The 56936-nt window shown below is 74.5% G+C and carries 44 protein-coding genes and 4 pseudogenes (1 of these 48 running past the window's edge); 29 read left to right on the top strand and 19 right to left on the bottom strand.

Annotated elements, in window-relative coordinates:
• Positions 1–1243, top strand: partial view of a hypothetical protein gene (locus ABZ497_RS25955; protein ID WP_359808624.1) — the 3' portion only. It extends 317 nt beyond the left edge of the window; 1243 of the gene's 1560 nt are visible here — the last part of the coding sequence; its start codon lies off the left edge, out of view; the stop codon is at positions 1241–1243.
• Positions 1244–1446: 203 nt separating this feature from the next.
• Here the strand turns inward: ABZ497_RS25955 and ABZ497_RS25950 are convergent, their stop codons facing one another.
• Positions 1447–1833 carry a VOC family protein gene (locus ABZ497_RS25950; protein ID WP_359808622.1) on the bottom strand — a complete coding sequence of 129 codons (387 nt, stop codon included), beginning with the start codon at positions 1831–1833 and terminating at the stop codon, positions 1447–1449.
• Between the two features lie 477 nt (positions 1834–2310).
• Here ABZ497_RS25950 and ABZ497_RS25945 point away from each other — a divergent pair, with 477 nt between their 5' ends.
• The 3 genes from ABZ497_RS25945 (at position 2311) to ABZ497_RS25935 (ending at position 6459) form a co-directional block, all read left to right on the top strand.
• Positions 2311–3531, top strand: a complete 1221-nt coding sequence (locus ABZ497_RS25945) for an MFS transporter (RefSeq protein WP_359808620.1) — start codon at positions 2311–2313, stop codon at positions 3529–3531.
• Positions 3532–3802: 271 nt separating this feature from the next.
• A complete protein-coding gene (locus tag ABZ497_RS25940) occupies positions 3803–4909 on the top strand; it encodes an AI-2E family transporter (protein ID WP_359808618.1) in 1107 nt (368 codons plus the stop codon).
• A gap of 389 nt (positions 4910–5298) precedes the next feature.
• Complete coding sequence (locus tag ABZ497_RS25935; RefSeq protein ID WP_359808617.1) at positions 5299–6459, top strand: hypothetical protein; 1161 nt, start codon at positions 5299–5301, stop codon at positions 6457–6459.
• A 96-nt stretch (positions 6460–6555) separates the two neighbouring features.
• On the opposite strand, the pseudogene ABZ497_RS25930 reads toward ABZ497_RS25935, so the two are convergent.
• Positions 6556–6711, bottom strand: a pseudogene (locus tag ABZ497_RS25930) (pyridoxamine 5'-phosphate oxidase family protein); the annotation flags it as partial.
• Between ABZ497_RS25930 and ABZ497_RS25925 the strand changes: the two are divergent.
• A pseudogene (locus tag ABZ497_RS25925) lies at positions 6704–6829 on the top strand (alcohol dehydrogenase); the annotation flags it as partial. The pseudogenes ABZ497_RS25930 and ABZ497_RS25925 overlap by 8 nt on opposite strands.
• A gap of 208 nt (positions 6830–7037) precedes the next feature.
• Positions 7038–8213: a macrolide family glycosyltransferase gene (locus ABZ497_RS25920; protein ID WP_359808615.1), complete on the top strand. Its 1176-nt coding sequence runs from the start codon at positions 7038–7040 to the stop codon at positions 8211–8213.
• Positions 8214–8270: 57 nt separating this feature from the next.
• On the opposite strand, the gene ABZ497_RS25915 is transcribed toward ABZ497_RS25920, so the two are convergent.
• Both ABZ497_RS25915 and ABZ497_RS25910 read right to left on the bottom strand, forming a co-directional pair.
• Positions 8271–9002, bottom strand: coding sequence for a hypothetical protein (locus ABZ497_RS25915; protein WP_329491570.1), 732 nt, complete (start codon positions 9000–9002; stop codon positions 8271–8273).
• 16 nt (positions 9003–9018) lie between these two features.
• Complete coding sequence (locus tag ABZ497_RS25910; RefSeq protein WP_359808614.1) at positions 9019–11169, bottom strand: DUF2156 domain-containing protein; 2151 nt, start codon at positions 11167–11169, stop codon at positions 9019–9021.
• A 242-nt stretch (positions 11170–11411) separates the two neighbouring features.
• Here ABZ497_RS25910 and ABZ497_RS25905 point away from each other — a divergent pair, with 242 nt between their 5' ends.
• Positions 11412–12233 carry a methyltransferase gene (locus tag ABZ497_RS25905; protein WP_329491572.1) on the top strand — a complete coding sequence of 274 codons (822 nt, stop codon included), beginning with the start codon at positions 11412–11414 and terminating at the stop codon, positions 12231–12233.
• A gap of 24 nt (positions 12234–12257) precedes the next feature.
• On the opposite strand, the gene ABZ497_RS25900 is transcribed toward ABZ497_RS25905, so the two are convergent.
• The gene (locus ABZ497_RS25900) at positions 12258–13073 is read right to left on the bottom strand and encodes a maleylpyruvate isomerase family mycothiol-dependent enzyme (RefSeq protein ID WP_359808612.1); all 816 of its coding nucleotides are present in this window, start codon (positions 13071–13073) and stop codon (positions 12258–12260) included.
• A gap of 635 nt (positions 13074–13708) precedes the next feature.
• Here ABZ497_RS25900 and ABZ497_RS25895 point away from each other — a divergent pair.
• Entirely contained in the window at positions 13709–15085 is a 1377-nt protein-coding gene (locus ABZ497_RS25895) for an MFS transporter (RefSeq protein WP_359808610.1), read from the top strand.
• 62 nt (positions 15086–15147) lie between these two features.
• On the opposite strand, the gene ABZ497_RS25890 is transcribed toward ABZ497_RS25895, so the two are convergent.
• Together ABZ497_RS25890 and ABZ497_RS25885 are read right to left on the bottom strand one after the other, a co-directional pair.
• Positions 15148–16092, bottom strand: coding sequence for an MBL fold metallo-hydrolase (locus tag ABZ497_RS25890; RefSeq protein ID WP_359808609.1), 945 nt, complete (start codon positions 16090–16092; stop codon positions 15148–15150).
• Between the two features lie 143 nt (positions 16093–16235).
• A complete protein-coding gene (locus ABZ497_RS25885) occupies positions 16236–17714 on the bottom strand; it encodes an FAD-dependent monooxygenase (protein ID WP_359808607.1) in 1479 nt (492 codons plus the stop codon).
• A gap of 102 nt (positions 17715–17816) precedes the next feature.
• Between ABZ497_RS25885 and ABZ497_RS25880 the strand changes: the two genes are divergently transcribed.
• A complete protein-coding gene (locus tag ABZ497_RS25880) occupies positions 17817–18446 on the top strand; it encodes a TetR family transcriptional regulator (RefSeq protein ID WP_359808605.1) in 630 nt (209 codons plus the stop codon).
• 178 nt (positions 18447–18624) lie between these two features.
• On the opposite strand, the gene ABZ497_RS25875 is transcribed toward ABZ497_RS25880, so the two are convergent.
• Positions 18625–19068: an SRPBCC family protein gene (locus tag ABZ497_RS25875; RefSeq protein ID WP_359808603.1), complete on the bottom strand. Its 444-nt coding sequence runs from the start codon at positions 19066–19068 to the stop codon at positions 18625–18627.
• Between the two features lie 361 nt (positions 19069–19429).
• Complete coding sequence (locus ABZ497_RS25870) at positions 19430–20239, bottom strand: alpha/beta hydrolase (protein ID WP_329491579.1); 810 nt, start codon at positions 20237–20239, stop codon at positions 19430–19432.
• A 419-nt stretch (positions 20240–20658) separates the two neighbouring features.
• On the opposite strand from ABZ497_RS25870, the gene ABZ497_RS25865 reads away from it, so the two are divergent.
• The 5 genes from ABZ497_RS25865 (at position 20659) to ABZ497_RS25845 (ending at position 25388) form a co-directional block, all read left to right on the top strand.
• Entirely contained in the window at positions 20659–21702 is a 1044-nt protein-coding gene (locus tag ABZ497_RS25865) for an RIO1 family regulatory kinase/ATPase (protein WP_359808601.1), read from the top strand.
• A gap of 252 nt (positions 21703–21954) precedes the next feature.
• Positions 21955–22791: an NPP1 family protein gene (locus ABZ497_RS25860; protein WP_359808599.1), complete on the top strand. Its 837-nt coding sequence runs from the start codon at positions 21955–21957 to the stop codon at positions 22789–22791.
• Positions 22792–23195: 404 nt separating this feature from the next.
• On the top strand, positions 23196–23405 hold the full coding sequence (locus ABZ497_RS25855) for a hypothetical protein (RefSeq protein WP_329491583.1): 210 nt from the start codon (positions 23196–23198) through the stop codon (positions 23403–23405).
• Positions 23392–24801 (top strand): amidase, encoded by a 1410-nt coding sequence (locus ABZ497_RS25850; protein ID WP_359808597.1) that lies wholly within the window; start codon positions 23392–23394, stop codon positions 24799–24801. The genes ABZ497_RS25855 and ABZ497_RS25850 overlap by 14 nt, the downstream gene beginning before the upstream one ends.
• Positions 24802–24830: 29 nt before the next feature.
• Entirely contained in the window at positions 24831–25388 is a 558-nt protein-coding gene (locus ABZ497_RS25845) for a TetR/AcrR family transcriptional regulator (protein ID WP_359808595.1), read from the top strand.
• A gap of 57 nt (positions 25389–25445) precedes the next feature.
• On the opposite strand, the gene ABZ497_RS25840 is transcribed toward ABZ497_RS25845, so the two are convergent.
• Together ABZ497_RS25840 and ABZ497_RS25835 are read right to left on the bottom strand one after the other, a co-directional pair.
• Positions 25446–26327, bottom strand: a complete 882-nt coding sequence (locus ABZ497_RS25840; RefSeq protein ID WP_359808593.1) for an NAD(P)H-binding protein — start codon at positions 26325–26327, stop codon at positions 25446–25448.
• A gap of 324 nt (positions 26328–26651) precedes the next feature.
• The gene (locus ABZ497_RS25835; protein ID WP_329491587.1) at positions 26652–27074 is read right to left on the bottom strand and encodes a carboxymuconolactone decarboxylase family protein; all 423 of its coding nucleotides are present in this window, start codon (positions 27072–27074) and stop codon (positions 26652–26654) included.
• A 179-nt stretch (positions 27075–27253) separates the two neighbouring features.
• On the opposite strand from ABZ497_RS25835, the gene ABZ497_RS25830 reads away from it, so the two are divergent.
• From ABZ497_RS25830 to ABZ497_RS25820, 3 genes are all read left to right on the top strand, one after another.
• On the top strand, positions 27254–28129 hold the full coding sequence (locus ABZ497_RS25830; protein WP_359808591.1) for a metalloregulator ArsR/SmtB family transcription factor: 876 nt from the start codon (positions 27254–27256) through the stop codon (positions 28127–28129).
• 31 nt (positions 28130–28160) lie between these two features.
• Positions 28161–28775: a dihydrofolate reductase family protein gene (locus tag ABZ497_RS25825; RefSeq protein WP_359808589.1), complete on the top strand. Its 615-nt coding sequence runs from the start codon at positions 28161–28163 to the stop codon at positions 28773–28775.
• Between the two features lie 181 nt (positions 28776–28956).
• A complete protein-coding gene (locus tag ABZ497_RS25820; RefSeq protein ID WP_359808587.1) occupies positions 28957–31848 on the top strand; it encodes a hypothetical protein in 2892 nt (963 codons plus the stop codon).
• A gap of 855 nt (positions 31849–32703) precedes the next feature.
• Here the strand turns inward: ABZ497_RS25820 and ABZ497_RS25815 are convergent.
• Both ABZ497_RS25815 and ABZ497_RS25810 read right to left on the bottom strand, forming a co-directional pair.
• A complete protein-coding gene (locus ABZ497_RS25815) occupies positions 32704–33114 on the bottom strand; it encodes a hypothetical protein (protein ID WP_359808585.1) in 411 nt (136 codons plus the stop codon).
• Positions 33115–33198: 84 nt separating this feature from the next.
• The gene (locus ABZ497_RS25810; protein WP_359808583.1) at positions 33199–33702 is read right to left on the bottom strand and encodes an Rrf2 family transcriptional regulator; all 504 of its coding nucleotides are present in this window, start codon (positions 33700–33702) and stop codon (positions 33199–33201) included.
• A gap of 106 nt (positions 33703–33808) precedes the next feature.
• Here ABZ497_RS25810 and ABZ497_RS25805 point away from each other — a divergent pair, with 106 nt between their 5' ends.
• The 3 genes from ABZ497_RS25805 (at position 33809) to ABZ497_RS25795 (ending at position 37865) form a co-directional block, all read left to right on the top strand.
• On the top strand, positions 33809–34552 hold the full coding sequence (locus tag ABZ497_RS25805; protein ID WP_329491593.1) for an NAD(P)H-binding protein: 744 nt from the start codon (positions 33809–33811) through the stop codon (positions 34550–34552).
• Between the two features lie 130 nt (positions 34553–34682).
• A complete protein-coding gene (locus ABZ497_RS25800) occupies positions 34683–34892 on the top strand; it encodes a DUF6479 family protein (RefSeq protein WP_359808581.1) in 210 nt (69 codons plus the stop codon).
• Between the two features lie 651 nt (positions 34893–35543).
• A complete protein-coding gene (locus ABZ497_RS25795) occupies positions 35544–37865 on the top strand; it encodes a M4 family metallopeptidase (protein WP_359808642.1) in 2322 nt (773 codons plus the stop codon).
• A 113-nt stretch (positions 37866–37978) separates the two neighbouring features.
• On the opposite strand, the gene ABZ497_RS25790 is transcribed toward ABZ497_RS25795, so the two are convergent.
• Positions 37979–38977, bottom strand: coding sequence for an extracellular solute-binding protein (locus ABZ497_RS25790; protein ID WP_359808640.1), 999 nt, complete (start codon positions 38975–38977; stop codon positions 37979–37981).
• 497 nt (positions 38978–39474) lie between these two features.
• The gene (locus ABZ497_RS25785) at positions 39475–42312 is read right to left on the bottom strand and encodes a SpoIIE family protein phosphatase (RefSeq protein ID WP_359808579.1); all 2838 of its coding nucleotides are present in this window, start codon (positions 42310–42312) and stop codon (positions 39475–39477) included.
• Positions 42313–42415: 103 nt separating this feature from the next.
• Between ABZ497_RS25785 and ABZ497_RS25780 the strand changes: the two are divergent.
• From ABZ497_RS25780 to ABZ497_RS25745, 8 genes and pseudogenes are all read left to right on the top strand, one after another.
• Positions 42416–43108: pseudogene (locus tag ABZ497_RS25780) on the top strand (sigma-70 family RNA polymerase sigma factor); the annotation flags it as partial.
• 427 nt (positions 43109–43535) lie between these two features.
• Positions 43536–43754: a DUF6480 family protein gene (locus ABZ497_RS25775; protein WP_359808638.1), complete on the top strand. Its 219-nt coding sequence runs from the start codon at positions 43536–43538 to the stop codon at positions 43752–43754.
• Positions 43748–44797: a MerR family transcriptional regulator gene (locus tag ABZ497_RS25770; RefSeq protein ID WP_359808636.1), complete on the top strand. Its 1050-nt coding sequence runs from the start codon at positions 43748–43750 to the stop codon at positions 44795–44797. The genes ABZ497_RS25775 and ABZ497_RS25770 overlap by 7 nt, the downstream gene beginning before the upstream one ends.
• A gap of 269 nt (positions 44798–45066) precedes the next feature.
• On the top strand, positions 45067–46395 hold the full coding sequence (locus tag ABZ497_RS25765; RefSeq protein WP_359808634.1) for an FAD-dependent oxidoreductase: 1329 nt from the start codon (positions 45067–45069) through the stop codon (positions 46393–46395).
• Positions 46392–47204: a DUF1365 domain-containing protein gene (locus ABZ497_RS25760; RefSeq protein WP_359808577.1), complete on the top strand. Its 813-nt coding sequence runs from the start codon at positions 46392–46394 to the stop codon at positions 47202–47204. Before ABZ497_RS25765 ends, ABZ497_RS25760 begins: the two co-directional genes overlap by 4 nt.
• On the top strand, positions 47201–48487 hold the full coding sequence (locus ABZ497_RS25755; protein WP_359808575.1) for a class I SAM-dependent methyltransferase: 1287 nt from the start codon (positions 47201–47203) through the stop codon (positions 48485–48487). The genes ABZ497_RS25760 and ABZ497_RS25755 overlap by 4 nt, the downstream gene beginning before the upstream one ends.
• Positions 48484–49344, top strand: coding sequence for a DUF1295 domain-containing protein (locus ABZ497_RS25750; RefSeq protein ID WP_329491599.1), 861 nt, complete (start codon positions 48484–48486; stop codon positions 49342–49344). Before ABZ497_RS25755 ends, ABZ497_RS25750 begins: the two co-directional genes overlap by 4 nt.
• Complete coding sequence (locus tag ABZ497_RS25745; protein WP_359808573.1) at positions 49341–50654, top strand: deoxyribodipyrimidine photo-lyase; 1314 nt, start codon at positions 49341–49343, stop codon at positions 50652–50654. Before ABZ497_RS25750 ends, ABZ497_RS25745 begins: the two co-directional genes overlap by 4 nt.
• Positions 50655–50739: 85 nt before the next feature.
• Here the strand turns inward: ABZ497_RS25745 and ABZ497_RS25740 are convergent, their stop codons facing one another.
• The 4 genes from ABZ497_RS25740 to ABZ497_RS25725 form a co-directional block, all read right to left on the bottom strand.
• Positions 50740–52491, bottom strand: coding sequence for a beta-galactosidase family protein (locus tag ABZ497_RS25740; RefSeq protein WP_359808632.1), 1752 nt, complete (start codon positions 52489–52491; stop codon positions 50740–50742).
• Between the two features lie 136 nt (positions 52492–52627).
• A complete protein-coding gene (locus ABZ497_RS25735; protein ID WP_359808571.1) occupies positions 52628–53968 on the bottom strand; it encodes a sugar ABC transporter substrate-binding protein in 1341 nt (446 codons plus the stop codon).
• Between the two features lie 56 nt (positions 53969–54024).
• Complete coding sequence (locus ABZ497_RS25730; protein ID WP_329491603.1) at positions 54025–54921, bottom strand: carbohydrate ABC transporter permease; 897 nt, start codon at positions 54919–54921, stop codon at positions 54025–54027.
• Entirely contained in the window at positions 54918–55802 is an 885-nt protein-coding gene (locus tag ABZ497_RS25725; RefSeq protein WP_329492391.1) for a sugar ABC transporter permease, read from the bottom strand. The genes ABZ497_RS25730 and ABZ497_RS25725 overlap by 4 nt, the downstream gene beginning before the upstream one ends.
• 892 nt (positions 55803–56694) lie before the next feature.
• Here ABZ497_RS25725 and ABZ497_RS25720 point away from each other — a divergent pair.
• A pseudogene (locus tag ABZ497_RS25720) lies at positions 56695–56936 on the top strand (hypothetical protein); the annotation flags it as partial.

Below are 56936 nucleotides of genomic sequence, written 5' to 3'. Positions count from 1 at the left end.
GTGGAGCGGCGTACCGAGCCGGATCCAGGGGGACCGGAGCGACCTGCTGGCCCTGCCGGCGCTGGGCGTCTCCTGGTGGCTGTGGAAGCGGTCGCGGGCGACGCGGCGGCCCCGGCGGTGGGCGGCCCTGCTGGGCGTGCCGCTGGCCGTGGTCGCCATGGTGGCCACCTCCAAGATCGGGGAGCCGCCGCGGCCCGTCCTCTGGCAGGCCGGGGCGCGGGCGATCCTGGACACCGAAGCCGGCCGGTGGGCGTCGCAGGACGGCGGCGCGACCTGGATCCAGGAGAAGCGGTCCGGTGACGTCGAGAAGTCCCGGCGGAACAGCCGGCCGCAGGACGGCCACTGCCTGGAGGGCGAGCCGGGGCCGTGCTTCCGACTGCTCGACTCCACCTCGCCGATCGAGATCAGCGAGGACGGCGGCCGGACCTGGCGGGCCGCGTTCGACCCCGGTCCGCCGTGGCGCGACGAGCCGCTCCCGCCCGCGACTCCGTCACCCACCGGCGTGGACGGGGCACCGGTCGACCCCGCCGTGCCGCCCCCCGGCGTGCCGTACCCCGCTGTGCCGTCCCCCGGCGCGGAACCGACCGGGGGCCGCGCCGGGTACCCCGCAGACCTGTTCATCGTCCCCGCGCCGGAGGGCTGGGCGGTGCTGGCCCACTACCCGGGCGGCGGACTGGTGCGCGGCACCCCCGACGGCACCTGGTCGCGCCGGAGTTACCCCGTCCACCAGACGATCGTCGTCCCCGAGCAGCCCCGCCGTCCGGCGCTGGGCCTGGCCGTGGCGCTGACCGCCGGTTTCGCCGGCGTGCTGGCGGCCACGGGCGCCCGGCTGCTGGTCGCCGCCGGACCGGCCGGGCGGTCGCGCGAGCTGCTGCTCCTGCTGCTCCGTCAGGGAATCTGCCTCCTCTGGGTCCGCCTCGCGGCGTACCTCTGCGGCGGCGAGCTGTTCTGGAAGGTGCCCGGGGTGCTGCCGGCGAGTGTGCTGACGGTGGGCCTGCTGCCGATGCTGTGGTTCCTGCGGCGCGGCCCCGCGCCGACCGGCCGCGCGGTTCCCGTCCTGACCGTCCTCGGCTCCGGGGCCGCCGCGGTGGCGCTGATCCCCTACGTCCACTGGGCGGCCCACCGGCTGGCGGCCTGGTCGGACGCCTCGGACCAGGCCTTCCTCTGGGCCCTCGCCGCCACGGCCGCCGGCGCGGCGGTGGGCGCCCTCGGCCGCCCCGTGGGGCGGTCGAGGCGGGTGTGACGCGACGAGGCGGGTGTGACGCGACCGCTCGGGGTACGAGCAGCCGGTACCGGAGCGCCTCGCCGGTGATCGCCTCGATCCCACGAGATCGCTCCCACGGGCGGGGGAGCGGGTCCGGTCGGTTCGGCGGGGCTCGTCACCGTCCGACGCACGGGCCCACCCCGCGGGCGGCTCCCGGGGGCCGCCCGCCGCCGTGACCGCTCCTACCCGCCGTGCACGAGCTGGATCAGGTTGCCGCAGGTGTCGTCCAGCACCGCCGTGGTCACCGGACCCATCTCGCGCGGCTCCTGGGTGAAGCGGACCCCGAGCGCGCGCAGCCGCTCGTACTCGGCGGGCACGTCGTCCACGGCGAAGGAGGCGGCCGGGATGCCGTCCTCGACCAGCGCCCTCCGGTACGGCCGCACCGCGGGGTGGCCGCTGGGCTCCAGCAGGAGCTCCGTGCCGCCCGGATCCTCCGCCGAGACGACGGTCAGCCACCGGTCCTGGCCGAGCGGGACGTCGTGCTTCGTCACGAAGCCCAGCACCTCGGTGTAGAAGCGCAGGGCCTCGGCCTGGTCGTCGACGAAGACGCTGGTCAGGTGGATCCTCATGGACTACTGCTCCCCGGGTCACGATGCGTTCGGTGGGCACATGGGTGACGGCGGCCGGAGCCGGTCGGTCCGGCCCGGCGTGCGGACGGCTCTGACGCCCCGGGCCGGCCGTCCCGTTCTACCAGGCCGTCCGGAGCGGAGGCAGCCTCGGCCCCGCCGTGTCGCGACCGGGAACTCCCCCGGGGGGCGCGCCGGGAACCGGGTGGTTTGTCCGGCCGGATCCGGGTGAGAAGGGGACCGGGTGGGAAGAGCGTGACCCGGGCGGCGGGTACCCCCACTCCTCGCCGTCCGGGCCCGTCCCGCCACGGCTCAGAGCCCGGCCACCGTGACGACCGCTACCGGCGGCCGGGCGGCACGCCGAATCCGTGCCGCGTCCCGCCGTGACGCCCTGAGCCCGCACCCTCCTCCTGCGGAGGGCCACGGCCATTCGGCGCAGCCCGGCCCGCGCGTCGCCGACCCGGTGCCTAGCGTGGACGGATGACCGATCGTCGGATCGCGCGGCCGGCCGCCGGACGGCTGGGCTACCTCGGGGCCGCCGCCGCCTTCGCCGTCTGCATGGCGGGCACCACGCTGCCCACCCCGCTGTACGGGCGCTACCAGGCGGAGCTCGGTTTCTCCGAGCTGATGGTGACGGTCGTCTTCGCCGTCTACGCGTTCGGCGTGATCGGTGTCCTGCTGCTCGTCGGCAACGTCTCCGACTCCGTCGGCCGCCGGCCCGTGCTGCTCGCCGGGCTGGCGCTCGCGGCCTGCAGCGCCGTCGCCTTCCTGGCGGAGGGCGGTCTGCCGCTGCTCTGCCTGGGGCGGCTGCTGTCCGGCCTGTCGGCGGGTCTGTTCACCGGGACGGCCACCGCGTACGTGCTGGAACTCGCCCCGACGGGGCGCGAGGCCAGGGCGGGTTTCGTGGCGACCGCCGCCAACATGGGCGGCCTGGGCTGCGGCCCCCTGCTGTCGGGGCTGCTCGCCGAGTACGCGCCCGGGCCGCTGGTGCTGCCGTTCGTCGTGCACCTGGTGCTGCTCGCCGCTTCGTTCGCGGTCCTCTGGTTCCTCCCGGAGACGGTCGACGGGGCCCGGCCGCTGCGCACCGCCCGGCCGCACCGGCCGTCGCTGCCACCGGAGGTCCGGGGGGTGTTCGTGCCGGCCGGGATCGCCGCCTTCGCGGGCTTCGCCCTGCTGGGCGTCTTCACCTCGGTCAGCCCCGCCTTCCTCGCCGAGAGCCTGGACGTCCACAACTCCGCGGTCGTCGGCCTGATCGTCTTCACGGCCTTCTTCGCGTCCACCCTCGGCCAGCTCCTGGTGCCCCGCCTGGGTACGGCACGGGCGATCCCGCTCGGCTGCCTGGTGCTCATCGCCGGGCTGGCCCTGCTGGCCGCCTCGCTCGCCCGGACCACCCTCCCGCCGCTGGTGCTCAGCGCCCTGGTGGGCGGCGCCGGCCAGGGCATGGGCCTGCGCGGCGCGGTGGGCGAGATCGCCGCCGCCGCTCCCGCCGAGCACCGCGGCGGCGCGCTCTCGGCGCTCTTCGTGGTCGCCTACTTCGGCATCTCGATCCCGGTCATCGGGGTCGGCCTGCTCGCCGAACCGCTCGGCCTGGCCGACGCCGGCCTGGTCTTCGCCGCCTGCATGGCCGTCCTCGCCGCCGCCTCCGCGCTCTACCTGCTGCGCCGGGCCCGCGCCGCCCACCGACCGCGCGCCGGCCACTGACCCCGCGCCGCCCACCGACCGCGCGCCGGCCACCCGCTTGCCGCCCGGCCTCCCGCTCCGCCAACCGACCGCGCGCCGGCCACCCGCTTGCCGCCCGGCCTCCCGCTCCGTCGGCGCGGGAACCGCCCGTGCGGCGTCCCACCCGCTATCCATGATCCATGTCGCCTGCGCACCCCCGTAGCCCCCGGTCCCCCCGCCGGCCCCCGACGCCGGGCGGCCGCCCACCCGCGCGTGGTGCCGCGCCGGCGGGCGCGGCGGCCGGCGGTGCGGCATGCGGGTGAGACGGCCCGGCCCGCGCGAAAGGCCGGTTCCCGCGGCGGCCGCCCCCGGCGCGGGCCCGGGGCTGCGCCGGCTCTCCGACTACGCCTGGCGGCTGCTGGTCGTCGCGGTGGCCGCGTACCTGGTGCTCACGGTGCTGGGGCAGTTCCACCTGATCACGCTGGCCGCCTTCCTCGCCCTGGTGATCACCTCGGTGATCCGCCCGCTGGTCGACCTGGCGGCCCGCGCGGTACCCCGCCCGCTCGCCGTCCTGATCGGCCTGGCGGTGGCGCTGCTGCTGCCGGCCGGCCTGCTCGCGCTGATCGGCGAGAACGTGGCGGACGACGTGTCACGCCTCGCCAGGGAGTTCCAGGGCGGCCTGGACCGGCTGGAGAAGCTGCTGAAGGGACCGCCCCTCCACCTGGAGCCGACGTCCTTCGACGACCTCAAGCAGAAGGTCTCCGACTTCGCCGCCAAGCACCGCGCGACGCTGATCAGCACGGTCGTCAACGGCGCCCACCGGGCGGTCGAGATCGGGACGGGCGCGGCGCTCGCGCTCTTCATGTCGGTGTTCTTCCTGCACTCCGGCGAGCGGATGTGGCGCTGGACCGCCGCCCAGCTGCCGCCGGCCGCCGCCGGCCACCTCGACCGGGGCGGGCGGGTGGCCTGGCGGACCTTCGCCGGCTACACCCGGGGCATCTTCGTCGTCGCGGCGAGCAACGCGATCATGGTCGGCATCTCGCTGTTCCTCCTCGACGTGCCGCTCGCCCTGCCCCTGACGGTGCTGGAGTTCCTCGCCTCGTTCGTCCCGCTGGTCGGCTCCCCGATCGCGATGCTGGTCGCCGCCCTGGTGGCGCTGGCCGCCCGCGGCCCGGTGATCGCGATCGTGGTGCTGCTGCTGATCGTGGTGATCGGTCAGATCGAGGGTCATCTGCTCCACCCGCTGGTGATGAGCCGGGCGGTCAGCCTGCACCCGGTGGTGGTCGCGGTCTCGGTGCTCGCGGGCAGCATCGCGGCCGGGGTGATCGGCGCGGTGGTCGCCGTCCCCGCCGTCTCGGTGCTCTGGTCGGTCTACGCCGAGCTGCGCCGCCCGCGACCGGCGCCGCCGTCGACGCCCTGACGGCGAGGAAGGATCCGCCGGGTACGAACGGAGGGCGCGCTCCGGCGGCGGGAGGGCGAGGTCTTTCGGACGCGCCGTCGGTGCCCGACCGGCGGTGGCACGCAAGGCCGTTCACGACCGGGTGTCGGACAGGTGTTCAAGAGATGCCAAAATAATGGCGCACCCCCTTGCGGATTGTGTGATCAGATGTGACGTCGCTGTGGCGCTTCCTGCCACAGGGGAGGGATCGGCCTGCCCCGCACCAGGCCCCGTCACACAGGAGACGTACCATCAACACCGCTATCCGCCGGGCCGCGCGCGGCGCAGTTCCCGTCGTCGTCAGTGCCTCCGTCCTCGCCGCGGGCCTGACCGCCTGTGGCACGGTCGAGCAGCTCACCGCCGCCCAGAAGGTGACCAAGGCCTTCGACAAGCTCGGCGACAGCAAGGCCGCCGGCCTCACCTTCTCCGTGGACGCCTCGCCGGAGCAGATCGTCGCCTTCGGCAACGCCACCGGTGACAAGATCGAGCAGAAGACCGCCGAGGCGCTGTCCGGCCTGAGCATCTCGGTCGCGATGGCCGCCGACAAGCCGCTCAAGGACCTCGACACCTTCAAGAACACCCGGGGTGCCGGCAAGGAGGTGACGCCGGACAAGTCGCTGCGCGTCTCCTACCTGCTCGCGGACAAGAAGGGCACCGCGCTCCTGGAGTTCCGTCAGGTCGACGCCAAGGCGTACGTGCGCGCCGACGCCAAGGGCCTGGTGAAGCTGGTCGGCGAGGACCCGGCTCAGGTGGACGCGGTCGCCGAAGACCTGCCCACCGAGCTGAACCCGGTCAAGGACGTGCTGGCCGGCAAGTGGGTCGCCTTCGACCTGCAGGAGCTCGCGGACACGGCCAAGAAGCCCGCCGACGCCGGCACCCCCGCCCCGTCCGGCCGGCCCACGTTGGACCCGGAGACCGCCGAGCAGCTGGCCGTCTCGCTGAAGGACGTCTTCTCCCGGACCGTCACCTTCGACGACAAGGGCAAGAAGGACGGCGCCGAGCACCTCCTGGTGAGCGCCCCGGCCCGACAGCTGACCGACGAGCTGCTGAAGGCGCTCAAGCCGCTCTCCGCGAAGCTCCCCGAGCAGTTCGGCAAGCTCCCCACCAAGGTCCCGGACGACCTGGCCGACACCAGGATCGGCGTCGACCTGTACCTGAAGGGCGGCACCTTCTCCTCGGCCACCTTCGACCTCGCGCAGCTGGAGCCCAAGGCCGGCCCGGGCAGCACCTTCCCGGTCAAGCTCGCGTTCAACAGTTCCGCCCCGGCGGTCCAGGCGCCCGCCGACGCGGTGAAGATCACCGACAAGGACATCCAGAACGCGACGCTCGCCCTCGTGAGCGCCGCCGCCGGTGAGGCCGGTGGTCCCGGTGCCCCCGCCGGCGCCGGCCGGCCCGGCACGCCGGGCAAGCCGCTGACCGACGCCCAGGTCAAGGAGCTGGTCGGCCTCGGCATGCCCGAGCAGCAGATCCAGGTCTTCAGCCGGCTCGGCATGGACTACGAAGAGATCAAGAGCCTCGCCCAGGAGGGCTGAGAGCAGTCCGGTGGCGCCGGGGCGTGGTGAGTCGGTTCGGCCGGCCCGCCACGCCCCGGCGCTCGTCGGGGCCCGTCCGGCCGCGGCCGGCGTCGCTCAGAACGTCCACCGGGTGTGGCTGTAGACCCCGTCGTCCCGGCCGAAGCCGTACGCGGTGACCGGCGCCACCGCGAACACCGTCACGCTCCCGTTCCGGAACGCGTCCCCGGTCCCGTGGAAGGTGCCCTCGGGCGAGGTGATGGGCGACCCGAAGACCTTCGAGGAGGCGGCGGGCCGGTACGACCTCGTCCTCAACACCGTCTCCGCGCCGCTCGACTTCGCCGCCTACCTGTCGCTGCTGCGCACGGACGGCACCACGGTGAACCTGGGCCGCCGTAAATGCCGTGCGCGGCCGCCGGGTTGCGGGTTAGGGTCCTGAACATGTGCTTCCACCAGATCTACGGCTGATCGGACGGGGCAGGCCCCCGTCCCGTCTCGCAGACCCGAGTGACGCTCCGCCGGCGGGCTCTCCCGCGCCGGGCCGGGCGCACGGGTCTGCCGTGTCCTCCCCGCCGCAGACCTGAAACGAGTGATCGCCCATGTCCCGTCGCCGTGCCCACATCGCGATGGTCGGTGTCCCCGCCGTCAGCCACGTCCTGCCCAGCCTTGAGGTCATCCGCGAACTGGTGGCCCGCGGCCACCGGGTGACCTACGCCAACGACCCGGCGGCCGCCGCGCTGATCGAGGCCACCGGGGCCGAACTGGTCCCCTGCGCCTCCGTGCTGCCGGTCGGTGACCAGAGCTGGCCCGATGACCCGATCGCCGGGATGGACCTCTTCCTCGACAACGCCGTCCAGGCCCTCCCGCAGCTGCGCACCGCCTACGACGACGACCCCGCGGACCTCTACCTGTACGACATCGGCGGCTACGCCGCGCGTGCCCTCGCCGAGTCCCAGGGCCGCCCCGTCGTGCAGCTGTCCCCGACCTTCGTGGCCTGGCAGGGCTACCACCAGGAGGAGGCGGTCCAGCTGTGGGAGCTGCCGGGGGCCGCCGCCCACCGGGCGAGGTTCGCCCGCTGGTTGGCCGAGAGCGGCGCCACCACCACCGACGTGGACGCCTTCGCCGGTCTCCCCGTACGGGTCCTGGCCCTGATCACGCGGGCGATGCAGCCGAACGCCGACCGGGTCGACGCGGACGCGGTGACCTTCGTCGGCCCCTGCTACGACCTGAGCGCGGGCGCGGACGCCTGGACCCGCCCCGCCGGTGCCGAGAAGGTCCTGCTGATCTCGCTGGGTTCGGCGTTCACCCGCCGCCCGGAGTTCTACCGGCAGTGCCTGGCGGCCTTCGGCGACCTGCCGGGCTGGCACGTCGTCCTGCAGATCGGGAAGTACACCGACCCGCGGGACCTCGGCACCGTCCCGTCCAACGTCGAGGTGCACCCGTGGGTCCCCCAGCGGGCGATCCTGGCGCAGGCGGACGCCTTCGTCACCCATGCGGGGATGGGCGGCTGCGGCGAGGGGCTGCTGGCCGGGGTGCCGATGATCGCCGTCCCGCAGGCCGTCGACCAGTTCATGAACGCGGACCGTCTGGTGGAGCTGGGGGTGGGCCGCCGGATCGACACCGAGGACGCCACGGCGCAGACCCTGCGGACGGCGCTGGCCGAGCTCGTCGGCGACCCGGAGGTGGCCCGCCGCTCCGCGCGGCTGCGGGCCGGCGCCCGGGCCGAGGGCGGCACCCGGCACGCCGCCGACCTCATCGAGCGCATGCTGGACTGATCGCCGGGGCGACCCGGCCGGGGCGGTGGGCCCGACCCGGCCGGGGGCCGCGCGGGATCAGCGGTGCGGTGTGCCGCCGACGAAGTCCTTCAGGGCGTCGAGGCGGGTCCGGCGGTCGGGCGGGTAGCGCCGCAGCGCGCGCTCGGCCTTGCGCGAGCCGGGGCGGTAGCGCCAACGGGCCCAGGGGGAGGTCGGCTTGGCCAGCCGCAGGATGCCGACCAGCCCGACCACCAGGGGCACCAGCAGGCCGATCACCCCGAGCGCCGTCTTGCCCTTGAGGATCGTGCCGACGCACAGCGCCAGGTTGACGAGCATCAGCGCGGCGAAGACCAGGTGGTTGGCCGTGCCCTGACCCACATCGGAGAACGGGTTGAACCCGGCGACCAGCAGCAGGCCGACCGCCACCGCGAGGAACGCCGCGTCGACCGACTTGCGGCCCTCCTTCGCCCAGTAGACGTCCTCCAGGTGCAACCAGAGCGCGAACTCGTCCACGGCCAGGGCGGCGCCGGCGCCGAACAGCACGGCCAGGACCTGCGCCCCGGGACTGTCCGGCCGGTAGGAGAACTCGATGGCGCCCGCCACCAGCATCGCGAGGATGCCGTACACCTGGTGGTGCACGTGGGTGCCGCCGACCGCGACGTCGCGGAACGGTCCCCGGCCCGCCCTGATCAGCCGGGTGACGACCCTGGTCCCGGCGAAGGTCAGCACGAACGCGCCGAGCATCCAGAGCCCGACGCCGTGGTTGGGGACGGTGATGACCACCTCGACCTGGACCGATGCGCTCCGCACGGCGGTTCCGTTCCCGTCAGCCGTGGTGCGCGGGGACCTTGAGCAGGTCGCGCATCGTGGCGGAGGGCAGGTAGCAGCGCAGCAGGGCCAGCCCGATCCGGGGCAGGTCGGCCTCGTCGCGGTAGAGCAGGAACATCGGCTCGTAGCGCGGCTGGAACTTCGCCTTGAAGGAGTGCAGCGAGCGGAAGCCGTAGTACGGCTCCATGGCCGCGCCCAACTGGTCGAGGATCCGGTCGAGCACGGTCGGTGCGTGGGCGGGGCCGGTGCGTGCCAGCGGCGCGCCGGAGAGCGAGAGGTAGTGCGCGCCGTCGTCGCGCAGGGCGAGGCAGCTGGAGGCGATCATGAACTCGACGACCGGCCGGAAGCCCTCGCGGCGGCGGCGCATCATGTCCAGGGTCCAGCCCTGCGGCACCCCGTCCGGGCCGTACACCGGCATCCACGAGGTCACCCCGTGGAGGTGTTCGTCGCCCTCCAGCGCCAGGCCGACCCGCATCCGCGGATCCATCGCCTCCTCCACGCCGCCGAGCGTGAAGCCCATCTCCGGCAGCCCCATGTCACCGACCCACTCCTCGGAGATGCCGCGGACCTGGGACAGCACCGGTCGCGGCTGTTCGGCGAGGGCGCCGAGCCGGTACTCGACGCCGTCCTTCCTGGCGCGGTTCAGGGCGGTGCGCACGTCCTGCCAGGCCTTGCCGCGGAACTCCAGGTCCGGCAGGTCGATCACGGTGTCCTCGGCGACCTGGACGGACCGCCAGCCCAGCGCGTCGGTGGTCCCGGCGGCCCGGGCGGTGGCGGAGAACAGGCACGGGACCAGCCCCGCGCGGTCGCACATCTCGGCGAAGCGGGTGATCGTCCGGCCCCGGTCGTCCGGTGCTCCCACCGGATCGCCCAGCGCGACCGCGACGCCGGCGTGGGCCCGGTAGGCGATGTAGCTCCCGTCGTCGCCCTCGGGGAAGAAGTAGGAGTTGTCCGGCCAGGTGGTCATCCAGGAGAGGTTCGCCCCGCCGCGGTGGACCAGCAGGTCCGCGGCCCGGGTGCGCGGGTCCCCGTCGGACGCCGGCGCGGCCGCGGGCGCCGGCTCGGCACCGGGCACCTGCGCCCGGCCGCGCGGCCGCCTGGCCCGGAACGCCTCCCGGCCGGCGATCAGCACCACCAGCTCGGCCGTCCACACCACCGAGGTGGGGACGAACACCGCCGCGCCGGTGACCGTGACCTGCTCGTCGAGCGCCTTGCCGATCACGTACGCGACCGCCACGAACAGGCCCAGCAGCGCGTTCAGCGCGCAGAGCAGCACCGTCCAGCGCCAGGCGGTGCGGCGCCCCCGGCGCAGCCCGTGGACCAGCAGGGCGATCAGCGCCACCGAGAGCAGCACCTGCCAGCCCGGTCCGCCCAGCCCTCTGGTCTCCCCGACCGGACCGCTGCCCGGTACCAGCCAGACGACCAGCAGGATCGCCGCGATCAGGACCAGGCCCGCCACCGCGAGCAGCCGCCACTCCCGGCGGCTGAGCCGGCCGGAGGTCCGGGCCGCGCCCGGGACCCGCAGCCAGTGGGTCGCCACGAGGCCGCCGGCGACCGCCAGCGCGTGCTCCAGGTCGTCGAGCCCTCCGACGTACAGCAGCGAGACGCCGGCGTAGGCGGCCAGGGCCAGCCGCAGCCGCTGCCGCCACGGCGAGGCGAGGGCCGCCGAGGCCACCGCGCCCGCGCAGAGCGCGCCCGCCGAGACGCCGACGTCGACGGTGCCGGCCAGGTCCTTCGCCCAGGTCCACGCGGTGTGCCGGAGGGCGAGCAGCAGCAGGGCGGCCAGCAGGACGGCGCCGAGCTGGCCGGCCACCGTCACCGCGGCGGTCCAGCGCGTGCCGAGCCTCGCCTCGGCGAGGCCGCAGAGCAGCACGACGGCGACGAGCACCGGGAGGTAGTCGATCGGTGTCGAGCAGAACAGCGGACCGGTGGCCAGGGTCCACCAGCGGCCCTTCTCGAACGAGGGCAGGCCGTACGCGACGTTCGGGTACCACGACCGGTCGGACGTCGCGTCCCACAGGCCGCCCACGGCCAGCCCGACCACCAGCACCACCACGGCGGTGGCGACGGTGAAGGGGAAGCGCCGCAGCGCGGCGGTGACCGCGGGCAGGACGTCACGCCGCCACCGCGGCTCTGATTCTCCCGGCACCTCGCACCTCCGCACGGTGTGGCCGACACCCCCGCCTCGGGCCCGGAGCCTCCTTGCTCAGCGTAGCCGGATTCGGCGGACGGGGCCGGGCGGGGAGACCGGACCGGGACGGGCCCGTCCGGGCGACGGGACGACCGCCCTTCGCTAGGCTCGGCGGTATCCGCGGCCCCGGTCACGGCCGGTCGGCCGGCGGTGTGCCAGGGCGCCCCCGGCGCCACGACGGCATGACGGGAGGACACCGGATGTCCACCGACCCGGTCGCGCCGGGCCCGGCCGGAGCCGACGGCGGGTACGGCGAATCCCTCTTCGAGCCCTGGCAGCCCGGCGAGGGCGAACGCATCGATCTCGGCTCCCTCGCCTACGACCACGTCACCCGCGCCCGGCTGCGCGCCCTCGGGGTCGGCGCGGGAGTGCGCTGCTGCGAGGTGGGAGCCGGTACCGGCACGATCGCGCGCTGGCTGGCGACCGCGGGCGGGGCCGGCGAGGTCCTCGCCGTCGACCGGGACACCCGCTTCGTCGAACCGTTCGCGGGCGGGGCGCTGCGGACGCTCACGGCGGACGTCTCCTCGCCCGACTTCGACCCCGGCGGCCGGTTCGACCTGGTGCACGCGCGCTTCGTGCTGATGCACCTGCCGGAACGGCACCGCGTCCTGGCCCGCCTGCGGGACCTCCTCGTCCCGGGCGGGTACCTCGTCCTCGGGGACCCGGTCGACCTCACCACGGCCGCGCCGCCGGACACCCCGTACCGGCTCGCGATGCGGGCGATGTGGCGGGCGCTGCGGACGTCCATCGGCACGGACATCAGCTGGACCCCCGACTGTCCGCGGCTGCTGCGCGACCTCGGGCTGTCCGAGGTCGGCGCGGAGGTGTTCGTGCCCGCCCTGGTCGCGGACGCCCCGATCACCGCGTTCTGGCTGGACACCTGGGACCGCACCCGCGAGGCCATGCTCGCCACCGGCCTCGTCGACGCCGGGCTCCTCGACGAGGCGCGGGAGTCCCTCGCCACGGGCACCGTCGCGGACCTCTCGCCCGGCCTGGTCACCAGCTGGGGGCGGCTGCCCTGAGCGGCGTACGCCCCGAGGCCGCGCTCAGGGGGCGGTGAACAGCAGCGGGAACCCGAGGGCGAGCCACGGCCTGCGCCCCCAGGCGAGGACCTTGCCCCGGGCCAGCACCGCGTACGGGCCGCACCGGCCGAGGGCGAGCAAAAGGAAGGCCACCGGCTCGGTGAGGATCGTGCAGTCCGGTCGGCGGGCCGGGTCGGAGGAGACCTCGGCCACGCCGTCGCGGAAGGTCACCGTGAACCGGGCGCCGCCGCGCACCCGCAGGTCGTAGCAGGCGGTGTGACCGGCGGCGGAGCGGCCGTCGACCACCCGCGGCATGGCGGCCATCAGGAACGGCACGGTCAGCGCCACCCGGTGACGGTCCACCATGTGCGGCCGCCGCAGCGCGACGGCCAGGTCGTACCCGTGGCCGAGCATATGGGTGATCAGGTACGAGGCCAGCGTGGCCAGGTCCATCGGTCCGAGCGGGGTCAGCACCGCGGTCGACGCGGGCCGGCCGGCACAGGCCTCGGTGAAGGCGCGGGCGTGCCGGACGATCTGCTCGGCGAGGACGACCGCGTCCCGTTCGGGGAACGCGGCCAGGGACGCCGCGTTGGCGGCGGCCAGGCCGGCCGGCGTGCCGTCGCCGTAGGTCCGCCGCTCACCGGCGGCCAGTTCGGCCATCAGCCCGTTGGCCAGGGCGAGATGGGCCGCCGCCTCGCCCACGGTCCACAGCGCGTCGGGGATCGGCCGGCCGGTGTCGGGGCGGTCGCGGAGCAGCGCCGCGATGTCCTCGGCCACGCCGAGGACGGCGTCGAGGAGGGCGGGCTGCACGGAGCCCCGGGGGGCCGGCGTAGGGGTCATGGAGCTGAAGCGTGGACCAGGTGCGCCCGGGTGTCCAGGGGTTCGGCAGCGGAGATTACCGGTGGGTAGGTCCGCCCGGTCGCCGCCGGACCGCTGGGTGGCCGTCCCGGCGGGGGTGGCGGCCGGGTCCCTCGTCGGACTGTCCGTCAGAGCGGCCGCCCCGAGGGCGGGTCGCGGCTCGCCCGAGGTCCGGTCGTCACCATCGGCCGCCCGCTACCGGCGGGTTGGGTGTCCGGTGCGGGGCGGCGGGGGCCGGACCAGCTGTCCGGGGCCCGTCGACGATCCGTGGACGCTGCCCGCCGCCATCACATATCAGGCAATTAAGACATTTGCCGCGTTCGGGTGAGAAGTGTCACCCGGTCCGCCCGGCCGGAGCGCGCGGAGCGGTGCTTCCCGGGCCTGGCAGGCCGAAGCCCCCGCCGCACGGGTCCCAGGGCCCGTCCGGTTCGGGACCAAGGGCCCGGAACCGGCGGACCTTCGTCCCCGTCGGGACCGCTTCGGAGCGGGCAACCGTGGACGGTCGCCCGGTGGGTCCGGGTGACGGGGTCGTCCGACCGGGCGGCCCCGACTTCTGCCGTCTACCAGGCGCACGGAGTGCGGGAGCACTGCCGTACGCCCCGGAGGACCCGAATTCCATGTCCCGAACCATCGACAACGCCCCGTATACCGCCTTCCACCGGAGACTGGCCCTGGCCTGTTCCGGTGGGCCCCTGCTGGACGGTTACATCCTGAGCATCGTCGGCGTGGCCCTGATCGGGATGCGTCCCGAGCTCGGCCTCTCCACCGCCGAGGTCAGCCTGATCGGCGCCGCCGCCCTGGTCGGCATGTTCGTCGGAGGCGCGCTGTTCGGCGTGCTGACCGACAAGATCGGCCGGGAGGTGATGTACACCGCCGACCTGCTGGTGATGGTCGTCTGCTCGGTGCTCTCCTTCTGGGTCGACCAGGTGTGGGCGATCGCCGTGCTGCGCTTCGTGCTCGGTCTGGCCGTGGCCGCCGACTACCCGATCGCGACCTCGCTGCTCGCCGAGTGGCTGCCGGCCCGCCACCGCGGGCGGCTGCTCGGCCAGCAGATCATCGCCTGGTACGCCGGTTCCGTCCTCGCCTACCTGACGGGCTACCTGTTCCTTCGGATCGGCGGGAACGGCAGCTGGCGCTGGATGCTGGCCAGCTCCGCGGTGCTCTGCGTGGTGTTCCTGGTGATCCGGCGCGGCTCGCCCGAGTCGCCGCGCTGGCTGGCCGCCAACGGGCGGGTCGGTGACGCGGTGCGCGTGGTCGAAAAGCACCTGGGCGTCCGGGTCGACGGGCGGGAACTGATGCCCGACCCGGCCGAGGCGGGGCGTCCCAGCGGCCTGCGGCTGCTGATGACCGAGCCCTACCGGCGCCGCACGCTCTTCTGCGGGCTGTTCTTCCTCTGCCAGGTCGGCCCGCTCTTCGCGATGCTGACCTTCGGCCCGCAGATCCTGGCCTCCTTCGGCATGCCGGGCGGCACCGTGCTGGACACCCTCGGTACGGCCCTGGTGAGCCTGGTCTTCCTGCTGGGCTGCTTCCCGGCGCTCCGGCTGATCGACACCTGGGGCCGTCGTCCGGTGATCATCTGGTCGTTCGCCCTGATGATCGTGCCGCTCGCCCTGCTGGGTGTCTGGCCGGCCGCCCCCGCGGCCGTCGCCGTCATCGCGCTCTGTGCCTACGCGTTCCTGTGCGGCGGCCCGAACGTGCTCGACTGGACCTACCCGAACGAACTCTTCCCGACCGAGATCCGGGCGACGGCGGTCGGCGTCGCCACCTCGGTGAGCCGGATCGGCGCGGCCGTGGGCACGTACCTGCTGCCGCTGTCGCTCAGCGGCCTCGGGACCGGGCCGACCATGCTGATCGCGGCCGGTACCACGGCGGTCGGCCTGCTGGTGTGCGTCCTGTGGGCCGAGGAGACGCGCGGCACCGGCCTGGGGGCGGCCTCGGCAGCCGGCCCCGCGTCGGCCGCGCCGGCCCGGCCGACCCCTGAGCCGGTCGGCTGACGGCCGGGCGTCGTGGTCCTGCCGGAGTGGGACGTCGGCCCGTCCGACGCCCCACTCCGGCGTCAGGCCGTCGTACGGGGGGTGCCGGGGACGGACTCCAGCCGGTAGGCGTCGCCGTGGGCGACCACCCGGCCGGCGGTGGGCGGGGGGAAGTGGGTGCCGAGGACCAGCGTGCCGGTGCCGGCGAGCGACTCCAGCAGGGACCGCCGGGTCGCCCGCGACCGGGCGGGGTCGATGTCGACGCAGCTGCCGATGGCCGGGTGGGCGAACTGGACCGGGTGGTGGACGCAGTCCCCGGTGACGAGGGCCGCGCCGCCCTCGCCGGACAGCTCGACGGCCAGGTGGCCCGGGGTGTGGCCGGGCGTGGGGAGCAGCCGCAGGCCGGGGGCGACCTCGGCGCCGCCCGCCGGGACGTCGACCAGGTCGAGCAGCCCGGCCTCCGCCACCGGGTCCACCGAGTCGCGGAACATCCGGCGGCGCGGCTCGTCCATCTCCCGGCCGGCCCAGAACTCGCGCTCGGCGCGCGAGGTGAGGTAGCGGGCGTGGGGGAAGGTGGGGACCCACGCCCCGTTCCCGTCGGCGCGGGTGTTCCAGCCGACGTGGTCGGTGTGCAGGTGGGTGAGGATCACGAGGTCGACGTCGGCGGGCGGGTACCCGGCGGCGGTCAGCCGGTCGAGGTAGTCGGTGTGGAGGTCGTGCCAGGCCGGGTTGGCGCGCTCCTTGCCGTTGCCGATCCCGGTGTCCACCAGGACCTTCAGGCCGCCGACGGTGAACGCGAAGCTGTGGCTGTCGATCAGCAGCCGGCCGGCCGGGTCGGCGAAGTCGGGGCGCAGCCAGTCCTGCCCGCGCACGACCTCGGGCGTGGCGTCCGGCAGGAGCCACTGCCCGGTGTCGGGCGGCAGGGGGATCTCGTCGATCCGGTGCACGGTGAGGTCGCCGACGGTCCAGGCCGGGATGGTGCCGATGGCGGGTGAAGCACCGCGCGGGTCGTCGGACGTCGCGTGCATGGACCGGGGTTCCCTTCGTACGGGTGGCGTCGTCGCGGCGGCGGGAGCCGTTAAAGCTCCGCCTTTGCGTTAGCCGATCGTAGATCACGCCGGGTCGCTAACGCAAGGCCTTAGCTTTTAGAGCCATGGCGTCGGCCGGGCGGCTACCGCAGGGCCGTCAGGTAGTCGAGCACATCCTGGCGGGCCGTCGCGGGGGCGAGGAGGGCGAGGTGGTTGTCCGGTCGGACGAGGGCGAGGGTGTCGGTGGCGATCCCGTAGGTCCGGTGGGCGTCGCCGGAAGGGTCGTCGAGCAGGACGGGCCGGATGTGGGCCGGGAGTCCGGCGAGTGCGGGGCGGGTTCCCGGGCCGAAGCCGAGCAGGGTGTAGTGGTCGCCGGCGAAGTGCTCGAAGAGTCGGGCCGGCCTGCCGTCGGGGCCGGTGAAGACGGCGTCCGGGGCCCGGTCGCCGGCCCGGAGCGGGCCGTCGGGACCGGGGGCCGCGAGCCGGCTCCACCGGTAGCCGAGCGAGAGGCCGGTGAGGTCGCCCACCCGGCCGGCCTCGACGCCCACGCCCGGAGTGCCGATGCCCGCCATGACGTTGGTCATGCCGGCCGTGGTGACGTCGAGCGTCCAGGCGGCGACCGGCCGGCGTTCGTCCTGGTAGGTGTCCAGCAGGGCCGGTGCGGCGAGGCCGCGCAGGACGTGCCCGAGCTTCCAGGCCAGGTTCCAGGCGTCCTGGATGCCGGTGTTCATGCCGAGCCCGCCGGCGGTGGGGTGGACGTGCGCGCAGTCGCCGGCCAGCAGGACCCGCCCCCTGCGGTACTCCTCGGCGATCCGGACGTTGACCCGCCAGGTGGAGAGCCAGGTGGCGTTGGTCAGCACGAGGTCCGTCCGACCGGTGTGCAGGGCGGCCAGCCGCCGGAAGCTCTCCAGGGAGGGGGCGACCGCCCGGCCGTCGGCGTCCGTCTCCGGGCTCGCCTGGAGCTGCCAGCGGCGGGTGCCCTCGAAGGGGCAGAGCATGAACACGCCCTGCGGGCCGAACCACTGGTGCCAGGCGCCGCGGTCGAGGCCCTCGACCTCGACGTCGCCGCAGACCATGAGCGGCTCCGGGTCGCCCTCGCCGACGAACGGTATCCCCAGCAGCTTGCGCACGGTGGAGCGGCCGCCGTCGCAGGCGACCAGGTACTCGGCGGAGATCCGTCCGCCGTCCGCGAGGTGGACCTCCACGCCCTCGTCGTCCTGGGTGAAGTCCACGAGCTCGGTGGCGAGTTCGACCGTCACCCCGTACTCGGCCAGCTTCTCGCGCAGCAGTCGCTCGACCCGCGTCTGCGGCAGCCACAGGCTCGCCGGGTAGGGGGTGGGCGTGCTGCGGCGGGCGCCGGCGAACGGTTCGGTCTCGTTGACGAACTCGCCGCCGAAGTACTTGCGGAACGGGAGGTGCGTGCGGCCGGCGGCCGCCAGTCGCGCGCCGAGCCCCAGGTCGGCGAGGACCTCCAGGCTCCGCGGGTTGAGCGTCTTGCCGCGTGAGCCGGTGTGGAACGCGGCCGCCTTCTCGACGACCCGCACGGCGACCCCCTGCCGTGCCAGCCCGCAGGCCAGTGTCAGTCCGGTCGGTCCCGCCCCCACGATCACCACGGTTGTCATGGTGTGTCCGCCCTTCCGTCTCGTCGGTGATGCACACCAGCAAACTGCAACTCGGTAAGAAAAGCAACCGAGTAACAAACATTTCCTGGTTATGATCGAGTCATGAGCGAGTCGGACACGGGTCTGCGGACCCTCAAGAAGCAGCGCACCCGGCAGGCCATCGCGGAGGCGGCGATCGCCCTGTTCCTGGCCCGCGGGTTCGACCAGGTCTCGGTGGCCGAGATCGCCGCCGCCGCCGAGGTCTCCAAGCCCACCCTCTTCCGCTACTTCGGCAGCAAGGAGGAGCTGGTCCTGCACCGTTTCGCCGACCACCTCGGCGAGGCCGGACGGGTGGTGCGCGCCCGCCCGGCCGGGACCACCCCGCTGGACGCGCTGGAGCGCCACCACCTGGAGCGGCTGGCCGCGCGCGACCCCAGCAGCGGGCTGACGGACAGCCCCGAGGTGCTGGCCTTCTTCCGGCTGGTCTACGAGACCCCCAGCCTCTCCGCCCACCTCTTCGACTACCTCGACGCCGACACCCGCGCGCTCGCCGAGGCGCTGGGCCCGGACGGGAACGTCACCGCCCGGCTGTTCGCGGCCCAGTACACGGCGGTGCGCCAGGTCCTCGCCCACGCCACCTGGGCGAGGCTCGCCGAGGGGCAGGACGTCGGCGAGGTGGCCGTGCTGGCCGCCGCGGAGACGGCCGAGGCGTTCGCCCTGCTGCGCGACGGCGCCGCCGCCCGCGGATTCTGAGCCCGAAGCGCGGGCGGCGGCCCCGCCCGGGGCCGGTCGGCCGCCCGGCGCGCGGCGGTGGTGAGGTCCGGGTCGTGCTCCTGGGCGTCGCGGTCGCTACCTCGCCCGCGCGCTGCTCACGGCCGCCGCGGAGTGTCGCCGGCTGGGCGTGGCCGGGGAATCCGGCCCCGCGCCGCGGTCAGGAGCCGGCGCTCCCGGCGGCGGCCCCGCGGTTCTCGACGAAGTGCTTGAAGCGCCGCAGGTCACCGCTGACCATCCGGTCGAGCACGCCCAGCTTGTCCGCGGCCTTCTCGGCGAATCCGGTGGGCTCGAAGTCCATGGTCATCCTGACCCGGGTGTGGGTCGCGTCGATCGGGTGCAGGGAGACCGTGCCGGTGTGCTTCACATTGCTGCTGCTGGTGCGCCAGGACACCCGTTCGTCGGGGACCCGTTCGACGATCTCGGTCTCGAACTCGCGGGACAGCCCGGCGATCCTGGTCTTCCAGTGGGCGTGCAGGTCGTCCAGCTGCCGGACCTCCTCCACCCCCTCCATGAACTCCGGGAAACGCTCGAAGCTCGTCCACTGGTCGTAGACGACGCGGACCGGCACGTCCACGTCGATCGACTCCTCCACCTTGCTCATCGCCACACCCACCTCGACCTCGTCGGGCGGCCTGCCGGTGGACGGACTCCCCGGGGAGGGTTCCCGCCGACAGCGCCACCACGAATGTCCGTCCTCCGGCGGTCGTCGGCAAGCCGCCCCGCCGGTCCGCCGCGTGTCGGTCGGACGCCCGGACCGTGCGCCGACCGGTGGCTCCCGGCGGCCGGGCGGAAGAGGCCCGCGGGCGTGGGGTTTGGCCCGGCGGAGCGGGGTGAGAAGAGGGCGCGGTGGGTGCGCCCGCCGCGCCCGGACGGTGGCCGTCCCCCCTCGCCCGCCGTCCGGGCCGGGCGGCCCCCGACCACGACCGGCGGGCCCGCGTCCCTGACGCCCGGCGGTGGCGGACTCAGGAGGCGGGGCCGAGCACGGCGCCGGCGATCAGGCGGGCCACCGCGTCGGGCTGTTCGAGCAGCACCAGGTGCCCGCTGTCGGGGACCACTTCCAGGGTCACCGTGGGGCAGGCCGTCAGTGCGGCCCGTTCGGCGTCGGTGAGCCCCACCTCGTCCCGGTCGCCGCGGACCACCAGGGCCCGGGCGCCGGAGCGGCACAGCCGGGGTACCAGCTGGCCGTGCCGGTCCAGGTACGCGAAGTACTCGATCATGGCCCGGCGGCAGAACGACGCGGAGTTCTTGCCGAGGTCGGCGAGCAGGGCCTCCCGCCGCGACTCCGGAATGCTGTCGGCCAGCGCCTTCGGCGTCAGCCACAGCATCGCCGGCCAGGCCAGCGAGCCGAGCCCGGGGACCCGGCCGATCGCGGCGGCGATCGCCAGCGCTCTGGACTCGTCCGGTCGTGAGAACGTCGGGGAGAGCAGCACCACCGGCCCGGAGAAGTGCCCGCCGGCGACCATCTCCAGCGCGATGTTGGCGCCGATGCTGTGGCCGACCACGGTGGTGCAGCCGTGGTCGGCCGCGAAGGCACCGGTGATCGCCGCGTAGTTCTCCATCGACACGTCCGCGGGTGCGACCGTCCCGGCGTGGCCCGGGACGGTCGCCGCCACCAGCCGGACCGGCGCGCCGGCGAGCGGCGGGGCGGCCATCACGTCCTCGTAGAACGCCGCGCCGCACAGCCCGCCGGGCAGCAGCAGGACCCGGTGCGGGGCGTCGGCCGGACCCGACTCGCGGACGTCCCAGGCGCGGAACTGCGCGGTGCTGTCCATGATTTGACCTCCAGTCTCGTACGACCTCCGGCATTGTTCCGCGCCGCCGGCCGCCGGTCGGCGACCTTGGGCCGTGCGCGGCATGTCGGGCGGCGAGGGGGTGCGTGGTGCGGCACCGGGATGAGGACCGTGACCGGGACCGGACCGGGCCGAAAGGAATTCGGTTGCGCCGATCTTGGAAGTCGCTAAGCTTTCACCGTTCCCGCCGCGGTGTCGCCCGTGGCGTCGCCGCGGCGCTCTCGTGCCGTGGCACGAGGACCGACGTGGAGAAGCAGAGGAGGTGCGTACCAATGGTTGCCGCCGTGATGCGGCGCGCCCTCGTGTGCGCGCCAGACGCCTCTTCCTCTCGTCTTTCGCCCACCGGCTGACGACGCCTCACGACTGGCGCACCGGTGGGCCGTTCCTCTGGAGCCACCGCAGTGCGTGAGCGCTTTGCCGACAACGATTCCTTCTCCCGTATCCGCCCCAAGGGCGCACCCCGTCGCGGCCGCCGGTCCGAGCGGGACGGCGACTTCGAGCCCGAGGTGGCCTACCACTTCGAGGCCTTCGAGCCCGCGGGCCACCCGCATGACACCCACGGCGCGGACAGTGCCGACGACTTCGCCGACGCGTACGTCACCGACGATGACACCCCCGACGGCAGCTACGACGACGGCTCGACGCCGGTCGCCGACGGTCCCGCCGAGGGCGATCGCTGGTCCACCTGGGACCGGTCCACCCCCACCGAGAAGGGCCCCGCGCCGCGCCCTGCCTGGGTGGTGACCGAACTCGCGGCCGTGGACGCCGAACTCGGGCTGGTCAAGACCGGCAAGGAGGCCGACGTCTTCCTCCTGGAGCGCGGCGTGCCCGGGACCGACCGGCGAACGCTGATGGCGGCCAAGCGCTACCGCGACGCCCAGCACCGGATGTTCCACCGCGACTCCGGCTACCTGGAGGGCCGCCAGCACAAGGAGTCCCGGATCGCCCGGGCCATGGCCAAGCGCACCGCGTTCGGCAAGGAGGCGATCGCCGGCCAGTGGGCCGCCGCCGAGTTCACGGCGCTGTGCCGGCTCTGGTCGGCCGGCGTGGCCGTCCCGTACCCCGTGCAGATCCTGGGCACGGAGATCCTGATGGAGTTCGTCGGCGACGCCGGCGGCACCGCCGCGCCCCGGCTCGCGCAGCTGCGCGCCGAGGAGGTGGACGTCGAGGACCTGTGGGAGCAGCTCGGCCGCAACCTGTCGCTGCTCGCCGTCGACGGCTACGCGCACGGCGACCTCTCGGCGTACAACATCCTGGTCCACGACGGGCGGTTGGTGATCATCGATGTGCCGCAGATCGTGGACGTCGTCGCCAATCCGCGCGGCCGTTCGTTCCTGGAGCGCGACGTGCGCAACGTCGGCGCCTGGTTCGTGTCGCGGGGCCTGCCGGAGCGCCGGGTCGGCGAGCTCGTCGAGGCGCTGACCTTCGACGCGCGTCTGCGGTGAGCGGGCCCGCCCGCCCCTTCCCGGGGTGTCGGGCCGCGCGCCGGCACCCCGGGCGGGGGCCCTCCCGGCGCGCACCCGACTGCGTCATTTGACCGAAGGTCAGGCCGCGCCCCCGCCCGCACGGGGGTGCCGGCTTCCGAATCCCGTCAGTCATCGGACGGATCCGCCCCGGGCGGATCACGGCCATGCTCGATGTGCGCCGCCCCGCAGCTGCCGGGCGGCCCCCATCAACTCCTGACGAAACAGGGATACATGAACAGTTCCTCGCTGACCGGCCCGGCCGCCACGGCCCGGGGCTCCGCGACCGGGCGCGCGACCCGCACCCGGGGCCGGATCGGGACGGTCCTCGGCGCCGGTGTCCTCCTGCTCACCTTCTCCGGGCCGGCCGCCCAGGCCGACTCGCTGCCCAATCTGCCGCAGCGCGCCGGCGGCTACGAGGCCTCGTTCTCGCCCGCCTACGACTACGACGTGGACGGCTGCTACGCCGTCTCGGCCATCGGCCCCGACGGCACCCTCAACCCGGGTCTGAAGACTTCCGGCGCCATCAACGGCAACTGCCACGACCAGTCCGACCTGGACCGGTCCCAGACCTACGCCCGGTCCAAGTGCAACAACGGCTGGTGCGCGATCGTGTACGCCAGCTACTTCGAGAAGGACCAGACGGTCAACGGCTCGGGCGGCCACCGCCACGACTGGGAGCACGTCATCTCCTGGGTCAAGCAGTCGTCCGACCAGGTCGAGTTCCTGACCGTGACCCAGCACGGCGGCCAGGCCACCTACCCGCGCTCCTCGGTGCGCTTCAGCGGCAGCCACCCCAAGGTCGTCTACCACAAGGACGGCCTGCCGGCGCTCACCCACCTGTTCCGGCTGGCCAACAGCAACGACGAGCCGCCGGAGAACCACTACCACAGCTGGCGCCAGCCGCCCATCGTCGACTGGAACGGCTGGCCGAGCACCTGGCTGCGCGACCGGCTCAACAACGCCGACTTCGGCTCGGCGACCATCAAGACCACCGACAAGGACGACCGCTTCCGCAACCTGCTCAACGCCTCCAAGCCCGGCGGCATCCCCTTCAACCCCTGGGCGTGACGCCACCGGGCCCGGGCACCGTACTCGGGTTCCAATGGTGCCAGGGCCCGGCCGTGTCAGCCCCGGAGGTCGTGGGGGCCGAAGACCACGGTGACGGCGAGTGCGGAGAGGCCCCATCGGTCCTGGTGGAGCGGGTAGAGCGGGGTCGGGACACTGGAGGCCGTCAGCAGGGCGGCCAGGATCGAGCCGTGGAGGACGAACGAGGTCGTGCGGCCGGGGGTGGCCCGGCGGGGGAGGCGGGCGGGTGCGTCGGAGGGGGGCCGGGCGTGGAAGGGGGCCCCTTCGGCGTAAAAGCAATTGATTTGCTTTAGCTGACCGTAGAACCTACGTTCGGCTAAAGCAAACTGTTAGCTTTTGGGTCGGGAGTGCTTCGCGGCTCCCGACCCGACGAGGAGAGGACACCCATGTCTGCCGCCGAACTGACGCCGCAGGAGGCGGCCCGCTGGGCCGCCCGGGCGGGCCTTCCGCTGCCCGACGACCGGCACGGGCCGGTCGCGGCCACCGCCGACCAGCTCCACGCCGTCGTCGCGGTCCTGCGGGAGCTGGACTTCGGGGACACCCCGCCCGCGATCGCCTACCGCGCGGGAACGGAGCTGTCCGATGCGGCCGTATGAGCTCACCGTCGCCGCCGCGGCCGACGAGATCCGGGCCCGGCGGCTGTCTCCCGTGGAGCTGGTCGGCTCGGTGCTCGACCGCATCGAACAGGTGGAACCGCAGCTCAACGCCTATGTCTCGGTCCTCGCGGAGCAGGCGCGCGGTGCGGCGCGCGAGGCCGAGCACGAAGCGGCGCACGGCCGCTTCCGGGGGGCGCTGCACGGCATTCCGATGGGTCTCAAGGACCTGATCGACGTCGCGGGCACCGCGACCACGGCCAGCTCCCGGGTCCGCGAGGGCCACCGCGCGCAGGCCGACAGCACGGTCGCCGCGCGGCTGACGGCGGCCGGCGCGATCCTGCTCGGCAAGACGCACACCCACGAGTTCGCCTACGGCCTGACCACCCCGCAGACCCACAACGCCCGGGACCACGGCCGGGTCGCCGGCGGGTCCAGCGGCGGCTCCGCGGTCGCCGTCGCCTCGGGGGCGGCGGCCTTCGCGCTGGGCACGGACACCGGCGGCTCGATCCGGGTGCCGGCCGCGCTCAACGGCGTCGTCGGCCTCAAGCCGACCTACGGCCTCGTCCCCCGGTACGGCGTCACCTCGCTGTCCTGGTCGCTGGACCACGTCGGTCCGATCACCCGCACCGTCGAGGACGCGGCCGTCGTCCTGACGGCGATGGCCGGTCACGACCCGCGCGACCCCGCCTCGCTGGCCGCCGCCGCCGTGGACCACCGGCCCGGCCCGGGCACCGACCTGACGGGGCTGCGGGTCGGCGTGCCGCGCGACCACTACTTCGACCACCTCGACGCGGAGGTCGAGACCGCCGTCCGGCGCGCCATCGGGCACCTGGCGGACCTCGGCGCGGAGCTCGTCGACGTCGGGATCCCGATGGCCCGCTACATCCGGGCGACCCTCTGGGGGCTGGTGGCGCCGGAGGCCAGCGCGTACCACGAGCGCACCCTGCGGACGGTGCCCGAGCTGTACCAGGCGGACGTCCGGCTCCTCCTGGAGGCCGGCGAGCTGATGACCGCCGGGGACTACCTGCGAGCGCAGCGCTCCCGGACCCTGATGCGGGAGGAGTGGGCCCGTGTGCTGGCCGGGGTCGACGTGATCGCCGCTCCGACGGTCCCGACGACCGCGGTGCGGGCCGGCCAGACGACGGTGACCTGGTCGGACGGCACGTCCGAGGGTGTCGCCGACGCCCTGGTGCGCCTCAGCGCCCCCGCCAACATCACCGGGGTGCCGGCGCTGACCGTCCCGGTCGGCCGCGACGCGGCGGGCCTGCCGATCGGGATGCAGCTGCTCGGCCGGCCGCTCGGGGAACGCCTCCTCCTGCGGGTCGGTCACGCCTACGAGCAGTCGCGGCCGGCCCCCGTGCCGGCGCCGGTCGGTACCGGGGTGGGCGCCCCCTAAACGCAAGGACTGTGCTTTAAGCTGGTCCCATGAGTCGCAAGCAGATGGTGCGCCCCGGCGGTCGCAGCGCCCGGGTCCAGGCGTCGGTGCACACCGCTGTGCGTGAACTCCTCGCCGAGGTGGGCCGCGACGGGCTGACGGTTCCGCTGGTCGCCCAGCGGGCGGGCGTCACCCCGTCGACGGTGTACCGCCGCTGGGGCGATCTGCAGGAGCTGCTGTCGGACGTCGCGGTGGAGCGGCTGCGGCCCGACGCGGAGCCGGCGGACCACGGCGACCTGCGGTCCGACCTGGCGGCCTGGGCCGAGCAGTTCCTCGACGAGATGGCGTCCCCGTCGGGGCGTGCCTACGTCCGCGACGCCCTGCTCGGCGACCCGGACGGCAGCAACGCCGGCCAGTGCTCGGCCTACGCGGCCGAACAGGTCGACGTCGTGCTGGCCCGGGCGGGCGACCGCGGGGAGGCCGCCCCCGAGGTGGAGACGGTGATGGACCGCGTGGTGGCCCCGATGATGTACCGCATCCTCTTCCGCCCGGCCGGCCTCGATGCCGGGTACGCCCGCCGACTCGTCGGGGAGCTCCTCGCCGGGTGACGCGCCGGCTCCGGAGCGGCCCGCCGTTCCTCCGCCCGCTCCCCGCGCGGGCCGCGCTCAGGAGCCGTCGGCGAGCCGGTGCCGGAGGTGGTCGTAGGCCCAGGCGGCGAGCGTGGTCGGCGTGGTGGTCCGGACGCTGCGGCGCTGTTCGGGCGTGAAGTCCGCACGGAGACCGGTCGACATGCCGAGCACGGCCTCCACCAGCCCCTCGGTCATCCCGGACCGCCTGAGCCCGGCGCGCATGGCGTCGTCGGTGATCCGCTCGACGCCGATCCGCCGGCCGGTCGCGGCGGTGAGGATTCCGGCCACCTGCCGCCAGGTCAGGTCCGCCGGTCCGTGCACCGCCCGCACGCACCGCCCGGACCAGGCGGGGGAGAGCAGGCGGGTGGCGGCCACCTCGGCGATGTCGCGCGGTGCCACCCAGGCCATGGGCTGATCGAGGGGGAGGACCACCTGGAGCGTGCCCGCCCGGAGGGCGTCGAGCTGGAGTTCGAGATTGGTGAAGAAGTAGCCGCACCTCAGATGGGTGACGTCGACCCCGAGGTCGTCCAGGGCGGTCTCGGTCCCCGCCAGGCCGTCGATCTCGCCGGCGCCGTGCCGCTTCTCGGCGCCGACACTGCTCTGGAAGACCACCCGGCCGATCCGGTTGCCGGTGACGGCACGGACCACGGCGGCGGTGGCGCGGGCGTAGTCGGCGAGCGGGTCCTCGCCGCCCGTGGTCGGGTCCACCCAGTACAGCGCGTCGATGCCCTCGGTGGCGGCCGCCACCGCCTCGGGGTCGAACTGGTCGACCCGCACGGCGTCCACCTCGCCCCTGACCTCGGGAGCCAGCCGGCCGGGTTCGCGCAGCAGGACGCGCGGCCGGACGCCGGCCCGGATCAGCGTGGCGACGACGTGGCGGCCGACGTTGCCGGCCGGGGTGGTGACGGCGATCTGCATGGGCTTCCTCTCGTCCGGGGGCGGCTCGGCCTCGGGCCGGGCACCTGGGGCGGCCCGAAGCACCCCATCCTTCCTCCGGTGCGGCCGGGGACGCGTTCGACGGGCGCCGCGTGTCGCCGCCTTCCCCGGAGCCCCCGGCCGACACCGGGGAGTCCGGGCACCGTCGGCGACCGTGTCACCAGCCCCGGACGAACGCACGGCCGGGTGCGGGTGGTGTTCCCGGCCCTCGCGCTCTGCTCATGGTGACGCAGGCCGTCGGCGGTGCGGGCCAGGCGGGTCGGGCTCCTGCGCCGGGGCCGGTCCGCCGCCCGCCGCGGCCCGGCCTCAGTCGCCCGTGACCGGCAGGAGGCCGCGTTCGGCGAAGACCTTCTTGGCGACGAAGGTGGCGTTGAGGGCCCTGGGGAAGCCGCAGTAGCCGGCGGAGTGCAGCAGGGCCTCGACGATCTCCTCGGGGGTGAGGCCGACGTTGAGGGAGGCGTTGACGTGGACGTCGAGCTGGGACTCGCAGCCGCCGAGCGCGGTGAGCATCCCCAGGGTCACCAACTGCCGGTCGCGCGGCGCCAGCCCGGGGCGCCGGTAGATCTCGCCGAACCCCCAGGCCACGATCTGGTGGGCGAGTTCGGGGCTGATGTCGGCCAGCGCGTCGACCACCCGCCGGCCGGCCTCGCCGTCGATCCGGGTGAGCGTCTCCAGGCCGCGGTCGTAGCGGTCCTGGCGGGTTTCGGCGGCGTTCGGGGGGATGTCCATGGGGTCACACTCCGTTCCCGGCGGCGCCTCGGCGCCTGCCCGTGGTGTCCGGTCCTCGCCCGACCGTAGGACCTGGAGCGTGCCCGCTCCCGGCTCCGACATGCGGCCGGCCGTCACGCGGAGGTGCGTCCGGAGATATTCCTTGACACGAATATTCTTTGTGGCGAATACTTCTCCTCATGGACGCACTCCTCGCCGCACTGGCCGATCCGGCGCGCTGGCGCCTCGTGAGCCTGCTGGCCGAGCGGCCCCGCCCGGTCGGGGTGCTCGCCCGGCTCGCCGAGGCGCGCCAGCCGCAGACGACCAAGCACCTGCAAGCCCTTGAGCGTGCCGGTGTCGTCACCTCCGAGCGCATCGGCCAGCGGCGTGTCTACGCGCTCCGTTCCGCCCCCCTGCGGGAGCTGGCGGCCGAGCTCGCCCGGCTCGCCGACAGTGCGGAGCGGCCCGGCGGCCCGGGCGAGACCCACGAGCGCTACGGCCTCGGCGTCCACGCGGAGCGGCGCGCGGCGGGAGAGGCAGGGTGGGCCGACGGCCGCTCGTTCCGGTTCCACCGCGAGCTGCCGGGGCGCCCGGACCTGGTCTGGCGCCACCTGGTCGAAGCCACCCTGCTCGCCCACTGGTGGACGCCCGACGACCTCCGGGTCTCCGAGCTCGTCTTCGAGGCCCGCCCGGGCGGCCGGATCGTCCAGGAGTACCGCGACATCGAGGACACCGACGGCTCCGACCCGGTCGCCGGCCGAGCGGAGGGAGTCGTCGAGGACGTCCGCCCGGGCGAGCGCCTCGCCTACCGGCTCTCCCCGCTGCTCCCCGGCGGCGGCACCGCCTTCACCGCCCACGTCGAGCTAGGCCTCCGGCCGACCGGCACGGACCCGGGCACCGGGCTCGACGTCCACTGGCGGATCACCGACAGCAGCGTCGACTCGGCGGACTTCGTCGCCGGGATCGAGACCGGGTTCGGCCAGAGCCTCGACAAGCTCGCGGCGGCCCTCACGGCCGCCGACGACGACCGGCGACGGCGCCAGCCACCGACGACAGCCACCGACGACAGCCACTGACCACTGACGACAACGACACGAGGAGTACGCAATGACCGAGCAGACCGCAAACCGCCGGGTCGTCACCAACATGAGCCTCTCCCTCGACGGCCGCTACGCCCGGCGCGACCCCCGGGACATGAGCTGGGTGATGCCCTACGCCCACACCGACGTCGCCCGCGACCACCTGACCGGCCTCTGGGAGCCCGCGACGACCGCCCTGCTCGGGCGGGTCAACGCCGAGGGTTTCCTCGGCTTCTGGCCCACCGTCATCGGTATGCCGGGCGTCGACCCGCGCGACGAGGGCTTCGCGAAGTGGCTCGTCGACGCCGACAAGGTGGTCCTCTCCGGCACCCTCGGCGAGTCCGCCCCCGGCCGGGCGCCGTGGGAGCGGACGACGGTCGTCGACCGGCCGACCACCGAGGTGGTCGCCGGCCTCAGGGCCACCGGGGGCGGCGACATCCTGGTGCTCTCCAGCGCGAGCGTCATCAAGGCACTGCTGGCGGCCGACGAGGTCGACCGGCTGGCACTCACCGTCTTCCCGGTCTTCCTCGGCGACGGACCGCGCCTGTTCGACGACGGCCTGCCCGCCGCCGAGTGGGCGCTCGTCAGCCAGACCGCGGGGGAGCACGGCACGCTGGCCCTCGTCTACGACCGGATCCGCTGAACCGGCCGCGTCTCTCCTCCGGGGCGGCCGGCCGGAGTGCCCGTTCGGCCGTGCCGGAGGTGCCTCTTCGGTCCGTGCTTCGCCCGGGAACCTTCCGGTCCCGGGCGCTGTTCTGGCACCATCGGCCGCTACTGCGTGACGGACCGTCGGTGACCGCCGTCCTGCCCCGACGGAGGTTCCCGTGACCAGCTCCGACCCCACCCGGCCGGCGAGCCCGGCCCGTCCCGCCCGCCCGGTGACCTCCGGTGCCCACCGGCCGGCCCGGTGGGTGCGGACGAGGCTGCGCACCGGCCCCTGGGCGGCGCTGCTCACCGCCGGACTGGCCTTCGTGCTGGTGTTCCTGGCGGCGGCGATCCCGAGGGTGCTGGACCGCGGCGCGGACGCGGCGCTGCGGGACTTCCTGCACGACCGGGGCCCGCTGGAGACGAGCCTGCTCAGCACCGCTCGCTCCCCGGAGGGCGGCGGGACGGAGGCGGAGCTGGAGGCGGTGGCGGCTCAGCTGGTCGCCCGGGCCGGGGCCGGCCTCCCGGTGGCGCCGTCGGGACCGGTGTTCGGCGCCGAGGCCCTGCTGCGCCACGCGCTGACCACCCCCGGCCTGGACCGCCCGGACGGGCACTCCCCGCCGACCCTGCACCTGCGCTACCTCCACGGCTTCACCGAGCACACCACCCTGGTCGCCGGCGCCTGGCCGTCCGGCGGGAGCAAGGGCGAGCCGATCCCGATCGCGGTGGCCCGCAGTGCGGCGGAGACGATCGGGATCCGGCTCGGTGCGGTCCTCGACGACGACTCGGTGCCCCCGCAGCGGGTGCGGGTGACCGGCCTCTACACCGTCACCGACCCGGCCGAGCCGTACTGGGCCGACCTGCCGTGCACGGGCCGGGCCTGTCTGGAACGCTCGCTCAGCGACCCCAACATCAGGAGCTGGCACACCGCCGCGGTGATCGGGGGCGACGACCTGGGCGCCCTCGGGCGCTGGGGGCGCAACACGCGTGACTTCTGGCGGCTCCCGGTGGACACCGGCGTGCTGCGGGCCGACCGGCTGGCCGGGGTCAGGCACGATGTCGCCGCGTTCCTCACCGGGCCGACGGCCACCGCACTGCTCGTCGCCACCGGCCGCTCCGACCTCTCTACGACGTCCCGGCTGCCCGGCCACCTCGACCGGGCGGTGGCGCGGCAGGCCGCGGTCGCGCCGACGGCCCTGATCGGGCCGGCCGCCGTGGCGGGGGTCGCGGGGGTGGTGCTGGCCCTGGCCACCGCGCTCACCACCGACCGGCGCGGCGCGGAACTGCGGCTGCTGAGGGCCCGGGGCGGGTCCGGCACCGGGCTCCTGCTGCGGCTCTGCGGGGAGGGCGCGGTCACCGTCCTGCCGGCGGCCGTCGCGGCCACCGCGTCGGCGCTCTGGCTGTGGCCCACGCCGCGCTGGGCGGCGGCGGTGGCCGCCGCGCTGGTCACCACCGCCCTCGCCCTGCTCGCCGTTCCGGTCCGGGCCGCGCTGCCGCCGGCCGACGGCTCCGGCAGGGCCGCGCGCCGGGGTCGGCTGATCGCCGAACTCGTCGTCCTCGCCCTGACGGTGGCGGCGGTGTCGGGTGTCCGGCGCCGTGGCGTCGCCCCACCGGACGCGGGCCCCGACCTGCTGCTGGTGTCGGCCCCGCTGCTGATCGCCCTCACCGCGGCGCTACTGCTGGCACGCCTGCTGCCCGTCCTCGCGGGCGGCCTGGCCCGGGCGGCCGCCCGTTCCTCCGGCACGGTGGCGTTCCTGGGCCTGGCCCGCGCCGCCCGGGGCTCCGGTGGCCGGGGCGGCCGGCGGTCGCGGCACTTCGTCCTGCCGCTCCTGGCCCTCGTGCTCGCGGTCACCACCGCCGGCTTCGGCGCGAGCGTGCTGGCGGGCGTCGGGCTCGCCCGGGAGCAGGCCGCGAAGCTCGTGGTCGGGGCGGACGCCTCGGTGGCGGCGCCGGCCGGGATGACCCTGCCGCCAGGGTTCGCCGCGGCCGCCGCAGCTCTGCCGGGGGTCACGGCCGCCACCGCCGTGCGGCTGGAGAGCGAGGCATTCCTGCTGGAGGGGGTCCCGGGCGTGCGCGCGGGTGTCGACCCGGAGGCCACCCAGGTCACCCTGGTGGTCGCCGAACCCCGGGCCTACGCGCGGATCGCCAGGACTGTCGGGGCGGGCACCTTCGACCCGGCGGCGCTCGACGCGCCGGCCGCGGCGGATCCGGGCGCGCCGACCGTCCCCGCCCTGTTCAGCGCCGACCTCGCCCGCCACCTCGGCCCCGGCGGCCACCGGCTGCGACTGCCCAGCGGCGGCGAAGTCCTCACAGCCCACGCCGGCACGGTCGACGCGACCCCCGCCCTGCCCGGCGCCACCCGCCCCTTCATCGTCCTGCCCACCCCCGCCGCGAGCGCCGTGCTGCCGGAACTCGCCCGCATCACCGACTGGTTCGCGCTCGGCCGGATCGACGAGCCGGCCCTGGCCGGCCTGGTCCGCGCGCTGCCGGCCTCCTCCCTCGCCGATCCAGGCGCCCCGCCGCCGCCCGGGCCGACCGCCGCCACCGCCGTGGTCGGCAACGACCCCGACGCGCTGCGCAGCGGCTACGTCACCCGGACCAGCGCCGCCGTCGCCGCCGACCTCGCCCAGGACCCCCTCCAACACGCGGCGGGCCGCCTGTTCGGCCAGGCCCAGGCCGCCGCGGGCGCCTTCACCCTGCTCGCCGTCCTGCTCACACTGCTGCGCGCCGCCCCCGACCGGGCCGCCCTGCTGGCCCGGCTGCGCACCATGGGCCTGCGCTCCCGGCAGGGCCTCGCGCTCGTCCTCGCCGAGACGCTGCCGCAGACCCTGCTGGCCGCGGCCGGCGGCGCCCTGGCCGCGCTGACCGCCGTCGCCGTGCTCGGGCCGGCCGTCGACCTGTCCACCCTGGTCGGCGCCCCGGTGCCGACCGGGCTGCGCCCCACGGCGGCGCCCCTGCTCCTCCCGGCCGCTGCGCTCGCCGCGCTGACTGCCCTCGCGGTCGTCGCCGAGGCCCTGACCGGCGGCCGCCGCCACCTCACCACCCACCTACGACTCGGCGACCGGCCCTGAGCCGTCCGGCCTCGGGGCGTCCGGCCCTGAGCAGACCCGTCCCGAGCGGACCGGCCTTGAGTAGACCCGTCCCGAGCGGACCGGCCTTGAGTAGACCCGTCCCGAGCGGACCGGTCGTGCCGGGGCGCCGACCGGTCGCCGGCACCGGTCGGGCCGGCCGCGCGCCCTCCGGGGCTCGGCCGAGGAGGAGGCCGAGCCGCGATCCGGGGAGCCGCTGTCGGGCGACGACCGGGGGAATCCCCCTGCGAAGGGCGGTACGCCGAGGCGGGCAGCGGCTCCCCCGATCGAGGCCGGACCGCCAGCCCGGCCTCACGGCACCGCCCGAGAAGTGACGAGCCCACAGCACCGTCGGCCCGGGCCGTGGGCGCGAGCGGCCGAGCCGGTGGCCTCCTGTGCCTTGGGCACGGCACCGTTTCCGACCTGATCGTCTCCATCGCGGCCCCCGGCGAGACCGCCGGATCAGGCCCGGCATGACCGGTGGAGAGGCCGATCGGCTGTTGGGCGGCGGGACCGGCCTGGACCGGGCCGGGGCCCACCACCGGGCGAGGGGCCGGTCACAGGGGCGGCAGCCTGGAGGTCCGGGGCGGTCCCCGGGGGAGCTCTCGGACTCGACCCGGTGGACACCGGAGGGCGGTTCCGCGTTCCCTCGCACCTGGCCATCGGCGAGCGCGAGACCGCCGGCCCCGTGACGTACGAGACGGTTCTCGGCCGTCTCGCGGCACGCGGCTGCGCCTGGCGCCAGGACGATGCCCCGACCTTCGACGACCAGCTCCGCGTCCGCACGGAGGCCGGCGTCCCTCGGCTTCGTGCGCGCGCCCGACGGGTGGCTGCCGCCGATCCCCTACACGTCGGCTCTCACGAAGGCCGGTCGAGCTCCCCGGTGCGGGCGGCGGCTGCCTCCTCCAGCAGCGACCAGCCGTCGAGCTCCACCGCTCGCCGGCCTCCCGGCTGCCATCCACGGGCCGCGGCCGTGCCCAGCAGGGCCCGGACGGCGCCCGGTTCGTGCAGGTTCAGTGAGCCACCCCGGACGAACCCGACGTCCCCGGAGCCCAGGGGGAACCCGCCGGGGACGTACCGGTCGGGTCCGCCGGCGAAGACGATGCGCAGCGTTCCGCCGGAGCCGGCCGGCTGCGGGTGCAGGGTGAGGGTCTCGCGGCAGGCGGTGAAGGCCTCGCCGGCCGGTCCGGGGTGGCTGTGGCGGAGCGACCACAGGTACGTCCGGCCGCCGGCGACCAGTCGACGGGGCTTTCTCGGGTGGCGTGGCACAGAGCCGAGCGTACGCGGCGCGGTCCGCCGGGTCCGCCGGGTCCGCCGGGTCCGCCGGGGCCGGGGGCCGGAGAGGGCGCGGACCTACGGTGCGGCCCGTCCGCGCGGGTCGGCGCCCGAGGTCAGCCAGGCCCCGATCCCGGGGAGGGCGTCCGGCCCGTTGTCGGCCTCCACCGTGGCGGCCAGGTCGGCGATCGTGACCCCGGCCAGCGAGGCCCGCCAGGCGGCGTCCGCGGCCCCCATCGCGCGGGCGATGGGGCACGGCTCGGTGCACTGCTCAGCTGGTGTCGCGAACGGCCCGCGCCGGCGTATCTCGGTGCACACGAACGCCGGGGTGGCGCCGTCGACGGCCTGGACGACGTCGAGCAGCGTGATCTCGTGGGCCGCCCTGGTGATCACGTAGCCGCCGGTCTTGCCCTGGACGGAGCGCACCAGACCCGCCCGCGAGAGGGCCTGCAACTGCTTGGCCAGGTAGCTGGGCGACACCTCGTGCAGCTCGGCCAGCCGGGCCGCCGGCACCGGCTCCCCGGCGGCGGTCAGGACCACACAGCAGTGCAGCGCCCATTCGACGCCGCCGGACAGCTTCATGTCGCCTCCACATTGACTCGGACATAGACTATCCGAGTACTATCCCGGACATCTGGTATCCGGGTTTGCCCCCAGGGGAAGCCCCCGTCACGAAGGAAGGCACACCATGAGGATCACCGTCATCGGCACCGGCCTGATCGGCTCCCGGCTCGCCGACGTGCTTGAGCGGCAGGGCCACGACGTGACGGCGGTGTCCCGGTCGTCCGGCCTCGACCTGCTCACCGGCGAGGGTCTCGACCAGGCGGTCGCCGGCGCCCACACGGTCGTCAACGTGACCAACTCCCCGACCTTCGACGAGCAGTCCCTCGACTTCTTCCGCACCACCGTCGGCAACCTGCTCGACGCCGGCGACAAAGCGGGCGTGCGCCACCAGGTCGCCCTGTCGATCGTCGGCGTGGACCAGGTGCCCCAGCTCGACTACTACCGGGCGAAGACCCTCCAGGAGGACCTGCTGCGCGGCGGCCCCACCCCCTACTCGATCGTCCGCGCCACGCAGTTCTTCGAGTTCGTGGAGCCCACCATGTCGTGGACCTCGGACGACAGCGCCGTCCGGCTGCCCGCGACTCCCCTCCAGCCCATCGCCGCCGACGACGTGGTCGACGTCCTCGCGGAGGTGGCCACGGCGGCCCCGCTGACCGGCACCCTCGACATCGCGGGCCCCGACCGGTTCACGCTGGACGAGCTCGGCCGGATCACCCTGGCCGCCAAGGGCGACGGGCGCCCCGTCGTCACCGACGACCAGGCGGGCCTGTTCGCCGCCGTCCGCGGCGACGTCCTCACCCCCGGCCCCGAGGCCCGCCTCGCGCCCACCCACTACCGCGACTGGCTGGCGGCCGCCATCGCCGGCTGAGGGCCGCGCCGGGCGGGGGCCCGGGCGCGGGCGTGTGGTGTGGGTGTCGCGCCCCTGGATCGGACGCCCGGCCCCGTCGGTACTCGGACGCGCACCGTTTGCGCGGCCGCGTAGCGGAAAGGCGCGGCGCATGGCAGTCATCGATCTCACCCGGACCACTCCACTCGCCGCGGACGGGGCGGGCGCACACCTCTGGCTGATCGCCGTGGGCGTCCTCCTGGTCGTCGCCCTCATGCTCGCCTTCGTCCTGGGGCAGCGCCGCAAGGACCGCGAGCCGCCGCCCGTCGACCTGTCGGGGGTACGGGAGTCCGACCCGCGGCGCCAGCCGCCGCCGGGCTGATCCCGCTCGCCGGACCGCCCCGAAGGGCCCCGGGTCGGTCTGCCGACCCGTGAGCATCCGGCCTCCGCCGCACCTGCCCCAGCACGACCTCCGCCCCGGTACCGGACCCCGGCACCGGGGCGGACGTGTGCGTGGTGGTGCCCGCGGGGCCGGTGAGCGGTGGTGGTGGAGTCCGGGTGGACGGTGGCGACGGCGGGATCGAGCCGGTCGCCGATGGTCCGCACCACGCGGTGCGGACCATCGGCGGTTGGGCGGGGGTGCGGTGAGGCTTCGGGCCGGTGGGGGAGCCGACATTGCCTGATGGACCGTCAGGCACCCGGGGGGTCAAGCGACGGACGGGTGGGCCGAATTTCGGCCAACCCGGCGGGCGGGTGCTGACATGTCCGCGCAAACATGGCACGCTGCCGCTAGCCGTTCGCGTCCAACATGGCTGTACAACTTCGGTAGTTGACGTTGAGTCAGCACTTAGGTTCCTTCCCGCCCCCTGCTCCGTCGGACGAACACGGTTCCGCTCCACCCGGACGGCCAGGGTCCTGCCCGTCCGGGCCTGCACCGGCCGAGGTCGCACATCGGCCGCCTCCACGAGGAGTTCCGTTGAGAGGTTCCCCCCGCAAGGCCGTCGCCGCAGGTGCGTTGATCGCCGCATCCGCGATGATCGCCGTCACCTTCCCGGCACACGCCGCTCCCGCCCCCGCGTCCGAAGCTCCCGCCCCCAGGGCCGGTGCCCTCGCGGCGCCGCTGGGCGAGGGGGAGCGGACGGCGCTGCTGGCCGACGCCCAGGAGCGCCGCGCCGCCACCGCGAAAGCCCTCGGCCTGGGCGCCCAGGAGGAGTTGGTGCCGAGGGCGGTCGGCAGGGACGCGGACGGCACGGTGCACACCCGGTACGACCGCACCTTCGCGGGACTGCCCGTCCTCGGTGGTGACCTGGTGGTGCACACGGCCGCGAACGGCGCCACCACCGGCGTCGACAAGGCCACCGGCGCGGCCATCGCGATCGCGCCCGCCCTCACGGCGGTCACCGCCGAGTCCGCCGACTCCGCCGCCTTGGACCGCGCCAGGGCCGAGGGGGCGAAGGACGCGAAGTCCGAGTCCGTCCGCAAGGTGGTCTGGGCGGCCTCCGGCAGCCCGGCGCTCGCCTGGGAGAGCGTCGTCGGCGGTCTGCAGCACGACGGCACCCCCTCCGAGCTGCACGTGATCACCGACGCGGCGACCGGCGGCAGGCTGTTCGAGTACCAGGACGTGAAGAACGGGGTCGGCAACAGCCAGTACTCCGGTCAGGTCACCATCGGCACCGCCGGGTCCGCCGGCGCGTACAGCCTGACCGACAACGCCCGTGGCGGGCACCGGACGTACGACCTGCGGCATCAGGAGACCGACGACACGCCGGGCACGCTGTTCACCGACGCGGACGACGTGTGGGGCGACGGTGCCACCGGCAACGCGCAGACCGCCGGTGTGGACGCGCAGTACGGTGCCCAACTGACCTGGGACTTCTACCGGAACGTGCTGGGCCGCAACGGCATCAGGAACGACGGCGTCGCCGCCCACAGCCGCGTGCACTACGGCACCTCGTACGTCAACGCGTACTGGTGGGACGGCTGCTTCTGCATGACGTACGGCGACGGCGAGGGCGATGCCAACCCGCTCACGTCGATCGACGTCGCCGCCCACGAGATGACGCACGGCGTCACCTCCGCCACCGCCGACCTCGTCTACGGCAACGAGTCCGGCGGCCTGAACGAGGCCACCTCCGACATCATGGGCACCGCCGTGGAGTTCTGGGCGAACAACGCCGCCGACCCGGGCGACTACCTGATCGGCGAGAAGATCAACATCGACGGCGACGGCAAGCCGCTGCGCTACCAGGACCAGCCCTCCAAGGACGGCTACTCCAAGGACTACTGGTACTCCGGTGTGGGCTCAGAGGACGTCCACTTCTCCTCGGGCGTGGCCAACCACTGGTTCTACCTGGCCTCCGAGGGCAGCGGCGCCAAGCGGGTCAACGGCGTGAACTACGACTCGCCGACCCACGACGGCCTGCCGGTCAACCCGGTCGGCCGCGACGCCGCCACCAGGATCTGGTACCGGGCGCTGAGCACCTACATGACCTCCACCACCGACTACGCCGCCGCCCGTACGGCCACCCTCAAGGCGGCCGCCGACCTCTACGGCGCCACGAGTCCGACCTACAGGAACGCCGCCAACGCGTGGGCCGCGGTCAACGTCGGCGCGCGCCTCACCCAGGGCGTGACGGTCACCAACCCCGGTGACCAGGTCACCAGGACCGGTACGGCGGTGAGCCTGCAGACCAAGGCCGTCAGCAGCAATCCCGGCGCCCTGGCCTACGCGGCCACCGGGCTGCCCGCCGGCCTGACGATCAACGCCGTTACCGGCCGGATCACCGGCACCCCCACCGCCCAGGCCGAGAGCACCGTGACGCTCACCGTCAAGGACTCCACCGGCGCGCTGGACGTCGTGTCGTACCGCTGGACCACCTACACCCTCGGCCAGTGCGCGACGTCCCAGCGACTCGCCAACCCCGGCTTCGAGTCGGGCCCGACGGCCTGGTTCGCCTCCGGCGCCCGGGTGATCGACTCCACCAATCCCTACACCGCGCCGCGCAGCGGCAGCTGGAAGGCGTTCCTGGACGGCTACGGGAGCACCCACACCGACACGCTGTCCCAGACGGTGTACATCCCCTGGGGGTGCCGGGCCACCCTCGGCTTCTGGGTGGACATCGCCACCGACGAGGGCACCCGGAGCATCCCCTACGACAAGCTCACCGTGCAGGCCGGGGACACCGTGCTGGCCACCTACTCCAACCTGGACGCCACCACCGGCTACGTCCGCAAGAGCGTCGACCTCTCCGCGTACGCCGGGCAGTACGTCAACCTGCGGTTCGTGGGGTCGGAGGACCTCGCCGCCCGGACCACGTTCCTGATCGACGACACCTCGCTCGACCTCGGTAACTGAACCGTCCGCCCGGACGGTTCCGCCGGCCGGTGACGGGCCGGTGCACCGGGTGCACGGCGAGGCCCGGCCCGGCCGGGCCTCGCCTCGCTCCGCGCACCGGTCGGTGCGGCCGGTCATTTCGGTACGGCGGTGGGCCAGTTGTTCTTGACGACGGTCTGCGCCTTCGCCACCTGGGACTCCTTCGGGAAGGCGGGGGTGCCCTCCACCGTCGGCAGCTTCGCGGCGAGCGCGGTGTCGAGGGTGCCGTTCTTGGCCATGGCGTCCATCAGGACCGGGCGGGCGAAGTCCACCAGCCGCAGGTTCTGGCCCTCGGGGGAGGCGAGGTACTCCTCCCAGAGGCGGGCGGCGGCCGGGTGCGGGGCGTCCTTGTTGACGGCCTGCGCGTAGTACTGGGAGAAGCTGCCGTCGAACGGGATGGAGACCCTCCAGTCCACGCCCGCCGGGCGCAGCTGGTCGACGTGCTGGAGGTTGAGGAAGTCCCACTCGATGCTGATCGGCGTCTTCCCGGTGGTGATCGCGGTCAGGTCGGAGTTGGCGTGGCTGAAGTTGCCGGCCTCGTTCAGCCGGGCGAAGAAGTCGATACCGGGCTGGATGTCGTCGAACGACCCGCCGTTCGCCAGGGCCACGGCGTACACGGCGGCGAAGGCCGACGCGGCGCTGGTGGGTTCGCCGGTGAACGCGATCATGCCCTTGTACTGCGGGTCGAACAGCTCGGCGAAGGAGTTCGGGCAGGTCTTCACCCGGTGGGCGTCGCAGCCGATGGAGACGTAACCGCCGTAGCTGTTGTACCAGCGGGCCTGGTGGTCCTTCTGGGCGGCGGGTATCTGGTCGTACCCGGTCGTGCGGTACGGGGCCAGCAGGCCCTGCGCGGCCGCGGACTGGGCGAAGGAGTCGCCCAGGTCGAGCACGTCGGGCGCGCCGGGCTGTCCCTTGAGCCGCTTGATGTCGTCGATCTCCTGCTGGCTGGATCCGTCCGGGTTGTCGTTGACGACCTTGATCCCGTACTTCTTCGAGAACCCGTCCATCAGGCCGCCGTAGTTCGCCCAGTGGGGGAGCAGCGTGGTGGTGTTGAGCTGTCCCTCCGCCTGCGCCTGCCGGACCAGCTCGTCCATGCCGCCGACGTCCTGGGCGGAGGCGGAGCGGGCCGCCGCCACCGGCGTGCCGGCGCTCTGGCCGCCGCAGCCGGCGAGTCCGGCGGTCACCAGGGTCACGCAGGCGGCGAGTGCGGCCAGGTGGCTTCGACGAGGTGTGACCACGACGCCTCCAGAAGGAGTGCAGGGAAGTTCGGGGGCCGGGCCGCCGCCGGAAGGGCCGGGGCGGCGAGGTCTCGGCGGGGGCCGGTGCCGGGCGGCGGGGTGTCCGGCGGCCCGTGGACCCACGGGTCCCGCGTCCGGCCCGTGGGCCGGGCGTTGCCGACCGGAGGACTGCCGACCGCGGGGTCGCCCGGCCGGGCCACGGAGCCTGCGGCCGGTTCCGAGGTGGTGACGACGAGTTACGGATTCCGGGTCGCGGTGACGCTGAGTACCAGACTACCGGCCCGGTGGGCGGTTCCGCCGGAAACGGCTGGCCGGCCTCACGAATCCCCGCCCGACCCGCCCCGTGACCGGCCTCAGAGCTCGATGTCGTCCCAGGAGCCCAGCAGCATGGCGCCCAGCGCCTCCTCGTCCTGCGCCCCGCCGCTGTCGAGCGTCTGGGTGGCCCAGATGGTCTTGCCCCGCGGGGAGTACCGGGTGCCCCAGTGCTGGGCGTACTGGGCGACGAGGAACAGGCCGCGGCCGCCCTCGTCGGTGTCCTTGGCCCGGCGGATGTGCGGGGCGGTGCTGCTGCCGTCGGAGACCTCGCAGACCAGGGTCTGGGTGAGGAGCAGCCGCACCCGGACCGGGTCCTTGCCGTAGCGGACGGCGTTGGTGATCAGTTCGCTGAGGATGAGCTCGGTGCCGAACGAGATGTGCTCCAGGCCCCACTCCGCCAGCTTGCGGGCACAGGCGTTGCGCACCGGGCCGACCGCGGCCGGGTCCCGGGCCACCTCCCACTCGGCGACGTGGTCGCGCTCCAGCAGCCGGGTCCGCGCCACCAGCAGCGCGACGTCGTCCTCCGGTCGGCCGGGCGGCAGCGTCGCCATCACGGCGGCGCAGACGGCCTCCGGCGAGGAGTCCGCCCCGCCGACGGTCGTGCGCAGCTCCTCCAGCGCCGCGTCCAGGTCGCGGGTGCGGTCGCCGAGCAGCCCGTCGGTGTAGAGGACCAGCCGGGAGCCCTCGGGCACGGTCAGCTCGGCAGTCTCCACGGGCAGGCCGGCACCGAGGCCCAGCGGCGGGGAGACCGGTGGGCGCAGGAACGTCACCGTCCCGTCGGGGTGGGCCACGGCGGGCGGGAGGTGGCCGGCGGTGGCCGCGGTCACCTGCCCGGACACGGAGTCGTAGACCACGTAGAGGCAGGTGGCGCCGGTGATCGCCTGGACGCTGCTCTCGCTGTCCTCGTCCTGGACGTCGATCCGGGAGACGAGCTCGTCCAGGTGGCCGAGCAACTCGTCGGGGGGCAGGTCCAGCGCCGAGAAGTTGTGGATGGCGATGCGCAGCCGGCCCATGGTGGCGGCGGCGTGCAGTCCGTGCCCCACCACGTCGCCGACCACCAGCGCGACCCGGGCGCCGGGCAGCGGGATCACGTCGAACCAGTCGCCGCCGGCCCCGGCCTGTGCGGGCAGGTAGCGGTGGGCCACCTCCAGGGCCTGCTGCTCCGGCATGCCGCGGGGCATCAGGCTGCGCTGCAGGGTCACCGCCATGGCGTGTTCGCGGGTGTAGCGCCGCGCGTTGTCGATGCACACCGCGGCGCGGCCGGCGACCTCCTCGGCGAAGGAGAGGTCCTCCTGGTCGAACGGCAGTGAGGCCCCGGCGCGCCAGAAGTTCACCAGACCGAGCACCACCCCGCGGGCCTGCAGGGGCACCACCGCGAGCGAGTGGATCCCGTAGTCGAGGATCTGCTGGGCGCGCTCGGGGTCCTGGGAGCGCCAGCCGCTGGAGCCGGCCAGGTCCGGTTCCACGAGGGAGCGCCCGTCGTGCACGCTGGCCGCCATGGGTGTGTCGGGCGCGAACCGGATCAGCTTGCCGACCGGGTAGAGCGGGTGGTCCTCGGCCAGCCCGGCGACCGCGCTGCGCCGCAGCCGGACGCTGGCCCCGTCCGGCTCCTCGCCGCGCAGCACGGCGTCGCGCAATTCGACGGTGACGACGTCGGCGAACCCGGGGACGGCGACCTGGGCGAGCTCCTCGGCGGTGCGCACCACGTCCAGCGTGGAGCCGATCCGCATCCCGGCGTCGTAGAGCAGCCGCAGCCGCCCCCGGGCCACCTCCGCCCGGCCGGACAGCGAGCGCAGCTCGGTGGTGTCGCGCAGGGTCACCACGTTGGTGCGGTGCACGCCGAAGGGGGTGGTGGAGCGCTTGTTGAGGGCCAGCAGGCGGTCCGCCGCCAGGTGGACCTCGTCGCTGGCGATCCGGTCCGAGCTCAGCAGGTCGGCGGTGCGGGGGTCCAGCCCCAGGTCGCCGATCCGGCGTCCCTCCGCGTCGGGCGGGAGGTCCAGCAGCCGCCTGGCCTCGTCGTTGGCGAGCAGCAGCCGGTCGTCGTCGCCGGTGATGAGCACGCCCTCCCGCACGGCGTGCAGGACGGCGTCGTGGTGTTCGTACATCCGGGTCATCTCGGCCGGGCCCAGGCCTCGGGTCTGCCGGCGCAGCCGGTGGCTCACCAGGGCGGCGCCGCAGGCGGCCAGCGCGACGGCCACGCCGGCGCCGGCCAGGAAGAGGGGCAGCTGCCGGTTCACCGAGTGCTGCACCGATTCCACCGTGACCGGGACGGAGACGATCGCGACCACCTTGCCCGAGGCGTCCTTGACGGGGGCGGCGGAGATCACCGACGGGCCCAGCACTCCGTTGAAGGTCCGGGTGAAGGAGATGCCCTGCGCGGCCTGGGCGTACGGACCGATGACGTGCTTGCCGATCTGCGAGGTGTCGCTGTGGGTGAGGGTGATCCCGTCCAGCTTGTACACGATGATGGCGTCGACGCCGGCGGCCTTGCGGGCCTCCTCGGCCAGGGGCTGCAGTGTCGCGCTGGGATCGTCGCTGTCCAGGGCCTCCAGGAGGCCCGGGGCGTGCGCGAAGGACTGGGCGGCGGCGACGGTGCGGTCCCGGGCGTTGGCCAGGGTCTCGCGCCGGGTCTGCAGGACGAGGGCCACCAGCGCCCCGGCGATGAGCAGGATCACCAGCAGCAGTTGGAGGAAGAAGACCTCCTGGGCGAAGCTGCGGGTGGCCGGACGGGGCCGGTCGGCGAACGGGCGCGACTCGGCTGCCGACTCGCCCGTCGACTCCGGGGCGGCGGCCTCGGTCCGGGGCGGTGCGGTGGCGCCGGGCTTTCCGGAGCGACGGGTGAACCATCGCCGGAATATACCCGAATTTACGCTCATACCCCCTTTTATCCTGGTTTCCACAGAACTGGCAAGGAAACCGTGACCGACCGGTCCCTCCTGGGGGGCGGCTTCGGCCGCGCGGGCTGCCGGCGCGCTCCCGGTGTCCTCCCGGAGTCCTCCCGGGCACGGTCGGCGGCGCGGCGCCGACCCCGGGCGGCGCGAACACAAAACGCTGCACAAACGATTCGACTGGGCCGATGGAGCGGAATCGCTGCAGCGTGGGGACGTGACCCCACCCACGCGGACCTGTGTCGGCGTCCCCCTCCAGCGGGCGGCGCCGGCCGGCGACGACCTGCCACGGCTCCTGGCCCGCTCGGCGCGCGGCGACGAGGCGGCGTTCGAGCAGCTGTACCGCGCAGTCGCCGGACCGGTGTACGGAACCGCGCTGCGGACGCTGCGCGATCCGGCCCACGCCGAGGAGGTCGCCCAGGAGGTCCTGTTCGAAGTGTGGCGCACCGCCGCGGCCTACCGGCCCGACCGCGGGTCGGTGCTGACGTGGGTGCTGACCATCGCGCACCACCGGGCCGTGGACCGCGCCCGCGCCGCCCGGGCGGCCACCGAGCGCGACCGGAGCCTCGCCCGCCGGGACGTCGCGGAGGCCGACCCGCCGGACGAACAGGCCGTCCGCTCGCTGGACCGGCTGCGGGTCCGGTCGGCACTCGCGGGTCTGAGCGGCGTCCAGCGCGAGGCGGTGGTGCTGGCCTACTTCGGCGGGTACTCGCAGCGCGAGATCGCGCACCGGCTGGAGGTGCCGCTGGGCACCGTCAAGACCCGGATCCGCGACGGTCTGACCCGGCTCCGGGCCGCGTTCGCACTGCCGGACCGGGGCGGAGCGCGCCCTGGGGGAGTGCCGGCCCAACCGTCCTCCGGCACCGGCCGCCCGGGCCGGTCACCGGCCGGGAGCGGCCCGCGATCGCCGGAAGCGGGCCGCGGCGCCGCGCCGGCAGGGGTCCGCCCGCGCCCGCCGGCGGGCCCGCGGGCTCCGGCCGCGCGCAACGGTGCGGGAACGCTGCGCCGGGCGGCGGGGTGCCGTGCGGGCGAGCATGGAAGCGTCACTTCTGACGACGGGCCACCGTCGGTGGCCGTCGCCACCGGGCGTCCGCGGCCGCGTATACGGTTGACCACGCGAGCCCCTACGCGCACGCGAGCACCCACCCGATGCCCGGGGCGGCAGCGCTCCGACGCAGGCCCACGGACCGTCCCACCAGCGGGAGGACATCATGACTCTCGACCACCGCACCCCCGCGCACGAACGCCCCGTGCCCGCGAGCCCGCCCGCCGAGACGCCCGAGTGCGAGGCGTCGACCTGCGCGGGCATCTCCACCCCGGAGTCGACCGAGCTGCACACGGCCTGGCCCGGCTGGATCCCCCTCCTGGTGATCACCGTGCTGGTGGTCTGCTGCGTCGGCTTCGCGGTGGGGAGGATCGGGGGATGGTGACCCTGCCCGCCGAGCACGGCGCCGGCCCGTGGGGCGGTGGCCGGCCGGGCCCACCGGACGCCCCCGAGGACGCGGGGCTGCCCACCGGCGGAGTCGCCCGCCGCCTCGGCGTGTCGCCGACCACGGTCCGCTCGTGGGAACGCCGCTACGGCATCGGCCCGGCCGACCGCGCGGCCGGGCACCATCGCCGCTGGAGCCGGCAGGACATCGCGGTCCTGGAGGCCATGTGCCGCCTCACGGCCCGCGGAGTGCCGCCGGGCGAGGCGGCCCGGGCCGCCCTCGCCGAGCGCCGCGCGGCGCTCCACGACGCACCGCCGCCCGCCGGCCGGCCGCCCGGAACGGAGGGGTCGAATGACATCCCGGCCCGCCGCGACCCGGGCGGCAGCCGTGCCCTGCGGGTCGGGACGGTACGCCCCGAGTGCCGCGGCCTGGCCCGGGCGGCGGTCCGGCTGGACGCACCCGAGGTCGCCGGGATCCTGCGCGACGCGGTCGTCGCACTGGGGGTGGTCGAGGCGTGGACGGAGGTCATGATGCCCGCCCTGCGGGCCGCGGGCCGCAAGTGGGCGGCCGACGGCGAGCAGTACGTCGAGGTCGAGCACCTGCTCTCCTGGCACGTCTCCAGCGTCCTGCGCGGCGTGGCCGTGGAGACCGGCCCGACCCGGCCGGTGCCGCCCGTCGTCCTCGCGGCGGTGCCCGGCGAGCAGCACACCCTCCCGCTGGAGGCGACGGCCGCGGCGCTCACCGAGCGCGGCCTGCCCTTCCGGATGCTGGGGGCGGCCGTCCCGTTCCGGGCCCTGCTCGACGCCGTCCACCGGATCGGCCCGGGCGCCGTGATGATCTGGTCCCAGGACCGGCACACCGCCGACCCCGAGCTGCTGCGCCGGGTGAGCGGCAGCATGTGGGGTCCGCGCGGCTCCCGCACCCGGGCCCTGGTGGTGGCCGCCGGCCCCGGCTGGGCCCGCGCCATTCCCCCGGCCGGAGCCGTCTGCCCCCGCACCCTCGCGAGCGCCGTGGACCTCCTCGAACAGGCGCTCACGGGCTGACCTCCGCCGCCCGGCGGGCCGGTTCCCGGCCCCGCCGGGCCCCCGCCTTATCCGCGCCGGTCCCCGGTGTGCCGGACGCTCGTCGGCCACGGTGCGCAGTACGCGCGAGTCCCCGTAGCCCGACGCCGGGCCGCTCCACGAGCCGGGATCCACGAGTCGGGCCGGTCCCCACGAGCCGGGCCAATCCAAGGACCGGGTCGGCTCCGAAGATCCGGTGCAACGACAAAGCGGGCCGCGCCGCGGCCCCGTCGGGAGGGGCTCTCGTGACCATGTTCGGCATCGTCTCCACCTCGCGGGCCCCCGCCCGCGGCGACGGCGGCGCGCGTCCGCGCCGGGTGGCGGTGGTGGGGTCCGGCGTGGCCGGACTCACCGCGGCGTACGAGCTGTCCCGCGCCGGGACGGAGATCGAGCTGTTCGAGGCCGACGGGCGCCTCGGCGGCCACGCCCACACCCAGCGGGCGACCGCGCGGGACGGGCGGACGCTGGCCCTGGACACCGGCTTCCTGGTCCACAACACCCGGACCTACCCCCACCTGCTGCGGCTCTTCGCCGAACTCGGGGTGCGCACCCAGGACACCGAGATGAGCATGTCCGTGCGCTGCGACGGGTGCGGTCTGGAGTACGCGGGCGCGCGCGGACCGGCCGGCCTGCTGGCCAGGCCCGACGCCCTGACGCGCGGCCGGTACCTGCGGATGCTCACCGAGGTGCCGCGCTTCCACCGGCGGGCCCGCCGCCTGCTCGCCGACCCGGCCGCCGGCGACCCCAGCCTGCGTGACTTCCTCACCGCCGAGGCCTTCTCCCCGTACTTCGTGAGCCACTTCATGACCCCGGTGGTGTCCGCGGTGTGGTCCTGCGCCCCCGACCTGGCGGGCGACTACCCGGCGCGGTACCTGTTCACGTTCCTCGACAACCACGGCCTGCTCGGGGTGACCGGCGCGCCGGCCTGGCGGACCGTCGTCGGCGGCTCCCGCACGTACGTGGAGAGGATCGCCGAGCGGCTCACCACCGTCCGCCGGTCCGCCCCGGTCCGGGCGGTGCGCCGGCACCCGGACGGGGTCAGCGTCGTCACCGCGGACGGACACCGGACCGAGGCCGACGCCGTCGTCGTCGCCACCCACGCCGACCAGGCGCTGCGCCTGCTCGCCGATCCGACCGACGCGGAGCTGGAGATCCTCAGCGCCTTCACCTACTCGCGCAACCCGACCGTGCTGCACCGCGACCCCTCCGTGCTGCCCACCGCCCGGTGGGCCCGCGCCTCGTGGAACTACCGGATGCCCCACTGCACCGCCCCCTCGGACCGGGTACGGGTCAGCTACCACCTCAACCGGCTGCTCCGGCTGGACGCCGACGACGACTACCTGGTCACCCTCAACGAGGACCGGGACCAGCCCGTCCCGGAGCACCTGGTGGTCTCCCGCACCGTCTACGAGCACCCGGTCTACACCGCGGGCACCCTCGCCGCGCAGCGCCGGCTGCCCGAACTCGCCACGGCCCGCACCGCGTTCGCCGGCGCCTACCACGGCTGGGGCTTCCACGAGGACGGCTGCCGCTCCGGGGTCGAGGCGGCCCGGTCGCTGCTGGGGGTGGGCGCGCCGTGACCACCCCGCCCGGGCCCTGGGGCGCGGTCCTCTACGACACCCTCACCACCCATGTGCGCACCGATCCGCCCAGGCCGCCGTTCCGCCACCGCGGCTACCTGTGGCTGGTCGACCCGGACCGCCTCCCCCGGGTGCCGTGGCCGCTGCGTCCGCTGGCCTCCTTCCGCCCGCGGGACCACCGGATCGACCGGGGCGCACGAGAGTTGACGATCCGTCAGGAACTCGACCGGTACCTGGCCGAGCACGGCGTACGGCTCGGCGAGGGCCGGATCCTGATGCTCACCCAGGCGCGGTCGCTCGGGCACGTGTTCAACCCGCTGACCGTGTACTGGTGCCGCGACGGCGCGGGCCACCCGCTCTGCACGGTCGTCGAGGTCCACAACACCTACGGCGGCCGCCACCGCTACCTGCTGCCGCCCGATCCCGGCGGCCGTGCCGAGACCCCCAAGGACTTCTACGTCTCACCGTTCTTCCCGGTCGACGGACGCTACCGGATGGTGCTGCCGGAGCCGGGGGAGCGGCTGGCCCTGACCGTCCACCTGGACCGCGGCGGCGGCCGCGCCTTCACAGCCACCGTCCGCGGCACCGGCCGCCCGGCCGGCCCCGCCGCCCTGCTGCGTGCCGCGCTCGCCCACCCGCTCGCCACCTGGGCCGTCAGCCTCCACATCCGCTACCGGGGCGTCCGCCTCTGGCTGAGCGGCCTGCCCGTCCACCCCCGCCCGACCGCCGGCCCGGACCGGTGCGCAGAGGGGTCCACACCCACGGAAGAGCCCACGGAAGTGCCCACGGAAGAGGTGCCCGCCCCATGACGACCACGGTTCCCCCGACGGCGAGGCCGACGCCCGTCGTCGATCCCGCCCGCTGGCCGGACGTCGCCAGGGTGCCGCACGTGCCGCTGCGCGCGGCCGTCGCCGGACGCCTGCTGCGCCGGGTCGCCGCGCGGCGCGGCCTGCTCGTCGAACTCCCCGGCGGCCGGGCCCTGCGCCCCGCCCCGCCCGGCGCGCCGGTGCTGCGCCTGCACCACCCGCGGGCCTTCCTCCACCGCCTCGGCGAGAGCGGCCTGATCGGCTTCGGCGAGTCCTACCAGGCCGGCGACTGGGACAGCCCCGACCTGGTCGCCCTGCTCACCGCGCTGGCCAGCGCCCCCGAGACCCTCGTCCCGGCCGGCACGCGCTGGCTGCGCCGCTTCTACGTCCGGCGCCCGCCGGCGGCGGAACTGCCCACCGCGGCGAACGCCCGGAGCAACGTCCGCCGGCACTACGACCTGTCCAACGACCTGTTCGCCCTGTTCCTCGACCCGACGATGACCTACTCCTCGGCGCTCTTCGCCCCCGGACCGGACCGTCGGCCGACCGCCACCCGGGAGGAGCTGGCCGCCGCCCAGCACCGCAAGATCGACCGGCTGCTCGACCTCGCGGACGTCGGCCCCGGCACCCGGCTGCTGGAGATCGGCACCGGCTGGGGCGAACTCGCCCTGCGTGCCGCCGCCCGAGGCGCCCGCGTCGTCAGCCTGACCCTCTCCGAGGAGCAACTCGCCCTCGCCCGGCGGCGGATCGCCGAGGCGGGACAGCAGGACCGGGCCGAGGTCCGGCTCTGCGACTACCGCACCGCGGAGGGCGAGTACGACGCCGTCGTGAGCGTCGAGATGGTCGAGGCCGTCGGACGCCCGTTCTGGCCGGACTACTTCACCGTGCTCGACCGGGTCCTCGCCCCCGGCGGCCGGGTCGCCCTCCAGGCGATCACCATGCCGCACGACCGCATGCTCGCCGGCAGCCGCAGCCACACCTGGATCCTCAAGTACGTGTTCCCCGGCGGCCGGATCCCGTCCGTGCGGGCGATGACCGAGACCGCCGCCCGCCACACCCGGCTGCGGGTGACCGGCACCGACGCGTTCGGGCCGCACTACGCCGAGACCCTGCGGCTGTGGCGCGAGCGCTTCTGCGAACGGCCCGAGGAGGTCGAGTCCCTCGGCTTCGACGAGGTGTTCCGGCGGATGTGGGAGCTGTACCTCGCCTACTCCGAAGCCGGGTTCCGCACCGGGTACCTCGATGTCCACCAGCTGCTGCTGACCCGTGCGGAGGGGGCGACGTGAACACCGGAGCCTTCGTCCTCGGCCTCGCGGCGACCGCTGCCGCGGCCCTCGTCGTCCTGCTCGTCGCGTTCGCGGTGGGCGTGCGGACCGGCCGCCACCGGGGTGTGGACGTCGCCTGGGGCCTGGCGTTCGCCGCGGTGGCGCTCACCGGGTACGCGCTGTCGGCCGGGCACGGGGACGACGGCCGCCGGCTGCTCGCGACCGCGCTCGTCCTGGTGTGGGGCCTGCGCCTGTCCGCCCACCTCTGGTGGCGCGCCCGGGGAGCGCCCGAGGACCCCCGCTACGCCGCGATGCTCTCCCGCGCCCCCGAGGGCCCGGCCCGCACGCGGTACGCGCTGCGGATCGTCTACCTGCTCCAGGCCGCCCTGGTGTGGTTCGTCGCGTTGCCGGTCCTGGCCGCCCAGTACACCGACCGGCCGCCGGGCGCGCTCGCCTGGGCGGGCACCGCGCTCTGGGCGGTCGGGGTGTTCTTCGAGGCGGTCGGCGACCGGCAGCTCGCCCGGTTCAAGGCCGACCCCGGCAACCGGGGCGCGGTCATGGACCGCGGCCTCTGGCGCTACACCCGCCACCCGAACTACTTCGGCGACGCCTGCGTGTGGTGGGGCCTGTTCCTGCTCGCCGCCGACACGCCGGCCGGCGCGGCGTTCGTCCTCAGCCCGCTCCTGATGACCTACCTGCTGGCCTTCGGCAGCGGCAAGCCGATGCTGGAACGCCGGATGGGCGCGCACCGCCCCGGCTGGGCCGAGTACGCGGCCCGCACCAGCGGCTTCCTGCCCCTGCCGCCCCGCCGGACCCCGCGGGAACCCCGAACTCCCCGCACCCCCCAGCCCCCGTCGTCCCCGAGGTCCCCCCGATGACCGTCTCGATCGCCCTGTTCACCCAGGACCTGCGCCTGCACGACAACCCCGTGCTGCACGCCGCGCACACCGCGGCCGACCAGGTCGTCCCGCTGTTCGTGCTCGACCCCGCCGTCGCGGCCGCGGGGTTCGCCGCCCCCAACCGGCAGGCGTTCCTCGCCGACTGCCTCGCCGACCTCGACGCCTCCCTGCGCGCCGCCGGCTCCCGGCTCGTCCTGCGCACGGGCGACCCGGCCGAGCAGGCGGCCCGCGTGGCCGCCGAGACCGGGGCCGCCACCGTGCACGTCGCCGCGGGCGCGAGCGGCTTCGCGCACCGGCGCGAGGCACGGCTGCGCAAGCTCCTCGACGACCGGCTGCACGTCCACGACGCGTCCCTGACCGTCGTCGCGCCCGGCCGCGTCACCCCGGCCGGGCGCGACCACTACACGGTCTTCACCCCGTACCACCGCGCCTGGCTGGAGGCACCCCGGCGGACCGTGCTGGCCGCACCCCGCCGGCTCGCCACCCCGGAGCACGTCCGCGGCGAGGACCTCCCCGCCGCCCGTCCGAGCTCACCCGCCCTGCCGCCCGGCGGCGAGACGGCGGCCCGCCGGCGCCGGCGGAACTGGGACGTCGACGGCTACGCCGACCTGCACGACGACCTCGCGGCCGACGACACCTCCCGGCTCTCCCCGTACCTGCACTTCGGCTGCCTGTCCCCGACCGAACTCGCCACCGACGCCCTGCGGCACGACGGACCCGGCGCACGGGCGTTCGTCCGGCAGCTCGCCTGGCGCGACTTCCACCACCAGGTGCTCGCCGCCCGCCCCGAGGCCGCGCACCGGGACTACCGCACCCGGGACGACCACTGGCACCACGACGAGCGCGAGGCCGAGGCGTGGCGCCGGGGCCGCACCGGCTACCCGATCATCGACGCCGGAATGCGCCAACTCGCCCACGAGGGCTGGATGCACAACCGCGCCCGCCTCCTGACGGCGAGCTTCCTCACCAAGAGCCTCTACCTCGACTGGCGCATCGGCGCCTCCCACTTCCTGTCCCTGCTCGTCGACGGCGACGTCGCCAACAACCAGCTCAACTGGCAGTGGGTCGCGGGCACCGGCACCGACACCCGGCCCAACCGGGTCCTCAACCCGCTGCGCCAGGCCGACCGTTACGACCCCGACGGCGATTACGTCCGCCGGTGGGTGCCCGAACTCGCCCACCTCCCCGGCCCGCTGGTTCACCGGCCCTGGCTCCTGGACGACGGCTACCCGCCGCCGATCATCGAGCCGGAGGCCCTGACCGCGCGGTTCCGGCACGGGCGCTCCTGACCCCGGGCGCACGTGCCGGCCACGCCATCGGCGGTGGGTGGTGGGCCCGCCGGCCCACCACCCACCGCCGCGGTCCGGTCGCGTCCTACTCCTCGGTCGGCCCGAGGTCGGCGTGCTCGCGCAGCTCCACGCTGCGGGCGCGGTGGGCGGCGTGCAGTTCCAGCACGGTGATCTCGTTCGCCCCCGGGCGCAGGACGGGGCCGGGCACGAACAGCGAGCGCTGCGGCCCGCGCGACCAGTAACGGCCGAGGTGGAAGCCGTTGACCCAGACGTTGCCCTTCGTCCAGCCCGGCAGGTGGACGAAGGTGTCGCCGGCCTCGGCCAGCCGCACGGTGCCGCGGTGGAAGGCCGGGCCGACCTGGGTGCCCGCGTCCTCGGTGAAGGGCAGCGCGTCGAGGCTGCTCAGCGGCAGCGGCCGGCTGGTCCAGCCGGCCGCCTCGGCGCCGTCCAGCAGCACCCGGCCCAGCAGGCCCTTGCGGTCGTGGATGCCCGGGCCGTAGTTGACCCGGCCCTGGTTCTCCACCAGCAGGCTCAGGACGGCGCCCGCGCGCGGCGCGGTGAACGCGATCGCCCGCTCGTGCCGCTCGCGCTCCAGCACCCCGACCGGCTGGCCGTCCACGAACACCTGGGCCCGGTCCCGCACCGTCTCCGCCTCCAGCAGGACCGGCCCCGCGGCGGGCAGGACGGTCTCGTAGAGGACGAAGCCGAAGTCCTGGCCGAGCTGCTCCATGGTGAGCGGCCGTTCGGCCCGCACCGCCTCGCCCAGCGCCGGAAGGTTGGCGAACAGCGGTGCGCAGGCGGTCAGTTCGACGGTGAGGGGACCGATCTTCGGTGCCCGAGCGGGCACCGGCTCGGCCGGCACGGGGGCGTACTTGGCGATGACCTGGCGGAACGCCTCGTACTTCTCGGTGGGGTCACCGGCCTCGTCCAGCGGGGCGTCGTAGTCGTAGGAGGTGACGGTGGGCCGGTAGGTGTGCTTGTCGTTGGCGCCGTTGGTGAACCCGAAGCTGGTGCCGCCGTGGAACATGTACAGGTTGACGGAGGCGCCGGTGGCCAGCACGGTGTCCAGCTCCTCGGCGGCCTGGGCGGGGTCGCGGACCACGTGGTGGCCGCCCCAGCGGTCGAACCAGCCGATCCAGAACTCGGTGCTCATCAACGGGCCGGTGCTCTGGTGGGCGCGCAGGGTGGCCAGGCCCTGCGCGGAGCGGCTGCCGAAGTTGGCCGTGGCCAGGGTCCCGGGCAGGGCGCCGCGGACGACGTCGCCGGGCTGGTCGCAGGTGAACAGCGGCACGTCGACGCCGCAGCGTCGCAGCGTGGCGGCGAGGTGCGCCAGGTGGGCGGTGTCGCCGTCGTAGGCGCCGAACTCGTTCTCGACCTGCACGGCCAGCACCGGGCCGCCGTTGGTCGACAGGTGCCGGCGAAGCGGCGTCAGCAGCCGCTCGAAGAAGTCCTCCACCGCGGCGAGGTAGCGCGGGTCCTGGCTGCGCAGCAGGATGTCGGGATCGGCGAGGAGCCAGGACGGCAGCCCGCCGCCCTCCCACTCCGCGCAGATGTAGGGGCCGGGGCGGAGCAGGACGTGCAGCCCCTCGGCGGCGGCCAGGTCGAGGAAGGCCGGCAGGTCCAGCCCGGCGTCGAGGCGGAACTCGTCCGGGCGCGGCTGGTGGAGGTTCCAGGGGACGTAGGTCTCCACCGTGTTGAGGCCCATCAGGCGGGCCTTGCGCAGGCGGTCGGCCCAGTGGCCCGGGTGGACGCGGAAGTAGTGGAGGCCGCCGGAGATGATCCGCAGCGGCTGGCCGTCGAGGGTGAACCCCTCGTCGTGGATCTGCAGGACGGGCATGGTGTGCTGCTGCTCCTGGGAGAGGTGGGTGCGCGGACCGGCCGGCGAGGTCCGGTCGGCCGGTCCGGGCGGGTTCGTCACCGGCCGGCGCGGGCGCGGGCAGTGGATCGCCCGGGACGCCCGCGCCGGCGGCGGGTCACGGCGCGGTGACCTTGAAGCCCTGCTGGTTGCCGTAGTCGGTGATGCGCTTCTGCCAGGCGCTCAGGCCGGTGTTGATGTCGGTCGAGATGTTCGGGCCGACGGTGTCCTTGAAGACCGAGTTGGCGTACAGCTGGTAGGGCAGGTACTGCCAGCCCTTGGCGACGGCGGCGGAGGAGTCGGCGAAGACCTGGTTGGCCTTCTGGCCGCCGAGGCCCTGCACCGGCTGGTCGAGGAAGGCCGGGTCCTTGAGCAGCTCGTCGGTCGCCGGGAAGAGGCCGTTGGCGGAGAGCGAACGGACGGCCTGCGGGTCGGAGTTCAGCCAGATCGCGAAGGCCGCGGCAGCGGCCTTGTTCTTGCTGCTGCTGGTCACCGCGACGGAGGAGCCGCCGTTCTCGGAGGAGACGTTCTCGCTCGCGCTCCACTGCGGGATGGGCGCGGCGCGCCAGTCGGCCGCGGTGTCCGGGATGGTGGAGGCGATGTTGCCGGGGGCCCAGGCGCCGATGATCCACATGGCGTACTGGCCGCTGCCCATCGACTGCCACCACTCGTTGGTCCACCCCGGGGCGGTGTCGACGAGCTTGCGGTTGATCAGGGAGGTCCACAGGTCGGCGGTCTTCTTGGCGCCGGCGTCCTGGAGCTTGACGGTGACCGAGGTGGAGTCGGTCTGCTGGAACGGGCGGCCGCCGGCCTGCCAGATCAGGCTGTCCACGCCGCCGGCGTCGCCGGGGTCGATGGAGGTGATGAACCGCTTCGGGTCGGACGCCTTGATCTTGACGGCCGCGGCCTCGAACTCGGCCCAGGTCTTGGGGGGTTCGATCTTCAGCTCGTCGAGGATCTTCTTGTTGTAGAACATCGCCATCGGGCCGGTGTCCTGCGGGATGGCGTAGACGCCGTCGGCGATGGCCACCTGGGACCAGGCGGAGGCCGCGAACTTGCTCTCCAGGGCGGCGGCGCCGTAGTCCTTGAGGTTCACCAGCCGCTTGGACAGGGCGAGTTCGGGCAGTGCGAAGTACTCGACCTGGGCGACGTCGGGGCCGCCGCTGCCGGCCTTCACGGCGGTCTGGAGCTTGGTGTACTCGGTCGCCGACTGGCCGGCGTTGACGATGTCGACCTTGATCTTCGGGTACTTCTGCTCGAAGAGCGCGACCGTCTTGTCCATGTTGGGGGCCCACGTCCAGAAGGTGAGCGTGGTGGGCGTGTCCAGGGCCTTCGCCGGGTCGGCGGGCGTGGCCTCGCCGCCGCCCGAGGAGCTGCAGGCGGTCAGGGTCAGGGCCAGCGCGGCGGCGGGCACGAGCGCGAGCAGTCTGCGGCGCGGGGTGGAGTGCGCAGGGGTCATGGCGGGTTTCCTTGCCGGGAGGTGGGGCGGGGTGGGCGGGGCGGGAGCGGGGGGCGTCATTCCTTGACGCTGCCGGCGGCCAGGCCGGACTGCCAGAACCGCTGGAGGAACAGGAAGGCGACGACGAGCGGGACGATCGCCAGCACGCTGCCGGTGATGACGAGCGGGTAGAAGCCGGTGGTGGTGGCACCGCTGCCGGCCGCGCCGGTCGCCAGCGAGTTCCACTGGTTGAGGCCGACGGTGAGGGGGAACCACTGCGGGTCGCTGAGCACGATCAGCGGCAGGAAGTAGTTGTTCCAGGTCGCCACGAGGGAGAACAGCAGCACCGTGACGAATCCGGGCGCGAGCAGGCGCAGCGAGATGGTGAAGAAGGTGCGCAGCTCGCCGGACCCGTCGATGCGGGCGGCCTCCAGCATCGAGTCCGGGACGGCGCCGAGGGCGTAGACCCGCATCAGGTAGACGCCGAACGGGCTGGCCAGGGAGGGCAGCAGGACGGCCCAGGGGGTGTCCACGATGCCGACCTTGCTGAACAGCAGGTAGGTCGGCACGGCCAGCGCCGTCCCGGGGATCGCGACGGCGCCCAGGACGATCGCGGCCAGCGCGGTGCGGCCCCGGAAGCGGTACTTGGCCAGGGCGTAGCCGGCCGCGGTGGAGATGAAGGCGGCTCCGCCCGCGCCCACGACGGCGTACAGCAGGGTGTTGGCGAACCAGCGCAGGTAGATGCCGTGGTCGTAGGTCAGGACGGCGTGGATGTTGTCGAAGAAGTGGAAGTCGCGGCCGAACCAGAGCCCGAACCCGGTGGTCAGCGAGCCGGTGTCCTTCGTGCTGGACATCAGCAGCCACAGCAGCGGCAGCAGGGCGTAGACCAGCATCAGGCCCATGGCCACGGTGAGCGCCGTGCTGGAACGCCTGCGCCCCCGCCCCGCCCGGCCGCTGGTGGTGTTCGCGCTCACAGGCTCTGTTCCTTTCGCATCGACCGGGCCTGCACGGCGTAGGCGACCACTGCGGTCACTCCGCCCAGGAGCACGGCGACGGCCGCCGAGTAGTTGAACTGCTGGCCGTTGAAGGCCAGGTTGTAGGCGTACATGTTGGGCGTGTAGCTGGTGGAGATGACGTCCGGGGCGAGGGACTGCAGGACGTTCGGCTCGTTGAAGAGCTGGAAGGTCCCGATGATCGAGAAGACGGTGGCCAGGGCCAGCGCGGGCCGCAGCGCGGGGAGTTTGATGCTCCAGGCCGTACGGATCGCGCCCGCGCCGTCGACCTCGGCGGCCTCGTAGAGCTCCTGCGGCACGGTCCGCAGGGCCGCGTACAGGATGAGCATGTTGTAGCCCACGTACTCCCAGGTCACGACGTTGCCGATGGAGGCGAGCATCCACGTGCCGCCGAGCAGGCGGGGCACGTCGGTGTGCAGGGCGTCGCCGATCTGGTGGATCAGCCCGAAGCGGTCGCCGTACAGGTAGCCCCACATCAGTGAGGCCACGACGGCCGGGACGGCGTACGGGACGAAGATGCCGATCCGGAACAGCCCGGGCCAGCGCAGCCGTCCGCTGTCGATGGCCAGCGCCGCCAGCAGGGCGAGCAGCAGCATCAGCGGGACCTGGACGACCAGGAAGAGGGTGACCCGCCACAGCCCGGTCCGGAAGAGCTCGTCCCCCAGGGCGCGGGTGTAGTTGTCGAACCCGACGAAGACGTTGCCGCCGACCAGCCGGTCCTGGAAGAAGCTCAGGTAGGCGGCGTAGCCCAGGGGGGCCGCGATGCCGATCACGAACACGATCAGGAACGGGGCGAAGAAGACATAGCCGAAGGACCCGTGACCGCGCCGGCTCGAACGCAGCTGTGGACGGGGCCGGCCCGGGGGCCGGACGACGGGGGCGGGTGGGGCGGGGAGTTGCGACGTGCTCACGGGGTGCCCTTCACGGCCGATGTTTACGCCAACATGAAGCTGGCGTTGAGTCTTGACCGCTGATGGCGGGGGAGTCAAGGGCCTGTGCCGGCGTGATGCGGCTTCGTGATGAACCGCCAGCAGGCCTGCGGCGGTTGGTGCGTGCGGCCGGGCCGGGGGAGTCGACACCTGCCCGGTGGGCGGATGTCCACCCTGGTCAGGAGGGGTTCCGGTGGCCGGGGTGGCCGGTTCGCCGCCCCCTCGGGGGTGCCTGTCGGGGGCTGTCGGCCCACCGGATTCCGCCCCGGCGAGGCGTCGGCGCGGGGTGGAGAAGATTACGACCGCGTATCAGTCGGTTTACCAGCTTGACGCCCGCACGGGCGGCGAGTGTCATTGTTCCAACGCGTTTGAACATGTTGATTGCTGAGCGTTATTGCTGATCTCGCCTCGCCGTCTTTGCCCCGGCGGTGGGGCCGCGGGTCGTGCAGACCGCGCGGGACGCCAAGGTGGCGCTGCTGACCTCGGACGACCAGATCTGCGCCAGTGGTCCGGACCCGGCGGCGTGCTCGAAGGCGTACCTGGCGTGCAAGGACTGGAGCGGCGGCAAGCCGACCGGGATGAAGGCCGCGCTGTTCATCAACGGCAAGGACGTCGGCGCGCTGGCCGTGCAGACCATGTACGACAAGCTCAAGAACAGCAAGGACTTCCCGAAGGAGGCCTTCGCGCCACCACCATGGTCGACGCCACGACCTGGCAGAGCGCCGGAGTCACCTGCAGCTGACCCCCCTGAACCGGCCCGCCCCCACGCCCCCACGGGGCCGGCCCGGCCGCCTCCGGCCCCGTCATGGTCGGAGGCGGCCACTCCACCTGCCTCCGGCACCCTCCCGCACTCGCCCTCATCGGCCTCGTCGCCGCCCTCGCCGGCATCCTCCTCACCGCCCGCACCGGCTCCGGCCAACCCACCTCCGGCAGCGAAGGCCTCGAACTCAAGGCCATCACCGCCGCCGCCCTCGGCGGCTGCGCCCTCAAGGGCGGCAAGGGCGGCATCGGCGGCACCCTCCTCGCCGTCGCCCTCCTCGGCTGCCT

Source organism: Kitasatospora sp. NPDC005751, assembly GCF_040630835.1.
Classification (GTDB): Bacteria; Actinomycetota; Actinomycetes; order Streptomycetales; family Streptomycetaceae; genus Kitasatospora.
Note: the sequence above shows the minus strand (reverse complement) of the source record. Positions and strands in the feature narration are given on the sequence as shown.

Bases quoted from the DNA above. Each gene is read 5' to 3' on its own strand.
- ABZ497_RS25950 (WP_359808622.1), bottom strand. From the start codon at position 1,833: ATGAGGATCCACCTGACCAGCGTCTTCGTCGACGACCAGGCCGAGGCC.
- ABZ497_RS25945 (WP_359808620.1), top strand. From the start codon at position 2,311: ATGACCGATCGTCGGATCGCGCGGCCGGCCGCCGGACGGCTGGGCTAC.
- ABZ497_RS25940 (WP_359808618.1), top strand. From the start codon at position 3,803: ATGCGGGTGAGACGGCCCGGCCCGCGCGAAAGGCCGGTTCCCGCGGCG.
- ABZ497_RS25920 (WP_359808615.1), top strand. From the start codon at position 7,038: ATGTCCCGTCGCCGTGCCCACATCGCGATGGTCGGTGTCCCCGCCGTC.
- ABZ497_RS25905 (WP_329491572.1), top strand. From the start codon at position 11,412: ATGTCCACCGACCCGGTCGCGCCGGGCCCGGCCGGAGCCGACGGCGGG.
- ABZ497_RS25900 (WP_359808612.1), bottom strand. From the start codon at position 13,073: ATGACCCCTACGCCGGCCCCCCGGGGCTCCGTGCAGCCCGCCCTCCTC.
- ABZ497_RS25895 (WP_359808610.1), top strand. From the start codon at position 13,709: ATGTCCCGAACCATCGACAACGCCCCGTATACCGCCTTCCACCGGAGA.
- ABZ497_RS25890 (WP_359808609.1), bottom strand. From the start codon at position 16,092: ATGCACGCGACGTCCGACGACCCGCGCGGTGCTTCACCCGCCATCGGC.
- ABZ497_RS25885 (WP_359808607.1), bottom strand. From the start codon at position 17,714: ATGACAACCGTGGTGATCGTGGGGGCGGGACCGACCGGACTGACACTG.
- ABZ497_RS25880 (WP_359808605.1), top strand. From the start codon at position 17,817: ATGAGCGAGTCGGACACGGGTCTGCGGACCCTCAAGAAGCAGCGCACC.
- ABZ497_RS25875 (WP_359808603.1), bottom strand. From the start codon at position 19,068: ATGAGCAAGGTGGAGGAGTCGATCGACGTGGACGTGCCGGTCCGCGTC.
- ABZ497_RS25870 (WP_329491579.1), bottom strand. From the start codon at position 20,239: ATGGACAGCACCGCGCAGTTCCGCGCCTGGGACGTCCGCGAGTCGGGT.
- ABZ497_RS25860 (WP_359808599.1), top strand. From the start codon at position 21,955: ATGAACAGTTCCTCGCTGACCGGCCCGGCCGCCACGGCCCGGGGCTCC.
- ABZ497_RS25855 (WP_329491583.1), top strand. From the start codon at position 23,196: ATGTCTGCCGCCGAACTGACGCCGCAGGAGGCGGCCCGCTGGGCCGCC.
- ABZ497_RS25850 (WP_359808597.1), top strand. From the start codon at position 23,392: ATGCGGCCGTATGAGCTCACCGTCGCCGCCGCGGCCGACGAGATCCGG.
- ABZ497_RS25845 (WP_359808595.1), top strand. From the start codon at position 24,831: ATGAGTCGCAAGCAGATGGTGCGCCCCGGCGGTCGCAGCGCCCGGGTC.
- ABZ497_RS25840 (WP_359808593.1), bottom strand. From the start codon at position 26,327: ATGCAGATCGCCGTCACCACCCCGGCCGGCAACGTCGGCCGCCACGTC.
- ABZ497_RS25835 (WP_329491587.1), bottom strand. From the start codon at position 27,074: ATGGACATCCCCCCGAACGCCGCCGAAACCCGCCAGGACCGCTACGAC.
- ABZ497_RS25830 (WP_359808591.1), top strand. From the start codon at position 27,254: ATGGACGCACTCCTCGCCGCACTGGCCGATCCGGCGCGCTGGCGCCTC.
- ABZ497_RS25825 (WP_359808589.1), top strand. From the start codon at position 28,161: ATGACCGAGCAGACCGCAAACCGCCGGGTCGTCACCAACATGAGCCTC.
- ABZ497_RS25810 (WP_359808583.1), bottom strand. From the start codon at position 33,702: ATGAAGCTGTCCGGCGGCGTCGAATGGGCGCTGCACTGCTGTGTGGTC.
- ABZ497_RS25805 (WP_329491593.1), top strand. From the start codon at position 33,809: ATGAGGATCACCGTCATCGGCACCGGCCTGATCGGCTCCCGGCTCGCC.
- ABZ497_RS25800 (WP_359808581.1), top strand. From the start codon at position 34,683: ATGGCAGTCATCGATCTCACCCGGACCACTCCACTCGCCGCGGACGGG.
- ABZ497_RS25795 (WP_359808642.1), top strand. From the start codon at position 35,544: ATGATCGCCGTCACCTTCCCGGCACACGCCGCTCCCGCCCCCGCGTCC.
- ABZ497_RS25790 (WP_359808640.1), bottom strand. From the start codon at position 38,977: ATGGACGAGCTGGTCCGGCAGGCGCAGGCGGAGGGACAGCTCAACACC.
- ABZ497_RS25785 (WP_359808579.1), bottom strand. From the start codon at position 42,312: ATGAGCGTAAATTCGGGTATATTCCGGCGATGGTTCACCCGTCGCTCC.
- ABZ497_RS25775 (WP_359808638.1), top strand. From the start codon at position 43,536: ATGACTCTCGACCACCGCACCCCCGCGCACGAACGCCCCGTGCCCGCG.
- ABZ497_RS25770 (WP_359808636.1), top strand. From the start codon at position 43,748: ATGGTGACCCTGCCCGCCGAGCACGGCGCCGGCCCGTGGGGCGGTGGC.
- ABZ497_RS25765 (WP_359808634.1), top strand. From the start codon at position 45,067: ATGTTCGGCATCGTCTCCACCTCGCGGGCCCCCGCCCGCGGCGACGGC.
- ABZ497_RS25755 (WP_359808575.1), top strand. From the start codon at position 47,201: ATGACGACCACGGTTCCCCCGACGGCGAGGCCGACGCCCGTCGTCGAT.
- ABZ497_RS25745 (WP_359808573.1), top strand. From the start codon at position 49,341: ATGACCGTCTCGATCGCCCTGTTCACCCAGGACCTGCGCCTGCACGAC.
- ABZ497_RS25740 (WP_359808632.1), bottom strand. From the start codon at position 52,491: ATGCCCGTCCTGCAGATCCACGACGAGGGGTTCACCCTCGACGGCCAG.
- ABZ497_RS25735 (WP_359808571.1), bottom strand. From the start codon at position 53,968: ATGACCCCTGCGCACTCCACCCCGCGCCGCAGACTGCTCGCGCTCGTG.